54 protein-coding genes and 2 pseudogenes (1 of these 56 running past the window's edge) are annotated in these 57671 nt (G+C 40.7%); 23 read left to right on the top strand and 33 right to left on the bottom strand.

Features of this window, described 5'->3' with window-relative positions:
- The 3 genes from V7K73_RS09675 to V7K73_RS09665 all read left to right on the top strand — a co-directional run.
- Nucleotides 1-492: the 3' end of a Ppx/GppA phosphatase family protein gene (locus tag V7K73_RS09675; RefSeq protein ID WP_334879349.1), read on the top strand. It extends 1158 nt beyond the left edge of the window; 492 of the gene's 1650 nt are visible here — the last part of the coding sequence; its start codon lies off the left edge, out of view; its stop codon occupies nucleotides 490-492.
- A 769-nt stretch (nucleotides 493-1261) separates the two neighbouring features.
- Nucleotides 1262-2329, top strand: a complete 1068-nt coding sequence (locus V7K73_RS09670) for a DMT family transporter (RefSeq protein WP_334879347.1) — start codon at nucleotides 1262-1264, stop codon at nucleotides 2327-2329.
- An 802-nt stretch (nucleotides 2330-3131) separates the two neighbouring features.
- Nucleotides 3132-4271: a peptidoglycan-binding protein gene (locus V7K73_RS09665; RefSeq protein WP_334879345.1), complete on the top strand. Its 1140-nt coding sequence runs from the start codon at nucleotides 3132-3134 to the stop codon at nucleotides 4269-4271.
- A gap of 2 nt (nucleotides 4272-4273) precedes the next feature.
- Here the strand turns inward: V7K73_RS09665 and V7K73_RS09660 are convergent, their stop codons facing one another.
- Nucleotides 4274-4729, bottom strand: a complete 456-nt coding sequence (locus V7K73_RS09660) for a DUF2141 domain-containing protein (RefSeq protein ID WP_334879343.1) — start codon at nucleotides 4727-4729, stop codon at nucleotides 4274-4276.
- Nucleotides 4730-5350: 621 nt separating this feature from the next.
- Between V7K73_RS09660 and V7K73_RS09655 the strand changes: the two genes are divergently transcribed.
- From V7K73_RS09655 to V7K73_RS09640, 4 genes are all read left to right on the top strand, one after another.
- Complete coding sequence (locus V7K73_RS09655) at nucleotides 5351-5635, top strand: glutathione peroxidase (protein ID WP_334879341.1); 285 nt, start codon at nucleotides 5351-5353, stop codon at nucleotides 5633-5635.
- A 125-nt stretch (nucleotides 5636-5760) separates the two neighbouring features.
- Nucleotides 5761-6582 carry an SDR family oxidoreductase gene (locus tag V7K73_RS09650; RefSeq protein ID WP_334879339.1) on the top strand — a complete coding sequence of 274 codons (822 nt, stop codon included), beginning with the start codon at nucleotides 5761-5763 and terminating at the stop codon, nucleotides 6580-6582.
- A 185-nt stretch (nucleotides 6583-6767) separates the two neighbouring features.
- The gene (locus V7K73_RS09645; protein ID WP_334879337.1) at nucleotides 6768-7697 is read left to right on the top strand and encodes an alpha/beta fold hydrolase; all 930 of its coding nucleotides are present in this window, start codon (nucleotides 6768-6770) and stop codon (nucleotides 7695-7697) included.
- Nucleotides 7698-7774: 77 nt separating this feature from the next.
- Entirely contained in the window at nucleotides 7775-8509 is a 735-nt protein-coding gene (locus V7K73_RS09640; protein ID WP_334879335.1) for a glutathione peroxidase, read from the top strand.
- Between the two features lie 292 nt (nucleotides 8510-8801).
- On the opposite strand, the gene V7K73_RS09635 is transcribed toward V7K73_RS09640, so the two are convergent.
- A complete protein-coding gene (locus V7K73_RS09635; protein ID WP_334879333.1) occupies nucleotides 8802-9071 on the bottom strand; it encodes a hypothetical protein in 270 nt (89 codons plus the stop codon).
- A gap of 559 nt (nucleotides 9072-9630) precedes the next feature.
- Between V7K73_RS09635 and V7K73_RS09630 the strand changes: the two genes are divergently transcribed.
- Entirely contained in the window at nucleotides 9631-10872 is a 1242-nt protein-coding gene (locus tag V7K73_RS09630; protein ID WP_334879331.1) for a hypothetical protein, read from the top strand.
- 125 nt (nucleotides 10873-10997) lie between these two features.
- On the top strand, nucleotides 10998-11759 hold the full coding sequence (locus V7K73_RS09625) for a phosphatase PAP2 family protein (RefSeq protein ID WP_334879329.1): 762 nt from the start codon (nucleotides 10998-11000) through the stop codon (nucleotides 11757-11759).
- Nucleotides 11760-12078: 319 nt separating this feature from the next.
- Here the strand turns inward: V7K73_RS09625 and V7K73_RS09620 are convergent, their stop codons facing one another.
- Nucleotides 12079-12351 (bottom strand): hypothetical protein, encoded by a 273-nt coding sequence (locus tag V7K73_RS09620; RefSeq protein ID WP_334879326.1) that lies wholly within the window; start codon nucleotides 12349-12351, stop codon nucleotides 12079-12081.
- Between the two features lie 87 nt (nucleotides 12352-12438).
- Here V7K73_RS09620 and V7K73_RS09615 point away from each other — a divergent pair, with 87 nt between their 5' ends.
- Both V7K73_RS09615 and V7K73_RS09610 read left to right on the top strand, forming a co-directional pair.
- Nucleotides 12439-12612 (top strand): hypothetical protein, encoded by a 174-nt coding sequence (locus V7K73_RS09615; RefSeq protein ID WP_334879324.1) that lies wholly within the window; start codon nucleotides 12439-12441, stop codon nucleotides 12610-12612.
- A 370-nt stretch (nucleotides 12613-12982) separates the two neighbouring features.
- Nucleotides 12983-13444 (top strand): hypothetical protein, encoded by a 462-nt coding sequence (locus tag V7K73_RS09610; protein ID WP_334879322.1) that lies wholly within the window; start codon nucleotides 12983-12985, stop codon nucleotides 13442-13444.
- Between the two features lie 102 nt (nucleotides 13445-13546).
- On the opposite strand, the gene V7K73_RS09605 is transcribed toward V7K73_RS09610, so the two are convergent.
- From V7K73_RS09605 to folK, 4 genes are all read right to left on the bottom strand, one after another.
- Nucleotides 13547-14356: a prohibitin family protein gene (locus tag V7K73_RS09605; RefSeq protein WP_334879320.1), complete on the bottom strand. Its 810-nt coding sequence runs from the start codon at nucleotides 14354-14356 to the stop codon at nucleotides 13547-13549.
- 181 nt (nucleotides 14357-14537) lie between these two features.
- On the bottom strand, nucleotides 14538-14729 hold the full coding sequence (locus V7K73_RS09600) for an ADP-ribosylglycohydrolase family protein (protein WP_334879318.1): 192 nt from the start codon (nucleotides 14727-14729) through the stop codon (nucleotides 14538-14540).
- A gap of 36 nt (nucleotides 14730-14765) precedes the next feature.
- Nucleotides 14766-15314, bottom strand: coding sequence for an NUDIX hydrolase (locus tag V7K73_RS09595; RefSeq protein WP_334879316.1), 549 nt, complete (start codon nucleotides 15312-15314; stop codon nucleotides 14766-14768).
- 68 nt (nucleotides 15315-15382) lie between these two features.
- The gene (gene folK / locus V7K73_RS09590) at nucleotides 15383-15955 is read right to left on the bottom strand and encodes a 2-amino-4-hydroxy-6-hydroxymethyldihydropteridine diphosphokinase (protein WP_442936747.1); all 573 of its coding nucleotides are present in this window, start codon (nucleotides 15953-15955) and stop codon (nucleotides 15383-15385) included.
- Between the two features lie 323 nt (nucleotides 15956-16278).
- On the opposite strand from folK, the gene V7K73_RS09585 reads away from it, so the two are divergent.
- Nucleotides 16279-18546 carry a transglycosylase domain-containing protein gene (locus V7K73_RS09585; RefSeq protein WP_442936749.1) on the top strand — a complete coding sequence of 756 codons (2268 nt, stop codon included), beginning with the start codon at nucleotides 16279-16281 and terminating at the stop codon, nucleotides 18544-18546.
- A gap of 260 nt (nucleotides 18547-18806) precedes the next feature.
- Entirely contained in the window at nucleotides 18807-19034 is a 228-nt protein-coding gene (gene psb35, locus V7K73_RS09580; RefSeq protein ID WP_334879312.1) for a photosystem II assembly protein Psb35, read from the top strand.
- 54 nt (nucleotides 19035-19088) lie between these two features.
- Here psb35 and V7K73_RS09575 read toward each other — a convergent pair whose 3' ends face one another.
- The 4 genes from V7K73_RS09575 to V7K73_RS09560 all read right to left on the bottom strand — a co-directional run bounded on the left by V7K73_RS09575 (nucleotide 19089) and on the right by V7K73_RS09560 (nucleotide 23426).
- Nucleotides 19089-19511 (bottom strand): tellurite resistance TerB family protein, encoded by a 423-nt coding sequence (locus V7K73_RS09575; RefSeq protein WP_334879310.1) that lies wholly within the window; start codon nucleotides 19509-19511, stop codon nucleotides 19089-19091.
- A gap of 57 nt (nucleotides 19512-19568) precedes the next feature.
- Entirely contained in the window at nucleotides 19569-20987 is a 1419-nt protein-coding gene (locus tag V7K73_RS09570) for a 16S rRNA (cytosine(967)-C(5))-methyltransferase (protein ID WP_334879308.1), read from the bottom strand.
- A gap of 133 nt (nucleotides 20988-21120) precedes the next feature.
- Complete coding sequence (locus V7K73_RS09565; RefSeq protein WP_334879425.1) at nucleotides 21121-22572, bottom strand: glycoside hydrolase 100 family protein; 1452 nt, start codon at nucleotides 22570-22572, stop codon at nucleotides 21121-21123.
- Between the two features lie 581 nt (nucleotides 22573-23153).
- A complete protein-coding gene (locus V7K73_RS09560; protein WP_334879306.1) occupies nucleotides 23154-23426 on the bottom strand; it encodes a hypothetical protein in 273 nt (90 codons plus the stop codon).
- A 361-nt stretch (nucleotides 23427-23787) separates the two neighbouring features.
- Between V7K73_RS09560 and V7K73_RS09555 the strand changes: the two genes are divergently transcribed.
- Nucleotides 23788-24483 carry a hypothetical protein gene (locus tag V7K73_RS09555; RefSeq protein WP_334879304.1) on the top strand — a complete coding sequence of 232 codons (696 nt, stop codon included), beginning with the start codon at nucleotides 23788-23790 and terminating at the stop codon, nucleotides 24481-24483.
- A 29-nt stretch (nucleotides 24484-24512) separates the two neighbouring features.
- Here the strand turns inward: V7K73_RS09555 and V7K73_RS09550 are convergent, their stop codons facing one another.
- Nucleotides 24513-24695, bottom strand: a complete 183-nt coding sequence (locus V7K73_RS09550; protein WP_334879302.1) for a type II toxin-antitoxin system HicB family antitoxin — start codon at nucleotides 24693-24695, stop codon at nucleotides 24513-24515.
- A 54-nt stretch (nucleotides 24696-24749) separates the two neighbouring features.
- On the opposite strand from V7K73_RS09550, the pseudogene V7K73_RS09545 reads away from it, so the two are divergent.
- Nucleotides 24750-24932 (top strand): annotated as a pseudogene (locus V7K73_RS09545) (Coenzyme F420 hydrogenase/dehydrogenase, beta subunit C-terminal domain); the annotation flags it as partial.
- A gap of 43 nt (nucleotides 24933-24975) precedes the next feature.
- Here V7K73_RS09545 and V7K73_RS09540 read toward each other — a convergent pair.
- Nucleotides 24976-25314 (bottom strand): type II toxin-antitoxin system PemK/MazF family toxin, encoded by a 339-nt coding sequence (locus V7K73_RS09540; protein WP_334879300.1) that lies wholly within the window; start codon nucleotides 25312-25314, stop codon nucleotides 24976-24978.
- Nucleotides 25301-25525 carry a ribbon-helix-helix domain-containing protein gene (locus V7K73_RS09535; RefSeq protein ID WP_229461681.1) on the bottom strand — a complete coding sequence of 75 codons (225 nt, stop codon included), beginning with the start codon at nucleotides 25523-25525 and terminating at the stop codon, nucleotides 25301-25303. The genes V7K73_RS09540 and V7K73_RS09535 overlap by 14 nt, the downstream gene beginning before the upstream one ends.
- Before the next feature lie 198 nt (nucleotides 25526-25723).
- On the opposite strand from V7K73_RS09535, the gene V7K73_RS09530 reads away from it, so the two are divergent.
- Nucleotides 25724-26917, top strand: a complete 1194-nt coding sequence (locus V7K73_RS09530) for a Coenzyme F420 hydrogenase/dehydrogenase, beta subunit C-terminal domain (RefSeq protein ID WP_334879296.1) — start codon at nucleotides 25724-25726, stop codon at nucleotides 26915-26917.
- Nucleotides 26918-27351: 434 nt separating this feature from the next.
- On the opposite strand, the gene V7K73_RS09525 is transcribed toward V7K73_RS09530, so the two are convergent.
- The 5 genes from V7K73_RS09525 to ldpA all read right to left on the bottom strand — a co-directional run bounded on the left by V7K73_RS09525 (nucleotide 27352) and on the right by ldpA (nucleotide 31133).
- Nucleotides 27352-27498, bottom strand: a complete 147-nt coding sequence (locus V7K73_RS09525) for a DUF3368 domain-containing protein (RefSeq protein ID WP_334879423.1) — start codon at nucleotides 27496-27498, stop codon at nucleotides 27352-27354.
- A gap of 6 nt (nucleotides 27499-27504) precedes the next feature.
- On the bottom strand, nucleotides 27505-27636 hold the full coding sequence (locus V7K73_RS09520; protein WP_334879294.1) for a hypothetical protein: 132 nt from the start codon (nucleotides 27634-27636) through the stop codon (nucleotides 27505-27507).
- A gap of 168 nt (nucleotides 27637-27804) precedes the next feature.
- Complete coding sequence (locus V7K73_RS09515; RefSeq protein WP_334879292.1) at nucleotides 27805-28023, bottom strand: UPF0175 family protein; 219 nt, start codon at nucleotides 28021-28023, stop codon at nucleotides 27805-27807.
- Between the two features lie 126 nt (nucleotides 28024-28149).
- Nucleotides 28150-29883 carry a R3H domain-containing nucleic acid-binding protein gene (locus tag V7K73_RS09510; RefSeq protein WP_334879290.1) on the bottom strand — a complete coding sequence of 578 codons (1734 nt, stop codon included), beginning with the start codon at nucleotides 29881-29883 and terminating at the stop codon, nucleotides 28150-28152.
- Between the two features lie 101 nt (nucleotides 29884-29984).
- Nucleotides 29985-31133, bottom strand: a complete 1149-nt coding sequence (ldpA, locus tag V7K73_RS09505) for a circadian clock protein LdpA (RefSeq protein WP_334879288.1) — start codon at nucleotides 31131-31133, stop codon at nucleotides 29985-29987.
- A gap of 332 nt (nucleotides 31134-31465) precedes the next feature.
- On the opposite strand from ldpA, the gene V7K73_RS09500 reads away from it, so the two are divergent.
- Nucleotides 31466-35329 carry a PAS domain-containing protein gene (locus V7K73_RS09500; RefSeq protein WP_334879286.1) on the top strand — a complete coding sequence of 1288 codons (3864 nt, stop codon included), beginning with the start codon at nucleotides 31466-31468 and terminating at the stop codon, nucleotides 35327-35329.
- Nucleotides 35326-36957, top strand: a complete 1632-nt coding sequence (locus V7K73_RS09495) for a hybrid sensor histidine kinase/response regulator (protein ID WP_334879284.1) — start codon at nucleotides 35326-35328, stop codon at nucleotides 36955-36957. The genes V7K73_RS09500 and V7K73_RS09495 overlap by 4 nt, the downstream gene beginning before the upstream one ends.
- A 58-nt stretch (nucleotides 36958-37015) precedes the next feature.
- Here the strand turns inward: V7K73_RS09495 and V7K73_RS09490 are convergent, their stop codons facing one another.
- The 5 genes from V7K73_RS09490 to lepB all read right to left on the bottom strand — a co-directional run bounded on the left by V7K73_RS09490 (nucleotide 37016) and on the right by lepB (nucleotide 46213).
- Nucleotides 37016-38320, bottom strand: coding sequence for a hybrid sensor histidine kinase/response regulator (locus tag V7K73_RS09490; RefSeq protein WP_334879282.1), 1305 nt, complete (start codon nucleotides 38318-38320; stop codon nucleotides 37016-37018).
- A gap of 268 nt (nucleotides 38321-38588) precedes the next feature.
- Nucleotides 38589-40424 (bottom strand): two-component system response regulator, encoded by a 1836-nt coding sequence (locus V7K73_RS09485; RefSeq protein WP_334879280.1) that lies wholly within the window; start codon nucleotides 40422-40424, stop codon nucleotides 38589-38591.
- A complete protein-coding gene (locus V7K73_RS09480) occupies nucleotides 40421-44038 on the bottom strand; it encodes an ATP-binding protein (protein ID WP_334879278.1) in 3618 nt (1205 codons plus the stop codon). Before V7K73_RS09480 ends, V7K73_RS09485 begins: the two co-directional genes overlap by 4 nt.
- A gap of 599 nt (nucleotides 44039-44637) precedes the next feature.
- A complete protein-coding gene (locus V7K73_RS09475; protein WP_334879421.1) occupies nucleotides 44638-45423 on the bottom strand; it encodes an MOSC domain-containing protein in 786 nt (261 codons plus the stop codon).
- A gap of 148 nt (nucleotides 45424-45571) precedes the next feature.
- Nucleotides 45572-46213: a signal peptidase I gene (lepB, locus tag V7K73_RS09470; protein WP_334743297.1), complete on the bottom strand. Its 642-nt coding sequence runs from the start codon at nucleotides 46211-46213 to the stop codon at nucleotides 45572-45574.
- A 424-nt stretch (nucleotides 46214-46637) separates the two neighbouring features.
- On the opposite strand from lepB, the gene V7K73_RS09465 reads away from it, so the two are divergent.
- Both V7K73_RS09465 and V7K73_RS09460 read left to right on the top strand, forming a co-directional pair.
- Nucleotides 46638-47981 carry a dihydroorotase gene (locus V7K73_RS09465; protein WP_334879276.1) on the top strand — a complete coding sequence of 448 codons (1344 nt, stop codon included), beginning with the start codon at nucleotides 46638-46640 and terminating at the stop codon, nucleotides 47979-47981.
- 350 nt (nucleotides 47982-48331) lie between these two features.
- Nucleotides 48332-49507, top strand: coding sequence for a patatin-like phospholipase family protein (locus V7K73_RS09460; protein WP_334879274.1), 1176 nt, complete (start codon nucleotides 48332-48334; stop codon nucleotides 49505-49507).
- A gap of 731 nt (nucleotides 49508-50238) precedes the next feature.
- Here V7K73_RS09460 and tsaE read toward each other — a convergent pair.
- A complete protein-coding gene (tsaE, locus tag V7K73_RS09455) occupies nucleotides 50239-50712 on the bottom strand; it encodes a tRNA (adenosine(37)-N6)-threonylcarbamoyltransferase complex ATPase subunit type 1 TsaE (protein WP_334879272.1) in 474 nt (157 codons plus the stop codon).
- Nucleotides 50713-50760: 48 nt separating this feature from the next.
- Nucleotides 50761-52131, bottom strand: coding sequence for a gluconeogenesis factor YvcK family protein (locus V7K73_RS09450; protein ID WP_334879270.1), 1371 nt, complete (start codon nucleotides 52129-52131; stop codon nucleotides 50761-50763).
- A 289-nt stretch (nucleotides 52132-52420) separates the two neighbouring features.
- Here V7K73_RS09450 and ruvC point away from each other — a divergent pair, with 289 nt between their 5' ends.
- On the top strand, nucleotides 52421-52912 hold the full coding sequence (ruvC, locus tag V7K73_RS09445) for a crossover junction endodeoxyribonuclease RuvC (RefSeq protein WP_334879268.1): 492 nt from the start codon (nucleotides 52421-52423) through the stop codon (nucleotides 52910-52912).
- Between the two features lie 389 nt (nucleotides 52913-53301).
- Nucleotides 53302-53475, top strand: a complete 174-nt coding sequence (locus tag V7K73_RS09440) for a hypothetical protein (protein ID WP_334879266.1) — start codon at nucleotides 53302-53304, stop codon at nucleotides 53473-53475.
- A 108-nt stretch (nucleotides 53476-53583) separates the two neighbouring features.
- Here V7K73_RS09440 and V7K73_RS09435 read toward each other — a convergent pair whose 3' ends face one another.
- Nucleotides 53584-53724: a hypothetical protein gene (locus V7K73_RS09435; RefSeq protein WP_334879264.1), complete on the bottom strand. Its 141-nt coding sequence runs from the start codon at nucleotides 53722-53724 to the stop codon at nucleotides 53584-53586.
- 33 nt (nucleotides 53725-53757) lie between these two features.
- Between V7K73_RS09435 and V7K73_RS09430 the strand changes: the two genes are divergently transcribed.
- Nucleotides 53758-54162 carry a hypothetical protein gene (locus V7K73_RS09430; protein WP_334879262.1) on the top strand — a complete coding sequence of 135 codons (405 nt, stop codon included), beginning with the start codon at nucleotides 53758-53760 and terminating at the stop codon, nucleotides 54160-54162.
- Between the two features lie 118 nt (nucleotides 54163-54280).
- Here V7K73_RS09430 and V7K73_RS09425 read toward each other — a convergent pair whose 3' ends face one another.
- From V7K73_RS09425 to V7K73_RS09400, 6 genes and pseudogenes are all read right to left on the bottom strand, one after another.
- A complete protein-coding gene (locus V7K73_RS09425; protein WP_334879260.1) occupies nucleotides 54281-54649 on the bottom strand; it encodes a hypothetical protein in 369 nt (122 codons plus the stop codon).
- Nucleotides 54650-54719: 70 nt separating this feature from the next.
- Complete coding sequence (locus tag V7K73_RS09420) at nucleotides 54720-54878, bottom strand: hypothetical protein (RefSeq protein ID WP_334879258.1); 159 nt, start codon at nucleotides 54876-54878, stop codon at nucleotides 54720-54722.
- 96 nt (nucleotides 54879-54974) lie between these two features.
- Nucleotides 54975-55463 carry a hypothetical protein gene (locus V7K73_RS09415; RefSeq protein WP_334879256.1) on the bottom strand — a complete coding sequence of 163 codons (489 nt, stop codon included), beginning with the start codon at nucleotides 55461-55463 and terminating at the stop codon, nucleotides 54975-54977.
- An 8-nt stretch (nucleotides 55464-55471) separates the two neighbouring features.
- Nucleotides 55472-55723 (bottom strand): hypothetical protein, encoded by a 252-nt coding sequence (locus V7K73_RS09410; RefSeq protein WP_334879254.1) that lies wholly within the window; start codon nucleotides 55721-55723, stop codon nucleotides 55472-55474.
- Nucleotides 55724-55732: 9 nt separating this feature from the next.
- Nucleotides 55733-56428 carry a hypothetical protein gene (locus tag V7K73_RS09405; RefSeq protein WP_334879252.1) on the bottom strand — a complete coding sequence of 232 codons (696 nt, stop codon included), beginning with the start codon at nucleotides 56426-56428 and terminating at the stop codon, nucleotides 55733-55735.
- Nucleotides 56429-56630: 202 nt separating this feature from the next.
- Nucleotides 56631-57671, bottom strand: a pseudogene (locus V7K73_RS09400) (hypothetical protein); the annotation flags it as partial.

Raw genomic sequence — 57671 nt, 5'->3', positions numbered from 1 at the left:
TCTGATGAGCGACAATTGCTGTGGGCAGCTGCAATATTACACAATTGTGGGCATTATGTCAGCCATTCGTCTCACCACAAGCACTCTTACTATCTAATTCGCAATGGTGAATTACTTGGTTATACAGAAACCGAGATTGAAATCATTGCTAATTTAGCGCGTTATCATCGCAAATCGCCGCCCAAGAAAAAACATGAGAATTACCAGAGTTTGCTGACTAAACACCAGCGACAAATGATCGCTCAATTGAGTGCAATTTTGAGATTGGCAGTAGCATTCGATAGACGACAAATTGGTGCGATCGCTCAAGTCCAATGTGAATATTATCCCCAATTTCAGCAGGTAAATTTGCTGATTTTTCCATCTCAACCTGATGATGATTGTGCTTTAGAACTTTGGAGCTTAGATTATAAAAAAGGAGTAGTTGAGGAAGAATTTGGAGTGAAATTAGTAGCGACTTTAGAAAAGTCTAGTGTTGCTAAATTCTCTTAAAAACTAGGTGCGTTAACGCAGTTTAACGCACCTGCTAAATGTATAAACGCACATATATACGCCACTACAAATCATCTGTATTTAACGCATTTGCTTTCAAAATTTTAGTTAATTTATATAGATTTCATTACACTTAAGGATGAATTTAAAAACAACCTAAAGGAAGAGTTTAAAAACCAAGATTTAAATTAAAATTTACATATATAGTTAATAGTCTATTTACTCTAGGTTATGTTGCTATTGGATATCTAAGCTGGGAAAACTTAGATATCCTTATGTAAAATTTTAATTAAACAGTTTAAATTGCTTAGTTTTATCGAGTGATAATATTCAGACTTCAGGATAGAGCATACACATATTGATTGTGATAATTCATCAGGTTTGGGAGCTATGATAAAGAGCAAAGCTTGATATTAAAAAACTGATGAATTTATCTGTATAAACTTCCCCAACTAAAACTATACCTAATAGGACTTACGCTTTCAAGGCAGTGAAAGCCTTGATTTACCGTAGTAAGGGCAATTCATGAATTGCCCCTACATTTTGTACTTGATGCGTAAGTCCTACCTAAGTTAAATTACGATGTACTGATTGAAAATGAAGAAGATGGTATTAGTGCGACAGTGCTAGGCTTGCCAGATTTTAAAAGTTCTGGTACGAGTAAAGAGGCGATGTCTACGATGGGCTATGCCTACGCAAAACTACATAATTTCGGTAAAATTGGGTAAAGCAATTTTTGCGCTTGTTAAACAAAGGCATCAGCAAACCCATGCAACTGAAACTCAGTGCATCTAAACTTCCCTTCGCCCCTCTCCTCTTAATTGCCCCCTTTTTCCTATGGGGGACGGCAATGGTAGCCATGAAAGGAGTAATACCCCATACCACACCGCTATTTATGGCGGGAGTGCGTCTGATACCAGCAGGGATGTTAATTCTGATTGCAGCAGCATTCATGGGTAAACCCCAGCCGAAGGGTTGGGCTGCGTGGCTGTGGATTGCCTTATTTGCCCTAGTAGATGGAACGCTGTTTCAAAGTTTTTTGGCAGAGGGATTAGTTAAAACGAGTGCGGGGTTAGGGTCTGTGATGATTGACTCGCAACCCTTGGCTGTTGCCTTACTATCGTTGTGGCTATTTCAAGAACATATTGGTTTTTGGGGATGGCTGGGGCTAGGCTTGGGTGTCACAGGCATTAGTTTAATCGGCTTACCTGATGAGTTGATTTTACATTTTCTTGACTCAGGCGCAAATATTACAATTGGCAATTGGCAAGATTTGTTTGCTAGTGGCGAATGGTTGATGTTGTTAGCAGCGCTATCAATGGCAGTGGGAACAGTCTTGATTCGGTTTGTCTGCCGACATTCTGACCCAGTAACCGCTACAGGATGGCACATGATTTTGGGTGGATTGCCACTATGGGGAGTTTCATCAGTTGTCGAATCTCAGCAATGGCAGAATCTGGGAGCATCTGATTTAGTGGCTTTAGGTTATGCTACCGTATTTGGCAGTGCGATCGCCTACGGATTATTCTTCTACTTTGCCTCTAGTGGCAGTCTCACCAGTCTTAGTTCCCTCACCTTCCTCACACCCGTCTTTGCACTACTATTCGGCAATCTCTTTCTCTCAGAAGTCCTCAGTCCGTTGCAATGGGTAGGTGTTTTCCTAACTTTAATCAGCATCTATCTGATTAACCAACGTGATACTTTAGCAGCGCAAAACGACACAGTTACTGTCGGCGAAATAGCTAATATACAGCAACCTGTTTTAGAAGCATCTGCTAAAAAATTAAACCCCATAACTTTTGGAGTGAGAGAATCTGAACGAGAAATTTTACCCTAACTGGTAATTCGTAATTCCTAATACTTCAGCTTACCTGGCTAACCAGGGCTATTTGATTCTATTTTTACGGCATTTTTTAGGAATCTTTTTCAGAAAAATAAGAATTTAAACGCGATTTAAGTTGAGAACCGTAGTTTTTGCCCTCACCCTAAATCCCTCTCCCAAGTCTGAGAGAGGGGCTTTGAAAACGTCACATTTTAGAATGAAATAGCCCTGCCTGGCCAACGCTTGGCACAAGTCGCTCTGTACAAGTTCGTAATTCGTAATTCGTAATTCAGTAGGGAGATGAGGGGGATGAGGGGGATGAGGGGGATGAGGGAGATGAGGGAGATGAGGGAGATGAGGGAGATGAGGGAGATAGATAACTCTTAACTCCCAACTCCAAACTCCAAACTCCCAACTCCAAACTCCCAACTCCAAACTCCAAACTCCCAACTCCCAACTCCAAACTCCCAACTCCCAACTCCAAACTCCAAACTCCCAACTCCAAACTCCCAACTCCAAACTCCCAACTCCAAACTCCAAACTCCCAACTCCCAACTCCCAACTCCAAACTCCAAACTCCCAACTCCCAACTCCAAACTCCAAACTCCCAACTCCCAACTCCCAACTCCCAACTCCAAACTCCAAACTCCAAACTCCCAACTCCTAACTCCTCCCTCCTGCCTCCTCCCTCCTAACTCAGCACTGTTTTGCCCAATGCCCAATAAAAAAATGACAGTTAACATTTGGTAATTTGGTAATCTTGAAGGTATTGTGGTATCGAATACTTCAAAAGCACCTTCAGGCTGAAACTTGCAATATGAGGCTATGCCGTTCCTCAATTTTGATATTTACCTGTTTTTGTTGCGTGGGTTTTTACCCAAATCGTGCAACCACAGCAACACCTAACCTAGCACCTGAAATTTTAGAACTTGCACAAGCTAGTTCGCCAGTCGCTGCTAGTTCGGGTGTTTTGAGATATGGTAGTCCAAAATCAGATGTACAGACATTACAAACCCAATTAAAGCAGTTGGGATACTACAGTGGCGTGGTAGATGGAGAGTACAACACCAGTACGGAAATCGCTGTAACTAGATTCCAGAAAGCAAAGGGTTTAAAAGTAGATGGTCTTGCTGGGCTGGCGACTAGGGGGAGACTGCAAGCAGCAATGGTAGCCAAAAATCAGATTGTCACCTCTCCAATTATTGACTCTGCTGCTGCGACTTCTAAACCAACTACAACACCCGAACCAACCGAGAAAGGTTTTATCTGGTGGTTAATATTATCCATCGCAGTTATAGGAAGTATTGGCGCACTTGTTTACCTGCTGAAGTGGTTTAGTCAGTCCAAACAAGTGCAATCGGAAATATCAGAGACTAAAAGATTGAGTGAAGCTAACAAAAACCCCATGATATCACCCTCCCCAGAGACTGTAACTAATCCAGAAACAGCTACGCCACCATTCACTACACAATTACTGCTACCAGAAAAAACTTCCCGGCTTGCTAAACTCAATATTGTTGACGAATTAATTCAAGACTTACGCAGTTCTGACCCAACTAAGCGGCGCAAGGCCATTTGGGATTTGGGTCAAGAGGGAGATTCGCGGGCAATTCAGCCGATGGTTGACCTGATGATTGATGCCGATTCTCAAGAAAGCAGCTTAATTTTGGCAGCTTTGGCAGAAATTGGCATCCGCACACTTAAACCAATGAACCGTGGTCTAGCAATGTCACTGCAAGATGAAAGTCCACAAGTGCGGCAAAATGCGATCCGTGACCTGACGCGCGTTTATGACATGATGGGTCAAATGAGTCAGATGTTGCAGCACGCGTTAGATGACCCAGATGCCGAAGTGCAAGCAACAGCACGATATGCTTTAACTCAGATGAATCGAATGCGTGGTTTGCCGGAACAACAAAGTCTACCAGAAGATTCACATAACGATTCACAAGAATAAACCTAAAAATATTTCAATTGGATACGGATATCAGTGTCCGGGCCTACCACCAAAAATGCTGCTTCGCTAAATTTGGCCGCCCTTGTGCGAATTTCTGGATTGCTGGAAAATCCAAAGCCTTCGCTTGGTATACCAAAAACATTCCTATTGAGAATACCATCGTTATTTTGATCGTGGAAGACAGCAACGGCGTAACTACCTGCTTTCAAGTTCTCAAAGGTAATGATTAACGGAGTGCTAGTAATTTTGGTACACTGCTTTTGTAAGCTGCGATCGCTATCGCTAGGAAATCCTTTACTGTTAGCAAATATACTGGCACACACTTGTCCTTGTTTATTCTTCAAGCCATCAATTTCTACGGTGAGTTTGCCGTTAAAATTTGCCTTGGCACTAAATGGCCACGCCAGATTTGCTATAACTGCCAATAGCATCATACTAATTCTTAATCCTCTAACCATAAAAATTTCTCAAGTTAAAATAAGTTTTACTGAAATTAAGTTTTAACTTTGATTCCGATCGCGCAGATTCATGGTGGCATTATTCAGTCAATACTCGCAAGCATCCTCCTATATTTTGTCTAAATAAGTCGGATAGAAGTCAAGCGGGAGCAATGCTTGGATTAAATAACCAACCGCTCCAGGCACGGAGAACACAGAGAGAAAGATTCTAAAACTTACGCATCAACTACGAAATGTAGGGGCAATTCATGAATTGCCCCTACGATAAATCAAGGCTTTCAGTGCTTTGAAAGCGTAAGTCCTAATAGCCTTGCTCATTAAGCAGTAATCAATGACGGAAAAATCTATCGAAACTCCCATACAGCTTATAGCCTGAATTAAATAGAACACTAAGTAAGTGGGCGCAAATAATCATCACTGGTTCGTAGTTGCGCTTTAGCGCTAAAGCGCAACTAAGAGCCAAATACAGAGATTTTACTTTTCGTTACATAGTTTGGTTTTATCTTGTCTACCTACTTAAGAGGAAACAAGGCTAACAAATCTAATTTCCTGAAAAAAAGAGGCTTTACAGTACCTGTAATATGGGAAACTTGGCAATATTCCCTATAAATCAGATTCAAAATGAGTAACACAATTTCGGACATTGCAGTTAAGACGATCAATGGTGAGGATAAACAATTAAACGAGTATACCGGCAAGCTACTGTTAATTGTAAATGTGGCATCCTACTGCGGTTATACTTCTCAATATGAGGGGTTAGAAAAGTTGAACCAAAAGTATGGAGAAACAGGGTTACGTATTTTGGGGTTTCCCTGTAACGATTTTGGAGCGCAGGAACCAGGAAGCAATGAAGAGATTGTGAAATTCTGCACGAGTAAATATAGCAAAATAGTCATTAGTCATTAAGTAAAAATTTCTGTCCTATTGACTATTAACTGTTAGCTATAGAGTGTTAAATTTATTTACGTCCAGTCCCTTAATTGAGAATATTGTCTCAATAAGTAGTTTAATTTATTTGTGTTTAATTTGTCATGAAAGTTGCAATCATTGGTTGTGGTTATGTGGGTTATAAGGTTGCTAAATATTGGCAGGAAAAAAAGGATTTTGTTGTCAGTGCAACCACAACTTCCTCTGAGCGTGTCCCTGCACTAAAATCAGTATCCGAAAGAGTTGTAGTTAGCCGTGGTAATGACTTAGATAGTCTAAAATCAGTTTTACACGATCAAGATGTTGTACTTTTGAGCGTTGGCGCAAAAGGTGCAGAAGTTTATGAAGAAACTTATCTACAAACTGCCCAAACTTTAGTTTCATCCTTACAGCAGGTTCCGAGTGTAAAACAATTAATATACACAGGTAGCTATGCAGTGTATGGTGATAGAAATGGTGTATGGGTAGATGAAGAAACACCGCTTGCACCCGCTAATTTAAATGCACAAATTCTCCGAAAAACAGAGGATGTGCTGCTATCAGCATCTAGCGAAAATCTCCGCGTTTGTATTTTTCGCTTAGGAGGAATTTATGGCCCTGATAGAGAACTGGTGAAAATATTTAGCAGATATTCTGGTACAACCCGTCCCGGCGGCGACGATATCACAAATTGGATTCACCTAGATGATATTGTTGGTGCGATAGAATTTGCCCGTCACCGTCGTTTGCAAGGGATTTATAATCTGGTAGATGATGCACATCTCACCAGTCGAGACTTGCTAGATAGTTTATTTGAAAAACATAATTTACCCAAAGTTATCTGGGATACTTCTATTAAAAGTACCCGTCCATATAATGCTTGGGTATCGAATGAAAAGCTGAAAGAGGCTGGATACCAGTTAATTCATCCACAGATGATTTTTTAGGAAGTATTAAATAATTCGTAATTCGTAATAGAGCCTCCGGCACGCTGCGCGGTTTTCATGGCCCTTTGGGCTGTACGTAATTCGTAATTACGTTTTGTGACGGGGATTTAGCTGAGGCGTTCAATTCGCGCTGCCTGTAGAGACTCTTGACTTAAACCCCCAAAGTTCGTTAAAAACTAGGAATTATGCAACCATCTGCTGTAAGTAACACAATCAATTTGACAGCATCTCCTAGCCAGTTTTACACTTGGCATAATTATCGTTGCGCCTACGAAGTTCATCAACCAACTAACACAACACCTGAAGGCATTCCCTTACTGTTAATTCATCCGATTGGCGTTGGATTGTCGCGGCAATTTTGGCAGCGATTTTGCGGCGAATGGTATAATGCAGGTCAGCGTAATTTAATTTACAACCCTGATTTACTAGGATGTGGCGAAAGTGATATGCCTTATATGGCTTATACTCCTAGTGTTTGGGCAGAACAGTTGCAGCACTTTTTACAAACAGTAGTGCAAAAACCTGTGATTGTAGTAGTACAAGGTGCTTTATTACCAGTTGCGATCGCATTAGTCCAAAAGCAATCAAACTTAATTGCCAAACTTGTCCTCTCTGGGCCTCCAACCTGGGCTTTGATGACAAATAAATCACCAGAATGGCGGCAAAAATTTACTTGGAATCTCTTAGACTCGCCTTTTGGAAGTGCTTTTTATCGCTATGCACGCACCCGAAAGTTTTTACATTCTTTCTCGACTCGTCAACTTTTTGCTTCTGAGAATGCTGTGGATGCAGAGTGGTTGAACACATTGCTTGCAGGTGCAAAAAATCCTGCTAGTCGTTATGCAGTGTTTTCTTTTCTAGCAGGGTTCTGGCGACAGGATTATACTAATTCTATCGCCTCTATTGAGCAACCAACATTAGCGGTTATGGGGGAGACTGCATCGAGTATTAGTCAAAAAGGTAAAAAAGAAACGCCAGACGAACGCTTGACTCACTACCTCACCGGTTTGCCTCAAAGTCAAGGTATAAAAATCGATGGGCGCAATGTTTTACCCTATGAATCAACTGCTGAATTTGTTGCAGCGATCGCGCCATTTATTAATGAAATTTTTTAGCTGATTAATAGTTAGATCATACCAGACTTGCCATGATAGGTTATGACTGGAATTGATTACTAAAGGCAAGCAACATTATGTTCCCCAATCGCCGAGGAGAAAGAGTTCCCAATGTCACTTTTCATACACGCTTGGGCGACAAGTGGGTGGATGTGACAACGGATCAATTATTTGCTAATAAGACAGTGGTTGTCTTCTCCTTACCAGGTGCTTATACACCGACTTGTTCATCAACTCATCTCCCTGGTTATAACGAATTGGCCGGGGTTTTTAAAGAAAATGGGGTTGATGACATTATCTGTATTTCTGTCAATGATACCTTTGTAATGAACGAATGGGCAAAGGATCAAGAAGCAGAAAATGTTACATTAATTCCCGATGGTAATGGTGAATTTACTGAAGGCATGGGGATGCTGGTAGATAAATCAGACTTGGGATTTGGGAAGCGATCGTGGCGCTACTCGATGCTGGTAAAAGATGGTGTAATTAACCAAATGTTTATTGAGCCAGACGAGCCAGGAGATCCCTTTAAGGTATCCGATGCTGAAACAATGCTCAGATATATCAATCCCCAAGCAGTGAAGCCTGAACTCGTTTCTCTCTTTGCCAAAGTAGGTTGTCCCTTCTGTGCGCGTGCTAAGGCGATGCTCAAGGAACATGATATCAACTTCGAGGAAATTACCTTGGGTAAGGATATCACCACACGTTCTTTACGAGCAGTTACAGGTGCGACAACAGTTCCCCAAGTGTTTATCGATGGTAAATTAATTGGTGGTTCTGAGGCATTAGAAGCCTACTTCGCCGCTAAATAGTTTTCACTAGGGGCGCACAGATGTCATTGGTGTCAACTTAACTTAAAAGTCATGTCCTGCAAGGAACTTCAGTTCCTTCTCTTATAGCGGAAGTCTTCTGTTGATGACTAAATATAGCCAAAAATTTTTAGTCTACTTCAGTAGACTTTAGCTAAAAGCGAAAGAACTTTAGTTCCAGGCGGGTGAGGGTGAAGAAGCCAACATTTAAAATATTTCTAGGCTTTTGTTGACACAAATACACAGATGTGCATCCCTACAACGTATTCAAATATCGCCCTTGGATAATTGAGCTTTAGCAACGGCGATCGCGTTCCAAATCATAAATCACTTTCTCCAAATACCATTCATCCGATTCACCCGGACGCCTCTGGCGCTGCTGTTTGAGTAATCGTTCGGCTGTTGTCGCATCACCGTTAAGTAAAATCAGTAAACGTTTTTGCAGTTTTCTGTTTTTCGGGTCACTGAAGTATGGCTTAGAACCCTTGCCCCGTGGTTGAGATGACCACAGTTTGATTAAAGCAAGTGATAAGCTGATGATCAGAACCACCACAATCAATCCCATACTTCTTGAAATTAAGTAGATATCAGCTTATATTTTGTAAAAATTTTAGCCTTCTAGCCTCAGTGATTTTTTGGATGTTTTCGTGGTTCAACTGAAAACATCTAAATTGCATAAGTAAGTAGGCAAGATAAAACCAAACTATGTAACGAAAAGTAAAATCTCTGTATTTGGCTCGTAGTTGAGCTTTAGCGCTAAAGCGCAACTACGAGCCAGTGATAATTATTTGCGCCCACTTACTTAGTCGAATTCAATCAAATTCTTGTGGTCTGCATAACATAAGCGCCCTGATTATGCAAGGTTATTTAAGGAACTGAAGTTCCTTGCGGAATATAGCTTTTACGTTAAGTTGACACGTATGGGCAATGCGCCTGTCCCCAAAAGAGCGTATTTATATCATTAGTGAAATAGTATTACACTATCTTTTAATTATTTGCATTTATTTACTTATATCAAGTTTCAAGTCAGCAATTAACAAATCTTCAGATGGGTAAATGTATTTTTGTCCAGCTATTGACTATTTATCATCTAAAATTAAATTTAAATTTATTCAAAATATAATATGTTTGCTAGAATTCGCCGAATTTTGAACCAATTTTTTAGGAACTCAAGGACAATCAATAACGAACCACTGAATAAAGTAAGCTTGATTGTCATTATTTTAATTGATATTTTTATCTTGATTAATGTTTTTAGCGGACTCGATGATATTAGCAGATGGCATATCAGCGCGACCCAAGCTTATCCATGTTATTCAGAGTGGCAAAATTACCGGACAAAAACCACTCAAGATAAAGACTATGAAATTGTTAAACTTTCATTGCGAGATAAGCCGAATAATCAACTCAGTTTTCAGCGAAACTATCAACAAGCCGAAGCAGGACATCTGGGTAATGTTTCTAAAACGTGTTTGCAATATGCCGACTACAAGGATAAAATTAACAACCCTGACAAGCAGCAAATCATCAAAACTATTGATCAAAAACAAGCGAAAATCAGTACGCTTGAACAAGCCAATCGTAGTATTAAAGCCCAATATGACTCAACGCTATTAGAAAAAATTGCCGGCCAGGGTCGTGAACAATCAATTAATCAAGTCAGTGCTGAAAAAGCTAAACAGACATTAGAACAAAATAATCGCCAAATTTCTACCCTTAAACAAGAAAATTCTACTCTTACAAATGAACTGCTTACCAAACCGGAAAGCATTAATTTTATAGCCTTTCTTAAAGATAATAATCAATTCCAAGAAGTTGACAAAGGCTATCAGCAGGCATCATTTTGGTATCCAAGTATCCAGCTTGCTTTTGAGTTTTTCTTTCTTCTACCGTTGATTTTCATTGCTTTATTAGTTCACAAATTTGCTCAAAGAAGAGGATTTGGACTAATCTCGCTAATTAGCTGGCATTTGCTAGTCATCTTTTTTATTCCACTAATCGTTAAAATATTTGAATTTCTTCAAGTCGGGGCAATATTTAAATTTTTGTTTGATATTATTAGCGTCCTTTTTGGTGGTTTAGTTTTCCTAATAAATTATGTTTATATCTTGTTGATTCCAATTATCGGTTTTGGAATTATTCAGTTCTTTCAAAAAGTTGTCTTTAATGTGAAAGTCCAGACAGCTAGCCGAGTCCAAAAATCACAATGTGTAAATTGCTCCAAGAAAATTCGACAACTTGATACTTACTGTCCACACTGTGGTTATTCTCAAGACATTGAATGTCAAAACTGTCATAATTTTACATATAAATATTTGCCATATTGTAAACATTGTGGAGCTTCTCAAAATACTAGTGTTTTGTAATCATGTTTGGCTCCAAATAACATTATTAAATTTATTTTTTGTTCCTGATTAAAAATAACTAAAACTGTCTACTGATAGATGAAATTAATAAACAACTTCTAGTTAATTTATTACAAGAACTTAATATGGACAAAGTGGAAAACGCCAATAAAGAGATTCAGTCGCCTCTTTCTTTTCTGAAAAACCTGTTGATTGCCCGTTGGCGATCGCTCTTACTCTTGTTGATAGGAGTATACTTACCTTTGCAGGTTTTTGAAATTCTGACAGTGAAGATATGGGAAAATCAAGCTGGCTTTCCGTGGGATGTGCCTATTCTGTTAGCAGTTCATTCTACAGCAAACCCAGAGCTTGATGTTTTAGCAGTGACGCTAGCTATAATTGGGTTGCCTTGGACGGCGATACCGATTTTAGGCGCGATCGCACTAATATTATTACTTCAAAAACGCTGGCGATCGCTAGCTTATTTACTCACCACCTCAGTGGGAAGTGTGATCATCAACCGCACAGCAAAGCAATTAATGCATCGAGTGCGTCCACAATTGTGGCAGTCTATTGCGCCTGAGTCTAGTTTTGCATTTCCCAGTGGTCATGCTATGACAAGTATAACTGTAGTAGCAGTTTTGCTATTCTTAACTTGGGATAGCTCCCGGCGCTGGTTGCTTCTCATCTTCGGCAGTTTATACATAATAGCTATTGCGTGGTGTCGTCTCTATCTGGGGGTACATTTTCCCAGTGACATTCTCGCGGGTTGGATGGTTGCATTAGGTTGGACAATTGGCGTTAGTCTAATTATCAAACCCGCGAGAACTATAGCCACCGTAGATGGCGAACGCCCTGAGGATGAAACTACTTTACTCCCTGAAGAAAGATTGATAACTAAGGAGTAATATTATGTCTGCTTAAAAGATTATTTTTTGGACACAAAGAAAGAAAGAAAGACGTTAAAAGGGTTTGGCGCAGCGTCACAAAAAAATGGTATCAGTCGTCTTTAGACTATCGCTATTAGACTATTAAGTTTTGAATAATACAAAAAATATTCTGTCATTTTGATATACATGTAAAAAAAAGAGGTATTAAATTTGACTATTTTAGAATTTTCATTACTAATTTGGATTGGTTCATTCTTGTAAGAGCGGATTATTAGGAATATAAAAAAAGGCTAAAATCAACCTTTTACCCTTACCAAAAATTCATTTTTTAGACCTCTTACGAGCCTTGCAAAAGGTCATTTATTGAACTTATACTCTGTTTAATTTGTTCTAGAAGAGAAGTTTTTAAGAAGTCAAAGTTGACCGTTGAAATATTGAATAATCCCAAAGCATATAATAGACTCGAAATTCCAATAAATAGAGCCAAAAATCTGCCAAAACAGCCGGGATTAATTTCAATAAAACCTAATTTAGATTGCCCGATGATAGCAATCGTTATAAAAACAATTCCTGCTATTAAAAATGTGCTATTTGGAGTTAAATCTGTCATTTTCCTATTAAGATGCCTCAGTAATTTTATTCTAGCTATTATTAATTCAAATTTCTGCCCCGGCTATATATATGCAAAATAAAAATTTTGCTACTCAACATCGACTTACCCCAGCCTAAAAAGGCTTTGGCTATTGCAGTATCGGTGTTGGCTCTCATCGTATGCTATGATTTAGAAAGGTATATTTTGATTTTGAAAGCTATTGAGCGACAACTAGCAGTAATTGTCTCAATTGGGTTTAAGTCGTTCTATTTAGCTTAGATCACCTGTTTTGTATTTAATTTGTATAATTAGGGCGGGCAAATCGCCCCACCCCACAAGAGTTTTATTTAATTTGATTATTCAATTTAGATGTTTTCCAGCTTATCAAAGAACAAAGTCAGATTTTGCAAGGTGCGATGTCTACGATGCTCACTAAGCTTGTCGTTGGCGCAGCGTCTCCAAAAGTTGTGCGGGCTATTCGGCTTCGCACTCACGCATCTCTGATATAAATCAAAACCTCTATTTTGCTGAAACTATGCAGTGGTAAAATTTTCAGCATCAAAAAGCCAAAATATAATCCCTCCTGTACTAGACGTTGGTTTAGTTTATATATTAAAGTACACTAAGTCGATAGAAATAATGGGTTTTTATGGAAAGCGTCCAAAACGCCAGTAAAGAGTTGAATGTAGCAGGAGACACAACTCTCGAGGACTTACAACAATTCACTCCAAAAGAGTTCAAAAAAGACATTTTCAAAAAACTCAGATGTGGATTTTTTTTAGTACTAGGATATTTATTGTCACCACTATGTTGGTGGAATGACCTACTATTTAATTTGCCAATAGCTTATGGTTTTGGGTATGCATGTAGTTTACTTTCCCCAAAATTACTTCTACCTTGTTCAATTATCGGATATTGGCTCTCTAATATTGTGGGAATTCTCTTGATGCAATTCGGTTCTAAAGACATTTTTCAAAAAGAACCTCAAGAACATAACCTCAAAAAAGAATTAATCAGTGGTCTAATTTCTTCAACAGCTTATACCCTCTTGATTATACTATTGATCCAGTTGAAGATTCTCGATTCTCCTATTTTATTTGCCAACGGTTAATTTAGTTGATTACGTTTCTACAGAACAAAAAGATCCCCGGCTTCTTCAAGAAATCGGGGATCTGAATTCTCTCAGTATAAAGCAAATCATTTAAAAATAATCTCAATTTTCATCAAATTTTAAAAACTCACTTAAATTCAACAATTTTGGAGCCTCCTTACTAACAATTAATGGTAACTTACCATTCCATTTTTCTATTGCTTGCCTTTGCAGAATTTCGGGAGTTAAACCATCACGTAATAATCTGTGCGCTTCAGCCTCTCCTTTGGCTAAATTAACTTTTGCTTCAGCCTCCTTTGTTGCTTTCAAGGCGATAAACTCTGCTTGTTTTGCTTCCTGTTCAGCAATCTGCTTCGCCTCCACCGCTTCACCAAATCTTTCTGAAAAATGGACATGAACTAAAGAAATATCATCAACTGCAACGTGATAGCTACCCAATCGTGTGGATAATGCATCATCTACTCCACCTTTGACTTCTCCTCGTTTAGTAATAATTTCTTCAGCAGTATACTTTGCCATTACTGCTTTTAGCACTTCTTCAACTGCTGGGTTAATAATCCGAATAACTACATTTTGTTCATCTCCAATTTCTTGAAAAATAGCATTTGCTTGCTGGGGAATAATATGCCAATTGAGAGCAACATAAGTGAAAACATTTTGTAAATCTTTAGAAGAAGCCTCAGCCGAAATTTCCTGCTTTTGGACTCGAATACTCAACTTTTTTACAGTATTAACTACAGGAATAATTAAGTGAAGCCCTTCTCCTAATATCTGGTTTTGTACTTCGCCAAATTTCATCAATACACCACGTTCCCCTGCATTTACAATCACACAAGGCGTGAGAAGCAGAGTTATTAGGAACAAAAGAGCAGTTAGTTTACCAGCACTGTTAAAAGTTGTATTTTTTTTCATCTGTGTGATATGTGTCTTGCATAATGTAAGTAGTCAAATTAAATGATAAAACCTCACCCTACCTCCGGCTTCCCTCTCCGATACTTTGGAGAGGGATTGAGGGTGAGGTTTTATCTTATGTTTAATTACGCCTACCTACTTAGAGACACATATTTAGGAGTTCTATCAGGGTTAATTTTCGTTAAAAACTCTTCCCCATTTTGAATTTCTCTGAGAAAAAATGGTAAAATATTCGCGCATAGCCTTCTCTCTCATCGCGTTTGAAAGCTGTAACAAAAACAATTACTTCAGTAATGGCAATGCTCATCTGGGTATCGTCGGTGTAGCTGCCAGGATTGAGTCGAAAACGTGGATGTTCGACGGATCGACTCAAATCATTGTTAACGATTATCTCGTCAGCATATTCGGATTAAACTAAAAACGGACGCGCCAGAAAAAAGCTAGAAACTGATTTAGCATCTACCGGCTCTCCCTCCAGAATCGCTTTCTCTAATTCTTCGGGAGTCAAAAACACAGTTTCGATATCCTCGTCTCCATCTTGTGGTGGTGGTGTTTCCAGCTTTTCTAAATCTCGCGCCAGAAAAGCATAGATAATTTCATCAGAATAGCCGGGAGCTAAGAAAAACTCGCCTAGTTTATCCCATTTTTTGGCACTATAGCCAGTTTCTTCTTGAATCTCACGCTGTATCGTCTCTAAAGGTTCTTCAGTTGGTTCTACAGTTCCCGCCGGAAATTCTAATATCCGTCCCTGAATTGCAAAACGATACTGGCGCACGAGAACAAGTTTACCCTCTGGCGTTATCGGCACAGCTAGAGCGCCACCAGGGTGACGAATACATTCCCATTCTCCTTCTGATTTATTAGGCAAACGCAAGCGATTAACTTCAAAATCAAATTTGCGTCCTTTATAAAACAGGCGTTGTCTTAGTAGTTGTGGTAATTCTCTACCTAATGGCATAATAAAATCTGATTATCTGTGAATACAGAGGTGAAATCAGCCTTCTTCTGCGTTTAATGATGGTATTTTTAATTTCTCATCAATAAATGTACATCAGAACAGTCTACATCTTTCAGCAGTTCTTTAATAACATACCCGGATACTGGTTCTATCCAATCTGGGGCAATTTCTGCCAGTGGAACTAACACAAAAGCCCGATCCCGCATTCGGGGATGCGGAATTTGGAGATTTGGTGTATCAAGAATAATGTCATCAAATAATAACAAATCTAAATCCAGGATTCGTGGACCCCAGCGTTCCTGACGCACCCGCCCAAATTGTTGTTCAATTCCTAACAAAGTTTCTAATAACTGCTGGGCTGTGATTTCTACCTGCAATGTGACGCAGCCATTTAGGTAATCGGGCTGTGGGGGACCAACAGCTTTGGTTTGATACCAATTCGATCTAGCTTCTAAGACAATACCTGGGGTTTGGGCTAAAGTTTCTATAGCTGTTTCTAAAATTGTCTGTGAATCGCCAAGATTACTACCAAGGGCAACGGCGCTTCTTCTTAGCTCTGCTTCGGCGTAGCTCGCCTTAAGTAAGCTAGACTTAGACTGTACGTGCGGATACTTCGGTATACCAGTTCCAGAAAATGCCAATAAGTTTTATATTCCGAATAGTTATTAAAGTTGCAATTTATTTTACAAAACTCAATTAATCAAATCTAAAAGACATTATTTTTTTTATAGTGAATTTAGTTAATTATTTATAGGATATTATACTAACACAGAGGTAGTGCTATAACCCCAAAGCTGATTAATGGTGGTTATACATTTGCTACTTTGAGCGAGGAACTGACGTGGGGAAGCTTACCTCCTGGTTCAAGCGAAGACCAACTAATTTGAGTGACTCTGGACAAGGAGGAACAAATGAGAAGCTTACCACTAGCACATCTGGCGCAGGCGAGGCAGTTACTGAGCAAATGAAAATTTTCCCATCTAGGATGAAGGCTAATCAGGCAACTCGCGGTAAACCACTCTATCGTCGCATCTGGTTTTGGGCAGGTTTGGGTGTAGGTGGTGGGATAGCTGCCTTCATCTACGGCATCAATTTAATAGATCGGACTTTGCCAGATCAGGCACAGTTGAATGCCGTGGTTAGAGAGCAAACACTGACGATCAAAGCTGCTGATGGAAGCATATTACAACAACAAGGTGAAACGGCCAGAGAACAGCTAAAGCTGGAACAAATACCAGATAATTTAAAAAAAGCTTTCATCGCCTCAGAAGATAGAAGATTTAAGCAACACAACGGATTCGATCCACAAGGGATTGCTAGAGCCGGTTTGAATAATTTGCGATCGCAAGGTGTGGTAGAAGGTGCTAGCACCATCACCCAACAGCTAGCACGGATTCTGTTTTTGAAACAAGAACAGACAATCTGGCGCAAACTCAAAGAAATCCGTTTAGCACAAAAAATGGAGAATGAATTAACCAAAGATCAGATTTTAGAGCGTTACCTAAATCTGGTTTATTTGGGAGGTGGAGCTTATGGTGTGGCAGATGCATCCTGGGTATACTTTAGTAAAACGCCAGACCAGCTTTCTTTAGCCGAAATGGCAACGATCGCTGGATTAGCCCCCGCTCCTAGCTTATACGCTCCCGACAAGAATCCAGAAGCGGCAAAACGGCGGCGGGACTTGGTATTGCAACGGATGCAAGAAGATAAAATAATTACACCAGAACAAAGGCAGGCAGCAGTCCAAGAACCACTCACTCTCAAAACGAGTTTACCCAAGCGAGTGCAAGTAGAATCACCCTACTTTACCAGCTACATCCAAAAAGAATTGCCGAAGTATGTTTCTGCTAACGTGCTAAAAAGTGAGGGATTAGTAGTAGAAACTACGCTGAACCCGACTTGGCAGAAAGTCGCAGAAGAGGCAGTTGCAAAAACCCTGCGAAATCAAGGACGGTGGGAGAGCTTTAAGCAAGGAGCAATGGTAGCCATTGACCCCCGCAACGGTGAAATTAAGGCAATGGTTGGCGGAAAAGACTTTGGTAAAAACCAGTTTAATCGGGTTACTCAGGCACAACGGCAGCCAGGATCGACATTTAAAGGGTTTGTATATGCGACTGCGATCGCTAGCGGTAAAAGCCCTTACGATAGCTATGAAGATGCGCCCTTTGTCGTAGATGGTTATGAACCGAAAAACTATAGTGAAAAGTTCCACGGTTCCATGAACATGCGAGATGCCCTCACCCGCTCTGTTAATATTATTGCGGTCAAGGTGTTGATTGATGTAGGGTTTACCCCAACAATTAAACTTGCCCATGATATGGGGATAAAATCTGAGCTAAAGCCCACCTATTCCTTAGCTCTCGGCTCAAATGAAGTGAATTTGCTAGAGTTGACCAGCGCTTATGGCAGTTTTGCTACTCAGGGATTGCACACAGAGCCTCATGGTATTACTCGCATCCTCAACCGCCAAGGCAAGGTGATCTGGTCAGCTAATTTCAAGCCACAACGGGCCCTTGACCCTGACAGTGCCGCCATCATGACTTGGATGTTACGCAACGTCGTAGAAGAGGGAACTGGTGCTGCTGCTCAATTAGGTAATAGACAAGTTGCAGGCAAAACCGGCACCTCCGATGAAGCCCGGGATTTATGGTTTATTGGTTACATTCCCCAAATGGTGACAGGCGTTTGGCTCGGTAACGATGATAACCACCCCACAGACGGCAGTAGTGGTAGTGCGGCTTACACCTGGCACGAATTTATGGAAAAAGCCGCAGAAGGGATGCCGGTAGAAAAGTTTCCCAAACGTCCCAATTTAGAAGGTCGTAAAGGCACCATCAAAGCCCAGACCATCAAGCCCAAACAAGTGCTGAATCGTTCTATCTCTTCTGATGATAATGACTCAGAAGGGGAAAAAGAAACTGCTAGAAATTCTAATTCTGAAGATAGTGGTTCATCTAGGAGACGTAAGAGGAGGAGCTATTCTCAAGAAGAACAGCAATCCAGCGATTATACCCCAAGACGCAGAAGGCGCGATCGCACCGAAGAATCAAGTTCCAATAACTCTTCCTCAGAATCATCAAGTCCACAGAGGCGATCTAGAAGAGTAGAATCTGATTCTTCTCCCACGCCTCAAAGAAGTCGGCGCTCGTCTTCTCCGGCAAATAGTTCCGGTTCTTCAGATTCTTCATCATCACAGCCATCCTGGCGGGATAAACTTAGACCTTCTAACTAATTAGGGGTAGGCATAGGGCATTGGGCATCCCTTCGGCTTACCCCGGCTCCGGTTCCATGTCCGCTTTTTCGAGATGCTCGGCACGACTCGCTCAGGGCAAGCGGGCATTGGTTATTCTCCTCATCCCCCCCTGCCCCCTGCCTTCATCCTCTTTTCTATGCAATATGAAGTTACTCAAACTAAACTCCAGAGGGATGTTAAATGATAGGCTCATTCTATAGTGTGTCAAGTAGTGTTACTTAACATTGGAGAATATACTCATGCATATATTGATGCAGGCAGCAGATTCAGTTGCAACAGGTGGTGGTCAGTTTCCTTTTGCTTTCACCTTGGTGTATGTTGTTGGTTTTATTGCTGCTGTAACCATTGGTTCAATAGCTTGGTACAACTCGAAACGCCCCGCAGGTTGGGAAAGCAAAGAACGTCCTGATTTTGTGCCTAAGGTTGAAAAAGAAGAAACTCCGGGTCTGGGCGATCCGAAGCCATAATTTAGTCATTAGTCATTAGTTATTAGTTATTAGACTATGGGCTTTTGACTATGATTAGTTTTGCACTTCAACCCAACGACGGTAAAGCTTTTGAATTTGTTTAAGAAGTGCAGTGTGAGCCGGTTGAGTTGAATCATTCGGCTTCGCTATATCTTGTAATTGGGTCAAGAGTCTGGCTTCTTCGACGGCAACTTCGCCATCGCTATAAATTAAGCCACTGATTGCTTCAATTAGATTTTCACAATCTTCAAGACTGGGGCGATCGCCTAAATACTCCCGCACCCATTCATAGCATTCTTTTGGCTGTACAGGAACGAATTCATACAGCCAAGGCTTAATTTCTGGATCGTTAGCCAAACCTTTTGCTTGAGCTATTTCGCGGAGATATTGCCGTTCTTCTGGTTGGATTCTGCCATCAATCCAGGCGGCTCCAATCAGGATTTTAACTAAGTTTTTGACATTGTAAGGGGTAACCATTGCTGCCTCCTCTGGTAGATTCAAGCCTCCACCAAATAGTACAATCCCAAACAGTATTCATTCGTAATTATTGGTTTTTCTTAAGCGCACCATAAAAAAGCCATCCATGTCCTGTCTATGAGGCCAGACTTTAAACCAACCTTGAGGCGTGCTATATGCAGAAACAGGCAACTCAACGCCGCTTGGAGACTCAATTTGCCAATCAGGAAACTCAGCTAAAAATGCCGAAATTACTTCTTCGTTTTCTGCGGGATGCAATGTACAGGTGGCATAAACTAGTACACCACCAGGTTTGACAAAAGTTGATGTATGTGTTAATAATTCTTTTTGCAGCACCGAAAGTTCCCGGACAGATTCTGGTGTCTGTCGCCAACGAGCATCAGCATGACGGTGCATAGTTCCTAGTCCAGAACATGGAGCATCAAGCAATAGGCGGTCTGCGGTGTTTTTAAATTGGTTGAAGTGGCGACTGTCACCAGTGTAAATTTGAATAGATTGTAAATTTAGCCGTTGAGAATTTTCTTGGAGTTTGCGAAGACGAGAGGGAGTGCGATCGCAAGCCCAAATTTTACCCTTATCTGCCATTAACTCAGCAATGTGGGTTGTTTTACCCCCTGGTGCAGCACAGACATCAATTACCACCTCACCGGGTTGGGGGTCGAGCAAATGACTTACCAATTGGGCGCTACTATCTTGGACAGTCCACCAACCTTCTTTGAAACCAGGTAGTTTTTGAATTGACCCACTATTACCAAGCAATCGTAAAGCTTGGGGTAAATGAGGAATCCGTCTTACCAAAATACCAACAGATTGCAAAGCCGCCTCAACTTCTTCGATGGAAGTCCGAAGTGGGTTGATACGCAAGTCAATTGTTGGTGATTGGTTCATCCATTTACACAGTTGTTCTGTCTCAGCCAAACCCAGTTGTTCTAACCAGACTTGAATAATCCAGTCAGGAAAGCTGTGTAAAAGGCCCAAGCGTTCCACTGGGTTTTCTGGAAGTTGTAGCGGATCGATGTGGGGGGATGAGGGAGTATTTTCTTCCCTGGCTCCCCCTGCTCCCCCTGCTCCCCCTGCTCCCTCATCTCTCACTGCTTTTCTAAGATACTGGCGTAATAGACCGTTAACAAAACCTGTGAGTCCAGAAAAACCGTTTTCTTTAGCGAGTTGGACAGTGGTATTAACAGCAGCTGAGGCGGGAATACGCTGTTGATAACGCAGTTGATAGAAGCCTAGATGTAAGATGGTACGGAGGTCTTGTGGCTGTTGATGAGATTTCTTTTTAGCGAGTTGATCGATGAGACTATCAAGAGTGCGCTGCCTTCTGACACTCCCATAAACCAATTCTGTCAGGAAGCGGCGATCGCTATCAAGCAAACTAACTTTTTGCAGCACTCTATCAAGGGCAACATCAGCATAAGCCCCCTTATGAACATCTCGCAGGGCGATAAAAGCTAGTTGACGGGGGTTTGTCATGGAAACTTAAATTCAGGAGTCAGGAGGCTTCTGTATTTTAACTCCCAACTCCCAACTCCTAACTCCTAACTCCTAACTCCCAACTCCCAACTCCCAACTCCTAACTCCTAACTCCTAACTCCTAACTTCCCTATCAAGTCATATACGGGTCTACACTGGCGATTTCAAACTCACATGCTCTAGAAACCTGTTCTGCTGGTAATTTCTCAAAGCTGATTAATGGTAAATAACTGGGGTTTGCCATCAATTCTTTTGCTAATAAGAACCCAGTAATTGTCCAAGTTTGATATTTCCGAGCTTGTTTGCCAATCAGTCGCCCTTTCTTACCGTCGTAATATTCTGGCCATTCATCTGTACTGAGGCGTCCTTGGGCAGTTTCAATAGCCTTTTGTGCAAGACTTGTTTTATTAGTTTTCACCGCCGCCGCCGCTAACATCCACATTAAAACTGGCCAACTACCAGCATTATGATACGACCAGGGGATATTTTTGGGGTCACATCCGGTTACAATTCTATATTCTTCATGTTCCAAAGCTGGGAAACAAATTTTCATTGGCATATCTCCCACCAAATCATCCCATCGTTCCTCAATGAGAGTCATAATCGCTTGTGACTGTTCTTCGGTGGCTAAGTCTGAAATGATTGCCATTAAGTTTCCGAGTGAAAAGAAGCGAGTATCTAGCTGCGACGGACCGACATTACCCGCTAGATAACCACCTTTTCTTGGCAGCCACTTATCTAATTCATAATAAGGAACAGAATCTACATATATGTTGAACAGATTAATAGCACCCTTGCCATATTCTTCACTTTTGAAACGATAAATTGCATTCAGGCGATTAATATCTATCCAATAATGCTGGCGAATATGAGCGCATAAAAGAGGCAATCGGTTATCAATGGCTGCAACAATATCGGAATTTCCTTGACAAATTAGCAGTTCACGAGATGCACGCAATGCCGTGTAAAAGAGGACTTGTAGTTCTATAGGATGTCCATAAATGCCCATACGACGGTCAATCATACAAGCACCATCTGGAACCAACAGCGTTGGGTACATATCAAAACGATTCGCCAAGCAGATTTCCATGATTAACCTGATACCATTTTGGAATTCAGGTTGATAGGCTAGAGAAAAATCTTCTGTGGCGACTACATAAGCCCGCAATAAAATAATCCACCATAAGCAAGAATCTACAGGTGTAACTCTAGCGATCGCATGTTCACCAAAATCAGCTTCTAAATATTCTTGCCCATTTTCTGATACAACTTTAAAGCTAGCTGGAATTAATCCTCGTCCAGGTTTATAGGCATCTAATGCCCTTTCTTTAGGTTGCAACTTTAAGGTTTCTTCTAAGAAATTGCGAACAATATCTGTTCTACCTTTGATCAGAAAAATTAGACCTGAAGAGACAAAATCCCGAACAAAGCACTGGTCATAATTGAGCGCTTCTACAGATGCATCATAAGCGGCTACCGTCCCAACAGGCCGTCCCTGATAATAGAGAATTGATTTTTCTAGTGTTCGCCAAGCTTCTTCGACTTCTTTTAAATTTTCAGTAGTTTCCAATTCGTTTACGTGCATCGCCAGAATAGCTCCATTTGGATTGTGAATTTGTGGTAGATGCGTCTTCATTTATTATTTTTGCCATTCTCAGCATAACAAAAACGATTCTTTGAATAGCAAATATAATTTGGAGAAAAATTAATCAACTAAAAATGAATAAATCGGCTGACAGATGCAGCTTTATTATTAGTTAATTTGCTTATAATGGATTACTCTTTTGGTGAATTTTAGTTATTGTTCCTCACCGCAAGTAGTAACATGATTTTAAAACAGTCACACAAGATATATTTTTAGATTATTTATTCTTCCGTTTCATGTACAGAATCTTTGCTTTACCAAATAAAAACATATCTTCAGTGCTGTTTAGGATTTGCATCAAGTTAAAATTAGTTACAGTATATTTACTTGAGCCGGATTACTTTTTGACACTAATAAGTCAGATTATTCCCCTATGATCTAATAATTTATAACGTTTTTTCAAAATATGCAAGATGAATTATTGAAAAAGTCAAGATGTCAATACTTCTGAAGAGTTATATATTTTATTCTAGTGCCATTTGTAAGCGTTTAACTGCTCCTGGAATTCTTTATAAGCTTGATTAATTGCTTGTATTGAGGCTTTTGCGATGTCTACGACAAGCTATTCGGCGTCGCATAACTGTAGTACCATCAGGAGTGATAGCGATCGCATTAATTGCACCATAAGCAGCTGCACCAGCTACAGCGCCAGCAGCCACTACAGGAGTTGCACCAATGCCAACAGCGCCAAATCCGCCTGCTAGTCCCATCCCGCCTACTGTTGCGGAAACACCAGCACCTGCTATGGTTCCGCCTACAATAAATGCTGCACCTGTTTTAGAGTTTTGTGTCACTGGTTTTTGTTTTTGAAGAGGAACCAACAACGAAAAACACGAAGGAAAAAGCCAAAGAGACCAGCGATTGTGCTTTAGCTAAAACTAGACATACAGATACAGAGGCTTGGAAAAGCAACTTTTTAAGTAATTTTATTGAATAAGGCTAAATATTTACGTATACTAATTTACAACTAATAACTAAACATTAATAATTTTTCATATAACAAAACCCCCTAGACATATAAAGTTTAGGGGGTTTCTTTAAAAAACGCAATTAAGATTAGATTTCTTTACGCCAGGGTCATAACTCGGTTTTACGAGACATAGGACGTTCTGGTGTCTACAGAATATAATATAGCGAATATTATAAGAGTTGTCAATGCCTCAGCCTAAACTAACAGATGATGAGCTAATAAATATTGTGATGAATTTTTCAGTTGCACGTATGAAACCATATCTTAGCGCTGCGAATAGTAATCACGGCAACGCCATCAGAATATGTCAGATCAATACTCAACTTTGCGAGGCACTCTATCCAAGTCTACATACTTTAGAGATTGTCCTACGTAATACAATCAACAATGTATTATTAGTTGAGCATGGTAATGATTGGTTATGTAACGAAAAAATTAAATTAGACAGTTACGAACATGAGAATGTTAACGCTGCTCTTAAAAAATGCAAGCATAACTTAAATAGCTTAATTCCAGAACTGAGTTTTGGATTTTGGAAAAGCTTAATAGAGAAAAAACATTATGAAATTACGATATGGCGTCCTTTTTGTAAACAAATATTCAAATATGCTAAACCTTCTGAGCTAAATATTAAACAAATACGACTAAAAATAAGAAGTATACATTGGTTACGTAACCGCAATTTTCACCATGAACCAATTTGGAATTACCTGCAACTTGACAACATACATAGTGATATTTATTGTTTTCTCAATTGGATTAATCCAAAAGTTAGTGCTTGGCTCAGAGAATATGATCGATTTCCACAAGTATATCTAAGTACATCAACGCTACTTCAACAAATGAAGATTGCTCGAAATAAAAGATGCCCATTCGCTTAAAAACATCAAATTTTTGGATTGCACTGGCGCTAGCTTCTGTGCTTTGCTTCCCCATGTTCCAGCTTATCTGCCAAAACACGCAGTGCTAATGCTTGAACTCTAGCAACTGCTTCTTCTCGTGTCTGCCCATAAGCCAGTACACCAGGAAAACCAATCACCTCAGCCAAAAAGCGTCCATCGTTTTCTTGTTCAATCTCTATCGTCAAGTTCATAGCCAGTGAAGGTATTGTAATAAAAGCGATTCCTTGATATAACAAAAAGTTTATATGACCTCAGTTTCTCCTCACAAAAAAGCCAGAGCCTTAAAACCTACCACCCGCCGCCCTGCGAAAGAACTCTGTAGCGAGTGCGGACTATGCGATACATACTATATTCACTATGTCAAGGAAGCTTGTGCTTTTATTAATCAGCAAATAGGCGAACTTGAAGAAGAAACACACACGCGATCGCATTGCCAACTTTCATTGTGAGGGGATTTGCCCTAAAAGGTACTCACTCCAAACTTAAATGTAGTTTGAGAGCAGCATCTACTAATTGCATCAACTCTTCAGTTAAACTATTTACCACCTCTGACACAATTCTTTGCTTAGAAATTGTTCGCACCTGCTGCGCCTGTACTTTGGAAGCTTTAGGTAAACCACTATCCTCTAGATTAAGTAAAACCTCGAACGGATAAACACGGCTGACATTGGATGTGAGTGGTAATATTGTTACCGTGCTAGCAGCACGATTATTTGCATCATTGCTGACTATCAGCACTGGCCGGCGTTTATCCATTTCTGAACCTACAGTCGGACTGAGATTGGCGTAATAAATATCACCACGTTTCATCTGTTAATCCATCTGTAATCGTTACATCCCAATCATTGTCAACTTCGGCAGATGCTTCTCTGTAAGCTGATTCTAATTCCTGTTTTCGCAACAATTGCAATGCCATTTCAATGACTTGGGAGCGAGATTTACAGTCATGGGCTACTTTGTAACCTTCAACAAATTGCACCAGGGACGCTGGTAAAGAAATTGATAGTTTTTCAACTTGCATAGTCTTACCAAGTAGTAGCAAGAATCTTCTTACTTAATGGTAGTCCTTCTTGTGTCTGCCTGTAAGCCAGTACACCAGGAAAAGCAATCACTTCTGGTTATTGCGTCTATCCTCTTGTTGTTCAATCTCTATCGTCAAGTTCATAGCGAGTGAAGGTATTGTAATAAAAGCGATTCCTGGATAAAACAAAAAATTTATATGACCTCAGTTTCTCCTCACAAAAAAGCCAGAGCCTTAAAACCTACCAGCCGCCGCCCTGCAAAAGAACTCTGTAGCGAGTGCGGACTATGCGATACATACTATATTCACTATGTCAAGGAAGCCTGCGCTTTTATTAATCAGCAAATAGGCGAACTTGAAGAAGAAACCCACACGCGATCGCGCCATCTCGATAACCCTGATGAACTCTACTTTGGTGTTCATCAAGACATGATAGCGGCACGGAAACAACAGCCCATCGAAGGCGCACAATGGACAGGTATTGTTAGCAGTATCGCTATTGAAATGCTCAATCGCGGCATAGTTGAAGGTGTCGTCTGTGTGCAAAATACCAAAGAAGACCGTTTTCAACCCATGCCCGTCATTGCCCGTACCCCAGAAGAAATACTAGCAGCGCGGGTAAATAAACCAACACTTTCTCCCAACCTTTCGGTGTTGGAACAGATAGAAAAATCGGGGATGAAGCGGCTGTTGGTAATTGGTGTTGGTTGTCAAATCCAGGCATTACGAGCCGTAGAAAAACAACTGGGTTTAGAAAAGCTGTATGTTTTGGGTACGCCCTGCGTAGATAATGTGAACCGCGCCGGACTGCAAAAATTCTTAGAAACCACCAGCCGATCGCCTGATACAGTTGTGCATTACGAATTCATGCAAGACTTCCGGGTTCACTTCAAACATGAGGATGGCTCATCTGAAACAGTACCTTTCTTTGGCTTGAAGACTAACCAACTTAAAGATGTCTTTGCCCCATCTTGTATGAGTTGCTTTGATTACGTCAACTCCCTAGCCGATTTAGTTGTTGGCTACATGGGCGCACCCTTCGGCTGGCAATGGATTGTAGTCAGAAATGACACAGGTAAGGAAATGCTGGATTTGGTGAAAGACCAGTTAGATACTCAACCAGTAACGTCTAAAGGCAACCGGAAGGAAGCTGTACAGCAAAGTATTCCCGCTTACGATAAAGGCGTTACCCTGCCGATGTGGGCGGCAAAACTGATGGGTGTGGTGATCGAAAAAATCGGCCCAAAGGGTTTAGAATATGCGCGGTTTTCCATTGATTCTCACTTTACTCGGAATTATTTGTATGTGAAGCGGAATCATCCAGAGAAATTAGAAGCGCATGTTCCAGAGTTTGCCAAGCGTATTGTTGGGCAATATAAATTACCGGAGTAGTGTTTCGGGTTTTTGTGAAATATATCTGAGCCTGCAAAAGCAGGCTTTTTTGTCTAGTGGCAAACTTATATACTCAATAGTAAAAGCTTGTTTATAATTCAATACGGTTCACTTAAGGCTGAAACTCTTTTTTTACGAACCACAGAGGCGCAGAGAACACAGAGAGAAGGCAGAAAGAGAAGGAGGAAATGCTTAAATGAACTGTATTTGTTTATAATTTTTTACTCAGGGATAGTACTTTAGGCGATCGCTGAGTACAAAGGTTAAACTAGATAAATTAGCCCGTGTACGCACTATAATTTAACTGCAAGGCAGCTGCACGCAGAGAAACATGGAAAAACTTGATCGCATCACCCTTAATCCTAATATTTGCTTGGGGCAACCGACTATAATAAGCACGAGCCAATCACAGATGAGTTTGAGATTGGTATAGATTATAGTTCTCCAGCAAGCAGTAAAGCATTTTGAACTAGAGACTCTGAGATGCGAAAATCCGCTTGTTCTAATGCAGTCAGTAACGGCTTAATCTCAACAATCACACCTTTTTGTTTGGCCCGTAGCAGCATTCCTACTGTACCAATTACTTTTCAATTAAGTTGTTGAGCAATCCGCCGAGCATTTCTATCATCAAGGATGATGAATACATCTCCTAATTCCATTGCTAGTGCTATTGCCTCAGCTTCTCCATCATCTACTTGAGTTTTTAATGTAGCTAACAACTGCTATATTTTGAACTGCTGTTACTGTCAGCCAATCTAAGGATAAGCCGACTTCCGCCTTTACACCTAACGGTATAGTTATAGAGGAGAATACTTGAGGTAGTATATCTAATCGTCCTATACGCTCTAACCCAATCAGGCAGGTACTGTTAGTAACTGTCTGTTCACTCAAAGGCTGATCTCCAATTCTAATTCCTCAGCCGGATAGTCTACTACTGGAATCCCCATTTTACCAAGTAACTCTATAAATGTTCGTTTAGAATAACCTGCTAATTTCGCAGCTTGTCCTAGTGATAGCTTTCCAGTTTCAAATAGCTTGATAGTCAGCAGCAATCGAGCTTCTTCTATCGAAATATTTGGGGGTAATTCTACCGTTAGTTGATTCATATTTGGTTTAACCAATAACAAAATGCATACTTAGCATAAGTAACTTTTTTTACTATCCCTTACCCCCCCGTGAGAAACGGGGGGAATATTAGGAAACGTTTTTTCCTAAAAAGAGTAAGGGGTAAGTTAAGCGGGATAAATCCGTAAGCGGCGATTTGGTTCTTCCCCAAAACTATGCGACTTGAGGCGATAATGTTCTACCAACTCATGTTGCATTTTGCGGACTTGGGGAGAACGCGGCAATAACTCCACTGGCTGTCCTTTCGGAATCACAATTTGCTCAACAGCAAGTCTAGCTTCTTCTAAGGCATCCATCTCATCATCGCTACCATTGTGCAAAAACAGTTGCAATTCTAAGTCATCGGCCATGTCTGGGTCGTCCATGTTCAGCAACCGCCGCAAACCACGGGTAATTTGAGGAATGGTGCTGGACTTAATCATGTGGATGGGTACATGACGGGCTTTGGCCATTTGGCGTAATTTGGCGTGGTTTTTGACGTGCGATCGCAGTGCTAAAATTGCATCAGCACTATCTATGTCTTTTGTCAAGACCACGGGCAAAGTTAACACGCTAATTACTTGTTCGAGTTGATGGCGGCTAACCCCATAAGGGTAAACGTGCAATGGCAAATCTTCACCATTTGGCCCAGGCTGTCTGGTAGCAGCATCAAAATCAATACTTTCAGAATAGTTGAAGGATTCATCCAGCAAACGGTCAAACTCACTCCGCCCAGTTACCCGCTCTACAGGCAATTGCGGCAGTGCTACCATTTGTCCAGATGAACGCCAGCCATTAGACGGCCGCGCCGGTGGGAAAGATTCTTCCACTGTCGCTAGCTGTCCACCGCGACCGTTGACAACAGCTAACTGCCTTGAAACAGCAATTTTACCTTGGTCATCAACAGTTCTCGTTTGTGGGGTAGCCTGACGCCCCCGCAGCAGATTATCTACTGTGTCAGCAACGCTTTCGTGTACTGTCCAGCGTTGGCGCTCCAACATTTCCACAGCAATCTCGAAGGTAGGAGGGGCTTTCCGCTCCAAAACAGTCTTTTGAGAACCTCGCCGTCTAGCTTCATCGTCTCCCAGCGTCACAGCTTGGATACCCCCAACTAAATCAGCCAAGGTGGGGTTTTTAATCAGATTTTCGATCTGATTTCCGTGGGCAGTACCTACCAACTGTACACCCCGTTCGGCAATAGTACGAGCCGCTAAAGCTTCCAGTTCTGTGCCAATTTCATCAATGACAATGACTTCTGGCATGTGGTTTTCCACTGCCTCAATCATCACCTGATGCTGTTGATCTGGATGAGCCACTTGCATCCGCCGAGCGCGACCAATGGCGGGGTGAGCAATATCACCATCCCCAGCTATTTCGTTGGAGGTGTCAATAATCACTACCCGTTTATGCAGATCGTCCGCCAAAACACGGGCAATTTCCCGTAAGGCAGTAGTTTTGCCCACGCCTGGACGCCCCAGCATGAGAATCGATTTACCAGTTTCTACCAAATCGCGGATCATGCCAATGGTTCCGAATACCGCTCGACCAACACGACAGGTCAAGCCAATAATCTTACCCGTGCGGTTGCGGATGGCGCTGATCCGATGCAAAGTTTGCTCAATTCCTGCTCGATTATCTCCGCCAAAAATTCCAACTCGTTGAATACAATCATCTATCTGTTCTTGAGTAACAGGTACTTCGCTCAGATACTCAGCTTGATTAGGAAACCGAGCCTCTGGGCGACGACCCAAATCCAAGACCACTTCTACTAAACTATCTCGTTTGGGATGACTCTCTAGTACTTGTTGCAGGTCTTGGGGCAAAATGTCTAATAACTTTTGGAGATCGTCTGTAATCGTCATGCTTTCTATTGGTGACGGAAACAACGTAAATCAATACTTTCGGTCTTCGCTCTTTCTTAGATGCTCATCCTAATGCTCAAAACATATAGCGATTAGCGCTCTTACTGTGACTTTATCTGGGAAACGAGAGAATGGGCAAGTTTTACAGCTTGCCAAAGTAATACATCATTTTCTTCGAGGCGAAGATTCGTTTGCACATTGGTGTTATTTACCTCCTTATTCTCTAACTGTTCAAGAATTGGTGACAGCAATACACGGGCGTAGCTACCGTAGGCCACCCCAGAAATTTTGGATTTTGGATTTTGGATTTTAGATTGTGGATTGGCATCTTCTAATCCAAAATCTAAAATCGGCAATCTAAAATCGGTGAGTAGTCCCATTGCCTTTAACTTAGCAACGGTATAGCTATTTGTGCCGCCTGCTAACTGCACATATCCCGGTAACTCAGCTGCCAAAACTTTTTGCCCTAATTTCACCGCGGCTATTGTGGTGCCATCGCCAATATCACCACTCATGGGACGACCGTCGGTTTGCCAAATTAAGGCACTCTTGAGTGGGGCAATCAGGTCATATACTGCTCTTAGGTAGTCAATCATCCCCTCGCCATCAGGACAACTGATAGCTAATAGCTTTAATTGATCAGCCCACGGTGAAATTGCCTGCCATAATTGCTTAAATTCTGTCAACCGCCCGACTTTTGTATGGATTTCTACGGCATCTACTCCCGTTGAGATTACCAATGGCGCGATCGCTCCCGGCGTTGACATATATGAATTTGTATCAATTATACCATAAGGGCAAACTGGTATACAACGACCGCAGCCATAGCACTTTTGTGATATTACTCCCGAAAAGTTTTCTTTATTATTAAACACGATCGCTTGTGCCGGACAAATCCGTTCACAGGGTCTAGGGCAGTCTCTAGGACACTCAGTAGGATTAAATTCTGCTTTCCGAAAATGGGGGTCTTCTCCATCGTTCAGGCTAACCATCAAAAAGGGTAAGTTGCCTTTGTAGCCAAAGCCTCGCTTTTGAGCATCCGTAGCCAGAGATTTGGCTACAAGTAGCCCTGCTTGCGCTGCTGCAATTACTGCTGGATCAGCTGCAACATCTATGCAGTCAGCGCCCGCCAAAGTATAGGCTAACGTTAAACTTCTGACTGCCGGTAAATGCTGGAAGCTGGCTCCGCAGATCAGCTTGAACCAGTCACCTTGTTTGAGAGATTGTAAAGGGGCGAACAGATCAGTCACTATTCTATTATGCGTTTATGCGACTAAAAATAGTAGCCTGTGATCAAGAAAAAGTCTCGATTTCTTGATTCAGGGGTTGGGGCAAAATAGTTAGGAGTTAGGAGTTAGGAGTTAGGAGTTAGGAGTTTGGAGTTTGGAGTTTGGAGTTTGGAGTTTGGAGTTAGGAGTTTGGAGTTTGGAGTTATTCCAATATTGTGTAGGTTTTGCCTAAAAAATAATTCCAATCTAGGTTGGGGAGCCACTCATCTGCCGGGGTTCCATGAGTGAAGTTGCGTTTTATGAACAAATAATTAAGTACTTATACGTAGGTTAAAAGCTAATAATTACAATTAATGCAGCAGTTAAAACAGCTACAGGAACAACAAAAGTTAATTGGAACGATCGCTCTTGATATTCTCAAGTCCAAAAAGTTTCAAGATATCCTCGCTACGAGTGTCCGAGAAGTCCGCCAGTTACTCAATGCCGATCGCGTGTTGGTGTATCAATTTACCAATCAGATGCGGGGTAAGGTCATAGCTGAGTCGGTATTACCCCAATGGACACCAAGCTTTGGACTGGAGATTGAAGATACCAGTTTTCAGCAAAGCCAAGGGAAAATCTCGGGAGTGACGAACATCTACGAAGCGGATTTAAGCGATCGCCATATTCAATTAAAATTTCAAGTCAAGGCGAATTTAGTTGTGCCTATTTTATTAGAAAACCAAGGGATAACAGCTAAATGGGGGCTATTCATCGTGCATCAATGTTCTGCCCCCCGCCAATGGCAAACATTTGAGGTAGAATTCCTTAACCAACTAACGGTGCAACTAGCGATCGCTATCCAACAAGCCCAACTTCACGACAACCTACAAACTCTCAAGACTGAGTTAGAAGAATCCCAGCGAGTTGCTGTCCTTGGTAATTGGGAGTTTGAACTTGCTAGTGGCAAAATTACCTGGTCGAAGGGGCTTTTTGACCTCTTCAATCGAGAACCCCCACTACTTGAGCCAGATTATCAGGAAAATCTGCAATTGTATCACCCTGAAGATGGGGAGAAATTGCACCAAGTTGTTGAGCAAGCGATCGCCACTGGTGAATCCTACAAAGAAGTTCTCCGTGTACCCCAGCCAGATGGTTCTCATCGCTACTTTGAGGGCATTGGACATGCAGAATTGAACGCCGATGGACAGGTAATTCGCCTTTATGGTACTGCCCAAGATGTCACCGGACGCGAAGTTGCATTGCGCGATCGCCAACAAGTTGAAGAAACATTACGCCAAAGTCAAGAACGTTGGCAATTAGCGATCGCAGGTACTAATGAAGCAATTTGGGATTGGGATTTATCTACTAATCAAACCTTCCGGTCTGAGCGTTGGTTCACAATCTTGGGATATGAACCCAACGAAATCAGCGATTGCGATGATGAGTGGAGTACTCTCATTCATCCTGATGATTATACCAGAGTAATGGCTGCACAAAAAGCTTATTTGCTTCGGCAAGTTGCCGATTATAATGTTGAGTATCGTCTGCGGTGCAAAGATGGCAGTTATCGCTGGTTGCGATCGCGGGCTAAAGGTATCTGGAATCAGCAAGGAAATCCAGTGCGATTGGTCGGTTCACTTGGGGACATTAGCGAACGCAAACAAGCTGAGGAAAAACTCCGAGAAAATGAAGAAAGATTACAATTAGCACTAGAAGCTTCTGGGGATGCTTTATGGGACTGGAATATTCTCACTCAAGAGGTCTATTACAGCCCCCGGTATTTAGAAATGCTTGGATACAGTTTCGATGAACTTCCACAGGATCTTAGTACCTGGAAGCGATTAATTCATCCAGACGATCTGCCTTGGGTTGAGAAAATATTGGCAGATCACTTAAAGGATAATTCAGTCCTTTACAAATTTAACTATCGACTCCGAACTAAATCGGGCGAATGCAAATGGATTGCCAACTACGGCAAAGTTGTAATGCGAGATGGACAGGGTAACCCTTTGCGAATGACTGGTACTCATCGGGATATCAGCGATGTCTACGATGAGCTTCGCTTACGCAAACAAACCGAAGCAGCCTTAGCCAGAAGTGAAGAACAACTCAGACTAACGTTAGAATTTAACCACATCGGTATCTGGGATTGGAATGTTAAAACAAATGAAGTTATCTGGAACGACAACCATTTTCGTTTGTTAGGTTTAGAGCCAGAAACATTAACAGCCAGCTATCAGCGATGGCGCGATCGTGTTCATCCAGAGGATGTTGAGCGAATTGAACAAACTTTATTAGATGCCTTAGCACAACATGCTAATTTTGAAGGTGAATATCGAGCGATTTATCCCAATGGCAAAGTTCACTGGCTGATGGGAAAAGGACGGGGCATTTACAACGAAGCAGGTGAGCCTGTTCGGATGTTAGGGGTAATTATTGATATCAGCGAGCGCAAGCAAGCAGAAGCAGCCCTGCAAGAAAGTGAAGCCCGGTTCCAGGCATTTATGAACAATAGCCCCGTGCTAGCTTGGATCACCGATCCGACCGGGCGTGTACTTTACTTAAACCAAACATACCTGGATACATTCAAATTACTACCCGAACAGGTGATTGGACAATCCATTTTTGACCTCTACCCAGATGAAATTGCTCGCCAGCATTTTGATCGTATTCAGACCGTTATACAGACAAATCAGGTAATTGAGGCGATGGAAGTTGCTTCCCGATCAGACGGCACCCTTGGAGAGTTCTTGGTATATAAGTTCCCGATTGTGGGATTGTCTGCACAAAAGCTAGTGGGTAGGGTAGCGATCGACATCACAGAACGCAAGATTTTGGAGCGAGAACTGGCTCACAAGCAAAAGTTATTGGATACTTTTATGATTAACGCACCTGTTGGTATAACCATTCTTGATGGGGAACTGCGTTTTTCATTCATTAATGAAGCATTAGCAAAAATTAATGGCATTCCCGCAGCCGCCCATATTGGCAAGACACCGTGGGATATTGTCCCTGATTTGGCACCAAAACAGGAGCAGGTGTTTCAACATGTTTTGAGAACGCGTGAACCGATTTTGGATTTAGAAATCAGTGGAGAAACCCCAAAATTCCCAGGTGTAATCAGGACTTGGTTAGTTTCCTACTTTCCGATTCAGTCTGAAGCCGATCAACCCATTAGCATCGGCATTGTTGTAGTTGAAATCAGCGATCGCAAACGCGCTGAACAGATGTTAGAACTGCAAGCAATAATCGCTCGCAATATGGCAGAGGGAATTTGTCTAGTTCGTGCCACAGATGGCGTGTTTGTTTACGCTAATCCTAAATTTGAGCAGATGTTTGGCTACGAATCTGGTGAATTAATCGGTCAGCATGTGTCGATTGTCAACTACGGTGATGAACATAATACACCTGAAGAAATTAACCAGGCAATTAAGACTGCTGTCTTGCAACACAAAGAGGCAACCTATGAAGTTTATAATGTTAAAAAAGATGGCACTCCGTTCTGGTGTAGGGCGAAAGCTTGCATTTTTGAGCATCCTGAGTATGGAAGCGTCCTTGTCGCTGTCCAACAAGATATAACTGAGAATAAACAAGCAGAGGAAAAAATCAAAGCCTCTTTGAAAGAAAAGGAGGTATTACTCAAAGAAATTCACCATCGGGTTAAAAACAATTTAGGAATTGTCAGCAGTTTGCTGCAAATGCAGTGCAGACGGACACAAGATCCTTTAGTAACTGCAATTTTGTGCGATAGCCAAAACCGCATTGCCTCCATTGCCTTGGTTCATGAAAAGTTATACCGCTCTGAAGACCTCGCTGATATTGATTTCGCTCAATACATCCCAGATTTAACAACTCATTTATTTGATTCCTATAATGTCAGTTCTAGCCAAATTCAACTGAAGATTCAAGTTGATAATGTTAACCTCGACATCGAAACCGCTATTCCCTGTGGCTTGATTATCAACGAACTGGTTTCCAATGCTTTGAAATACGCCTTTGTTGGTAATCGTAGAGGAGAAATTGAGGTTAAATTTTATCAAGAATCCGAGTCTACTTTGACACTGCTTATCCGAGATAATGGTATTGGGTTACCTGAAAATTTTGATAGCAATAAAACTAAAACACTCGGTATAACTCTTATCCAGGGTTTAGTCAAGCAACTAAGGGCAAAGGTCGAAATTAACTCTCACCACGGAACACAGTTCAAAATTACTTTTACAAACAGCCGGGCATGAACACGAATTGCATCCCATCAAATCTAGATAAAAAAGAGACAGTTAGAATCCTTGTTGTTGAAGATGAATATATTCTTGCAATTAATTTACAAGAATGTTTAGAGTCTATGGGATACACTGTTTTAGATATAGCCGATTCCGCAGAAGGGGCAGTTGTAAAAGCAACCGAATTATGCCCAAATCTGATTTTAATGGATATCAGGTTAAGCGGTGAAATGGACGGCATCCAGGCAGCAGAACAAATTTGGCATAATTTGCAAATTCCTGCTATCTACGTCACGGGACATTCTGATAAAAGTACTGTAGATCGGGCAACGCTAACATCCCCCTTTGGATATATTCTCAAACCAATCAAGGAGCAAGAACTCTACGTTGCCATTCAAACAGCACTCAATTGTTACGATCGCGAGCAATTTTTGAGTTCTGTGCTTCGAGGAATGGGGGACGGGGTGATTGTAGTCGATCTTCAGTTAACCATCAAGTACCTAAATCAGGTCGCTGAAGCATTGACAGGGTGGCGATGCGATGAAGCCAAGGGACAGATGTTAACCGAGGTGTTCAAGCTTGTTGATGAACAAACTCAGATCCCCACCCAAAATCCAATTATCACAGCCCTGCAACAAGAAACTACTATCTATTTAGGCAATCGGATCTTATTAGTTGCTAGAGACGGAACAACTATACCAGTAGCTGATAGCGCTACTCCCCTGAGAAATAATAATGGTGTAATTACAGGAGCCGTACTAGTTTTTCGGGATGACACACAACGACGACTAACTGAAGAACGCAATCTTGCAGCTGAACGTGCCAAACAACTAGAAATTCAAGTAGCAGAACTGCAACGGCTAAACCAGTTGAAAGAAGATTTTCTCGCAACCACTTCTCATGAAATGCGAACGCCTTTGTCAAACATCAAAATGACCATTTCCGTGCTAGAAAATCTTCTTGAGCGGCAGGGTATCTTAAATTCAAACAAACTTTCCTTATCTGAATCTATAAACCGCTACTTAACTATCCTGCGGGAACAGTGCGAACAAGAGCTAGATTTAGTAGACAATTTACTATATATGCGAATGATTGATGCAGATGTCTATTCGTTGGAATTAACTTCAATTCAACTCCAAACTTGGCTGCCTCACGTTGCCGAGTATTTTGAGCAACAGGCTCGAGTTAGACAACAGACTTTCCAAGTTAGTGTTCCTCCAAATTTACCACCTTTAGTAACAGACTTGGCTAGCTTGACCGAAATTATCTCAGAGTTACTCAAAAATGCTTGTAAATTTACTCCTCCTGATGAACAGATTACGGTGAATGTTCGGGTAATCGATACCACAAAAAGTCTTATAAATGAGAATGCTGAATCTGGTATATTAAATAATCTTCAAGTTTCATACTTTCAAATCATAATTAGCAATTCTGGGGTACTAATTCCTAAAAAAGAACAATCTCGGATCTTTGAGCCGTTTTACCGAATTCCTCAAAGCGATCGCTGGCAATATGGCGGTACAGGATTAGGTTTAGCATTAGTGAAGAAGTTAGTAGAATATCTCCAAGGCACAATTGAAGTTACCAGTTCTCAGGGCTGGACAACGTTCATAGTTCAACTGCCGTTAACCCTGTCAGAGTGATTAGTGACACAATAGGTTAATCAACAGTTAAACTCAAGGCTTACCGAGTTCGCTGTTGCTAAGGCTCTTGTTGCTCAATGGGAATTTCGATCGCAAACTCTGCTCCTTGCCCAACAGAAGAAGTGCAGGTAATATTTCCTCGGTGTTTTTGGACAATAATCTGATAGCTAATCGATAATCCTAGCCCACTACCTTTGCCCACAGGTTTTGTGGTAAAAAATGGATCAAATAAACGCGATCGCAACGACTCTTCAATACCACAACCATTATCTGCGATCGCAATTTTGATCGTATTCAATGTCACCTCTGTATGAATCCGAATTTGGGGAGTAGTTAGTAGGGTGTAGGGAGTAGAAGATTGTTTCCCCACTCTCTCTTCTATTGCATCAATAGCATTATTCAACAGATGCATAAATACTTGGTTTAATTCACTCGCATAACAAGTAATTAAGGGCAATTTACCATAATCTTTCACTACAATAATTGCGGGACGGTCTGCTGTTTCCCTAAGTCTATGTTGTAACATCACCAAAGTGTTTTCGATGTCTTCATGGATATTTACCTGCTTCATCTCTGCTTCATCATGGCGAGAAAATTGTTGTAGCGCTAGTACAATTTCCCGAATCCGATCAGATCCTCTATACATTGCACCTATCAGGTTTTGCAGATCCGGAATCAGAAAATTCAGGTCTATATCTTTGGCTATTTGCTGAATTTTTAGTGTAGCTTTGGGATATTCCTGTTGATAGGCTTCAATCAGATTAATTAGGTCTTGCACATATTCACCAGCATATTGGAGATTACCATAAATAAAACTGATGGGGTTATTAATCTCATGAGCAAGCCCAGCCACTAACTGTCCCAGCGCCACCATCTTTTCGTTCTGAATCTGTTGAACTTGAGAGGCTTTCAAGTCATCAAGAGCCTGTTGGAGTAATAAGTTTTTTTCTTGCAGTTTAACTTGAAGCATACGTAAATTAATCTGATTTTGAATTCGCAATACAACCTCTGCCCCATGAAAAGGTTTTGCAATATAATCTACACCACCAACATCAAAGGCTTTTACCTTATCTACAACATCATCCAGGGCGCTAATAAAAATTACTGGGACTTCGCAAGTTTTCTCGTTAGCTTTCAACTGTTGACAAACTTGATAGCCATCCATATCTGGCATATTGATGTCCAGCAAAATCACATCTGGCAAAACCATTTGGCAAGCAGTTAGTGCCATTTTACCGTTTAAAGCTTTGCGAACTTCAAAACCTTGTGCAGTCAACATCGCCGATAAAAGTCGCAAATTATCTGGGGTATCATCGACCACTAAAATATTTCTTTTATGATGGTTAGTTTGATTTAAATCCATTATGTATCAAAAGCTATATTTCTAAAAATTAAGAATAGTAAATGCTTATTTTAAATAATCCTAAATTTTTTTTATCAATTTCACCGAAATACTTGTTTTTATAATCTAACTCCCACAGTGCTTAAAGAGTTCTACAGACTACCACAGCCATTAGTCAATTAGGAACTTTGCGAACTTGATAGCCCGCTTATAGCAGTATAGTAGATAATAGAGCCAGATTATCTAGCCGACCCTCAACACTAAACTTTTTCCAGGTATTATTTGATAACTACCATTGAGGTGATGCGGCAATAAACTTAGTAACCAATTGTTGTTCTATAGGTTTAGAAAACAGATATCCTTGAGCAAAATTACAGTTTAAACTTCTCAATAGGGCTAGCTGTTCTTGGGTTTCGACACCTTCAGCGATCGCACTTATCCCCATTGAGTTGGCAATGCCAATCATTGCTGGTACTAGTCCCATATTCTCTTTGTTTTCTTGCATCCGTTTAACGAAAGATTTATCAATTTTGAGTGCATCCAAAGGAAAGCTGTGAAGGTAACTCAAAGAGGAATATCCTGTACCAAAGTCATCCATAATCAACTTTATTTTTCGCTGCTTTAGTTGTTCAAGAATTATTTCAATCGCATTAGTATTTTCCATAATTACACTTTCTGTAATTTCTAATTCTAAGTATGCAGGATTTATGTTATTTTCATAAATTATTCGGTCAATTTGCTCTAACAAATTAGGCTGTAAAAATAAACGTGCGCTCAAATTGACACTCATAGTTAGAGGTTCTGGTCTCACTGGATAATGTTGCCAGATGCTCAGTTGATGACAAGCTGACTGTAATACCCAAGTATTGATAATATTAATCAAACCTGTTTCTTCTGCCACAGGAATAAATTCTATGGGAGAAACCAGACCGCGAATCGGATGTTGCCAGCGTACCAAGGCTTCAAATCCAGAAATTCTGCCTGTAGCCAAAGAAACAATTGGCTGATAGTAAACCAGGAATTCTTGTCTTTCAACAGCCCTTCGCAGATCATTTTCTAATTCTAAAAGCTGAATAGCTTCCTGATGCATGGCTGGATTGAAAACGTGATATTTGCCTCTTCCTTGAGCCTTAGCCCGATACATTGCCGTATCAGCATCCCGCAGCAAATATTCAGGGCGATCGTAATCTTTATTACCCAAACTAATCCCAATACTGGCATTCATAAATACTTCATATCTGGACAGCTTAAAACCGAGTGATAGCTGTTGCAGAATCTGTTCGGCAACTTGAATTGCCATATTGATATCTGTGATATTTTCTAGGATAATTCCAAATTCGTCACCGCCCAATCGTGCTAGAGTATGAATAGGTATCAGACATGCTTGCAAGCGGTGAGCGATCGCTATCAATAATTCATCTCCCACCAGATGTCCAAGGGAATCATTGATAACTTTGAAGCGATCGCAGTCCAAAAAAAGGAGAGCAAACTGATAACTAGATTCTTTCTTAGCTCGATTTAGAGCATTTTTTAGTCGCCTAATAAACAAAACTCGGTTTGGTAATCCAGTCAGGGAATCACGCAGCACTATGTCTAGCAGTTGACTTTGCAATTTCTGACGGGAATTTATTTCTTCTTGGAGTTTTTGGAGAGTTTTTTCTAGCTCCCCAGTTCGCTGTTTTACCCGATCTTCCAATTCGACATTTAGCTTCAATATTTCTAATCGCGCTGACCTTAATGCCAGTTGATTTTGCACGCGCACTAAAACTTCTTGAAACTCAAAAGGTTTGGTGATATAGTCTACACCACCTACCCTAAAGGCTTTAACTTTGTCAAAAACATCATCTAAAGCGCTTATAAAAATCACCGGAATATCAGATGTTAGCTCCCAAGCTTTAAAGGTCTGACAAATTTCATAGCCATCTACTTCTGGCATCATAATATCAAGTAGAATCAAATCCGGTAATACTGTCTGAGTTGCGGTCAGTGCCATTTGCCAGTTCAAGGCTTTACGAACGTTATACCCTTCCCTTGTCAATATGGAGGATAAAACCCGGACGTTATCAGCCATATCGTCAACGATCAAAATATCTTTTTTCTTAGGGTCTAAATGCTCGTAATTCATTCTACGTATGTTTTAGTCAATTCCATGATTTTCTCAAACTGGTAGTTATTCGCTAAATCCCTGAGAACTTTGAAAACTTGACTATTTTCTGATGGAATTTGCTTGAGTAACTCTAAAATCAGTTCATCACTACAGCTAGCTGCGGCATAGTAAATCTGTCGGAGCCACTCAGGTGACATTTGGGATAAATGGCTCAGGAGTTCAGTAACACTGATAAATATCTGTGTAGGTTGATCGACAACTGTTGTGTTTGTGGTTTCTATTTGGTTGGTATATTTTACACCCAGATGTTGGCTCAGTTTTTCCAATAATACTTCTTGTTTGAATGGCTTGCGAATAAAATCATCGCAGCCAATAGATAAAATTTTCTGGCGTTCTTCTTCAAAGGCGCTAGCAGTTAGGGCAATAATGATCGTGTGTGTATTGGAGCAATTTTGCTCTGTCCCAGATAAGTCACAAGGGGAAGCCAGGGCTGTTGGCGATCGCTTTGTGGACGCATTGGCATCATTTCCCATGACACCAGTTGCTTCTGGTGTGGGAGACGCTACGCCTAGCTGGCTTTTGAATAGGGGTAAAACTTTGAGAACTTCCGACTCGCCAGAATTGGGTAACCCAGATGCAAGGTACTGGCTCCCCGACGACAGCAGCTGTTCCGAGTTTGGGAACCTCCGCAACGCATTGGCTACCCTATACCCTATTTGTTTAGCTTTAATTATTCTTGTCGCTTCGTAACCGTCCATGACCGGCATTCGCATATCCATAAAAATTAAGTGTGGTTGCCAAGATTCCCAATTAGCAACTGCTTCACTACCATCTGTAGCTTCCCTGACTTCAAAGCCAACAGATGTGAGAATTTTAACTAGCAACATCCGGCTTTCTTTAGAATCGTCAACTACTAAGATGCGGTATGCTTTCTCAGTAGGCGCTAAAGCTAGAATTTGGTATCTAATTTGGTTTGTCGGAATTTCTCTGGGACAAGCTAAAGCAATCTGAATATTAAACGCAAATCTACTACCGACACCAGGGATACTGTTGACAGTAATATCTCCTCCCATCAATTGCACATATTTCCGGCTAATCGCCAAACCCAGTCCCGTCCCTTGTTGGGATTTTCTGCCGATTTCGGTTTGCTCAAAAGGTTCAAACAACAAGTCAATTTCTTGTGGGAAAATACCGCAGCCAGTGTCTTGTACCTCGAAAAAGAGATGAGGGGGATGAAGAAGATTTTGCTCCCTCATCTCCCCCTGCTCCCCAGTTTCCCAGCCCCCAGCCCCCAGTCTCACCCTTAGTGTCACCCTCCCAGTATTAGTAAATTTAATGGCATTTCCCAAGAGGTTGAGCAAGACTTGACACAGTTTATTTTCGTCCGTTTCTATGTATTTAGGAATGTTTTGGGCATATTCAAACACTAGTTCTAAATTTTTAGATGCAGCACTTGCGTGTTGCATCTCTTCTAACTTCTTCAATACATTAATTAAGTTAAAGCTGCTCTTATTTAATGTAATTCTCCCAGCTTCGATTTTGGACATTTCTAGAATGTCGTTAATTAAGTTGAGTAGATGTTCGCCAGCACGATTAATAATTGCTAAGTTTTCTTGATGTTCGCCAGATAGCGAATAATCTCGGCTCATTACTTGGCTAAAACCGAGAATGGCATTGAGGGGGGTACGCAGTTCGTGGCTCATGTTAGCAAGAAATTCGCTTTTGGCGAGGTTAGCGGCGGTGCTTCGCGCTGCTTCACGAACGGCTGCTTGTTGTTCTTGTGCGGCAATTTTTTGCGATTGAATTAGTTCTTGTTGGGTGGTTTGCAGTTGCTCGATAGCTTGCTGGAACTCTTCAGTACGTTTTTTTACTTGAGCCTCTAAGGTGCGATTGTATCGGCTCAATAAGTTTTCTGCTTGTTTGCGTTGGGTGATATCAAAAAATGTAGCGATCGCAAAAGTAAGATTTCCTGATTGATCATAAATTGGCTTTCCTAAAACTTCAATGGGAATACTTTTATCAAAATGACGAATTTCCATATCATCAATCCTGGTATTTTCCCCAAGTAATGCTCTCAAAATCGGCAAGCGATCGCTCGGGTAAAGTTGATCTGTCCCCGCAAGGTAAGCTTGATACTCCTCTGACAATTCGCCACTCACTTTTGCCATCGCTCCTTTACCTAGAATTTGCTGCCCAATTTTATTTGTGTAATAAGGTTCACCTTCAGCATCTACAATAAATACACCTATCGGCATAGCTTCTAAAAATTGAGTTAGCCGACTCTGACTGTGAGATAGCGCCTCATTTAACACTTGCATCTGAGCATTCTTTGCTTCTAAAGTATTGAACGATACTTGGAGTTGCTTTGCCATAGTTTCAAATGACTTGGCTAGTTCCCCCAGTTCATCGGAACGCTGAATTTCTGGTATTTGCTCCCATTCCCCTTTAGCAATTTTCTTCGCTGATGTGTTTAATTGTAAAATCGGCTTAATTACCCAGCGACTAGTCAGAATCCCAATTCTTGTAGCGACTAAAAAAGCAACTAGGCACAGCAAAATAGTGATGCGGGTGTTAGCGTTAATTTCCTCCATAAATTCGCCTTCGGGAATCACCGCCACAATTAGCCAATCTAAACCCAGTTCATCCCTCCAGTTTTTTACCTGCACAAAATAACGCATTCCATCGGCGGTAAAACTTAGCTGTTGCTTCTCTCCAACAAACTTAAGGCTGCCAAAGCGTTTGATCAAAGACTCTGTTGTGAGTCTAATTAAAGAATTTGGGCTATCTAATGCTGATAGACGTTTTCCCTTACCATTCATAATGATATATGGTGGCTCACTAGTAGAAGAAGCCACTATTAACCCAGAACGCTCTAAAATAAAAGTTTTACCCGAATCATTAATTTTTAAATTGGCTAAAAATTTGCCGATTTGTGATAAAAGCAAATCAACACTAATCACCCCAACAAATTTGCGATTTTTATCATAAACAGGATAACTGGAAGATATGGATAAGACTTCTGGTTTATCTTCCCATTGATAAATTTGACTCCAAACTCGTTTACCTGACTTGACTGGATCTGTATACCAAGCTTCTAGGCGAGGATCGTAATTTTTAACTTCCTGTAAATCGCGGCGATTCCCTTGGTTGTCTGTAGGGTAAACATAAAGTTTGCCGAGGCCATGCTTTTCGCTAACTTCATTAATTAAAAGCTTGCCATTATCTAGACGTTCAACACCGATAAATTCACCTTTGGGATTGGCAAAGCTATTGTAGCCAACATTGAAAACTTGCATTTGTTTCCAAAAGTAATTGCCGGTGGTTTTAAAATCCGAAAGGTTGAGCAAACCTAGCTCAATCGCATCTAAGTTGATTTGATTGATTTGCTTCGGGTTTGTTAAATAGTCATCAAGATGCTGCTCAATGCGATCGCAGATTTCATTTTCTAATTGATTAGCAAGTTCCGTTACCGCTTTTTGGCTGTTTTGATACGAAAGATAGCCCACAAGTCCAACCGCGCCACAAATTTGCAATATAAACGGCACAATCAGAACATACCTCAGGGGCATATTGGCATAAACTTTGCCAACTAAGCGATTAATAGATTTGATGGGCTGAAGTTTGGATAACATTGTTGTTTAATTCTTCCCCAGCATATATTAGGGGTATTCTTGCCATATCAGCTACACTTAATATCAGGATAATTACGACATATTATGCGTTTGCGATCATATATCTTTCAGATTCTAAGTATAAAAAACTACAAAAATTTTATTTTCTCCTTTTTTGACTGGCTAAATTCCTCCAACGTTTAATTTTCAGATTTAGCGACGCCGATAGCGTACCTCTACGGGGATCTTGCTACCCATAACGTCTCCAATAGTTGCTTTAGCGGGTCAGACCGCTCGATGATTCGCTACGGTGCTAACACTGCGCTATCAAGCGTCATAGCGCGTCGTAGACATTCCCCCTGAATTTACTCAGTTTTATTAAATTTTCTCGGATGAACTGAAATTTAACCGATAAGCTACAGTATGCCATTCTAAAATTCAGGTCGTCATTAGCATCCAATCCTAAATTTAATTTTCAATCGCTGATGTCTTGATTTTCCCGTCTCAAAAACTTTGAACTTGTACAAAAATAAGTAAAATAATTTTCAAATTTTTATACAAATACAGAGTCAATATAAAAAAATTTACTTTATATTTTTTATTTTAAATAAATATTAATTTTATTGTACAAATATGTCAAGCTCATCGCCGATTTGTAAAATTTTTCCGGCTGATGATTGGGGTAATTGGGTATTGACACTTAATCTGTAAAAGTGATTAAAACGCGATGAAGCAACCCAATTTGGCAGAGTTGCTTGTCGCTGGGTTGCAAAGATTTTTTGAAAGTTTGGGTAAGCTTTCCCTAAATAAGAATCGCGTGTTGGGACTATACAACGCTGACATGGATTAACTCCAAAAAAATCCACATCTCCCACTCGAAAGGAGACTAAATCACCTTGTTTACTAAATAGCCGATCTTCCCAAAATGCTGGTACACCATCAATTTCGATATTGGCACGCATCCGACGGCGCATTTCATCTACAGTTAAACCGGGAAACCAAGAAGCTACTTCTGCCAATGTTGCTGTACTAATTACCGTTGGGCCAGGTGAGTCTGTATCGTCAGGAAAACCCATCAGAGAATTTTGCCTTAATCTGACAGCAAACTCAAAAAAATCACTCATAGTTGTATCTAATGCTTGCCGTTCCTTATCCAGATGAAAAATTTGTTGTGAGTCACCGCCTGGGATATGCAACGAGATAGTTCTATTTAAGAGTGCAAATTGCGCCCTTAATAAGCTGATTTTAGCATGACGTTTGCTATTAACAAATCTATTTTCTTCGTCAAAAATGGCAAACTCGCGGTCATTCTGTAGTGCGCCGCTGGCAAGAACTCTAGCCTTATCAACTTCAACACCATCAAGTGACTTAACTGGATACAGTAAAATCTTGGCTAGGTAAGGCATCATGGCATTGAGAGGCAGGGGGCAGAGGAAGAATTTCTAACTCTTGACTAATGACCAATGACCAATGACCAATGACTCCCCTAGTTTTCCGAACAAGTAGGCACTCGCGTTACTTGTTCAACCAGAGGAGCGTCAATAATATTGTTAATTATGGATATATTGGCGATTTATCTATTCCTCCAATATGATTTAGAGGCCAGAAGCGAACTACAGCCCGTCCAATAATATTCTCGCGGGGTACAACACCCCAGCAACGACCATCGTAACTATTATTACGATTATCACCTAGTACTAAATATGAACCGATTGGTATAGTCTGGGGTTTTGCCAAAAAAGGTGGCTGTGGTCCTGATTGGCAAACATCAATGACTGTAGTCTGACCAGAACTGAGGTAATTGCCTTCTGGTAGAGGTTTGTTGTTGATATAAACTTTGCCATCCTTAAGTTGTACTTTTTCTCCAGGTAAGCCAATTACACGTTTAATAAAAGCATCTTGGTATTGTTCTTTTTGTAGCTCTTTCGTAGGTGAAAAGACTACAATATCTCCCCGTTGCGGGTCAGCAAATTTATACTTCAACTTATCGACAATGATTTTATCTGCCTCCCACTGGTTTGGCGTACCATGTAGAGTTGGTTCCATCGATCCAGAAGGAATCCAGCGTGCTTCAGCAACAAAGGTACGAATTCCCAGAGCTAAAACAATGCTCAATACAATTGTTCTACCTAGCTCTGCGATCCAAGAATTATCGGGTTGTTGACTAGAGTTGTTATCAGACACTTTATTTTGCATGAAATTACTTAACTGAAGGAAAGATGTAGGTAATTAATTCGCCTAGCGAGACTTTTTTTGTTAATCTTAAGGGGAAAATTTTAATTTCCTAGTCATGCTCCCATCTTGACTAGCAATTTTAGATTGGGGATTTTAGATTTTGGATTGGGGTGTTTGTTGTGGTTTATAACTCGCCTCTGGTGGGCGAAACCAATATAAAATACCCAATTTGCATCCCTTCTAGGCTACGGTCAATCCAAAATCCAAAATCCAAAATCCAAGTTGCGACCTAAAATCCAAAATTGATTGATGGGGTTGTTCATAAATTAAAAATAAACTTTTTTTTAAGGGGCGGCAAAAATTGGTTACTCCGATCGCGAATAAGTTTAACCTAAAAGCATAGTTCTCTGTAATACATAGCTCCTGTCTCAACAAAATTAACCCTATGCCATCTCCACAAAATTTACTGATTCGCCGCGCTCGCATAATTCTACCCAATGGTGAACTGATGATTGGGGATGTGTTGACCCGCGATCGCCAAATAGTCGAAGTTGCCCCAGAAATCTCCCAAACGGCACTAGCCACAGAAATTGACGCAGAAGGGTTAACTTTGTTGCCAGGAGTCATTGATCCGCAGGTACATTTCCGAGAACCTGGACTAGAACACAAGGAAGATTTATTCACCGCCAGCTGTGCCTGTGCTAAAGGGGGGGTCACTTCTTTTTTAGAAATGCCCAATACACGCCCCCTGACAACGACACAGCAGGCTTTAGACGACAAGCTAAAACGTGCCTCACAAAAGTCCTTGGTTAATTATGGCTTTTTTATTGGGGCAACAGCAGAGAATCTTCCAGATTTGGTTTTAGCAAACCCAACACCAGGAATTAAGATTTTCATGGGGTCGATGCATGGTCAGTTGCTAGTTGATGGCGAAACAGCACTGTCTGCGATATTTGCTAAAGGCGTTAGCGAAGCTCCTGCCTCGCAGGGTCGCTTGATTGCCGTTCATGCCGAAGATCAAGCTAGAATCAACCAACGCCGCCAAGAATTTGCCAACATCCACGATCCAGCCGTTCACTCGCAAATTCAAGATAATCAAGCGGCAGTGCTTGCAACCCAACTGGCATTAAAACTTTCTCAAAAATATCAACGTCGTTTGCATATTTTGCACATGTCAACTGCCGAAGAAGCAGATTTGCTGCGTCAGGAGAAACCTAGTTGGGTAACAGCAGAGGTGACACCACAGCATTTGTTGTTGAATACTAGTGCTTATGAAAAGATTGGCACTTTAGCACAGATGAATCCACCTTTGCGATCGCCCCACGATAACGAAGTTCTTTGGCAAGCTTTGCGCGATGGCGTGATTGATTTCATCGCTACAGATCACGCGCCGCACACCTTAGAAGAAAAAGCTCAAGAATACCCCAATAGCCCTTCGGGAATGCCTGGGGTGGAAACTTCTTTAGCTTTGATGTTAACTGCGGCGATGGACGGAAAGTGTACTATTGCTCAAGTTGTTAACTGGATGTCAAAAAATGTAGCTGTGGCCTATGGTATTCCCAATAAAGGAGCGATCGCGCCTGGTTATGATGCCGATTTAGTGCTTGTAGATTTAAACACATACCGTCGGGTCCGGCGCGAAGAACTCTTAACCAAATGCCGTTGGAGTCCCTTTGAAGGTTGGAACCTCACCGGCTGGGCTATAACCACCATTGTCGGCGGTGAGGTAGTTTATGACAAAGGTCAGGTAAATACACAAGTGCGGGGTCAAGCTTTAACTTTCTTATAGGAAATATTTATTTAAGCTTATGTAGTAGACAAATAATTAGACATCAAAGCCATACTTGAACTGGCAAGATTTTCATCTATCCCAAATCAAGACTAAGTAGGTAGGCAAGATAAAACCAAACTATGTAACGAAAGGTAAAATCTCTGTATTTGGCTCATAGTTGCGCTTTAGCGCTAAAGCGCAACTACGAGCCAGTGATGATTATTTGCGCCCACTTACTTAGACCAATGCGGTTTGGTTAAACCTAAAAGACGACAATCCTTATTTTTTCCCTTTACCCTCAACGGAATTCTGACTGCTGACTCCTGAATTCTGTTAGATAACGATAGAAATAATCAAAGAGAATTGCTATGTCCTTCAAAATTTTAGCTTTAGACGGTGGCGGTATTCGCGGAGTCATTGCAGCCCGAATACTTCAAGAAGTAGAACAAGAAATTAGAAACCAGGGGAAAGGAAACTTTTTACACGAATACTTTGATCTGATTTCTGGCACTTCTACCGGTTCAATATTAGCAGGAGGAATTGCTCTAGGAAAGGAGAGTCATGAACTAATTCAACTGTATAAAGATAGAGGTAAAGATATATTCCCGTTGGATAGAAAAGAGCGCTATAAAAACTTGCCGTCCATCATCCAACCAATTATTGATGTATTTTCAGCACCTAAATATTCTCATGATGGAATTATTAGCGTTCTCAAAGATACATATAAATCGACAATAATAAAAGATATTGAAAAACCGATTATTTTGATTCTTGCTTACGATACGTTATATCGTAATACAACCTTTTTTACAAATTGTCATCCCGATTTAGGAGACAGATGGTACGATGACTGTTATTTATGGGAGATATGTACTGCTTCTGCCTCAGCTCCTACTTTTTTTCCACCATATAAATTAGAACCTGTAGATAAAGAAAAATTTGGTGATTGGGAATTCCCACACATTGATGGAGGAGTTTCTGCTAACAACCCCTGTCTCGCAGCTTTGAGTCTAGTTATGAGGATCAGTCAGTCTTCAGTCTCTCCAACAATCAAACAAAAATATAAACTTGATAATCTGCGATTAGAAGATATTTCTATTCTTTCTATTGGTACAGGTCAAACTGGGGAACCATATCAATATAAGCAAATAAGCAAATGGAGAGGCTTAGACTGGGTACAAAATCTTACTAATATCTTTATGGAACCTACATCTGAGATTGATAGTACTATTTGCCGACAAATCATGGGTGGATACAATTCTAAACGTTACTTACGGCTTCAGTTTGACTTAAATGAGACATTTAAAGCCAAGCCAGAAGAAACTTATAAAGATCCTCGCATTGTATTACCTCCAGAAGATCGAAAAAACCGATTTACAGGGCAAAAAGTCAGTAAAGAAATAGATAACGCTAGTTCGGAGATTATTCAGCAGTTAATAGATACTACTTCTGCATTCATTGATAAAGGTCTTACGTACTATACCAGAGATGAATCCGGTTATCCGATAAAAGAGGCGATCGCCTCTTTTATTAAAGATAACTAGTACATCTACGTAGGTAGATTAATATAAACTAATTTAAGATACATCTGTTTCCATTCAGATGCGGTACAACATTATATCGCCAAGTGTAGGGGCTAGGCAGTGCCTGGCCCCTACCGATGTACCTCACATAAACGAGAACCGCTATAAAACATCTCGTATTTCTACATAATTATTGTCGAAATACGAGATTTTTTATTTAAAGCTTTATTAATCTCGGTGTTAACTACATAGGTGAAGAGAAGAACTTATTGCTATTTAAAATTATTTAAATAATTTTAAAAGTTCAGTATTTATGTGTATATATTGTGACTTTAGTTTGGGTATATTGAGTATAAGGAAAAGTTAAACAACTTTTAGATAACTTGATGTTGTTTAACTTTCCTCTACTAGCTTTGGCTGCTAAGTAATCCAGATTTGTTCTTTTAATGACAGTAGAGAACCAATCGGGTAAAACCAAGCTGACTAAGTTTTGTAAAAACTCTCATATAACCCAACAAGAGTTTAGATTTTCTTCATTCATACTCTATCTAAATCAGTTTTTTAACTGATTATTGCAGCAAGAAAGCTGCTGTTACAAAAATTTTTCATTTATTTTAGGTTGAGATAACAATGTTAGTGATTTACAGTGGTGAGCGTGGTAGTGGCAGATAGAACGAGTGTGGAGTTCTCCCTCGACTGTTTGCAAAAATTTTATCGTATTGCATGTTCTCAAGAAAGTGACATTTCTCGTACTAAGTCGGGAGATAATCTGAAATCGTGGCAATGACTTCGCTAATGTCACAATTGAATGGGATGAGTTCGACTTGACGAGTGCCTTCATTTCCATAAATCAAGCTCACACTTAGATAGCTATCTGGCTTGTAAGGCAATCGTTCTGCCCATTCAACTGCCACAATTCCTGGTATGACTTCAATACCTTCCCAGTAACTTTCTAAATTCAGGGCTGCAACTTCTTGTGGTTCTAGGCGATATAAATCTAGGTGGTAAAGGGGGAGGCGTCCTTCCGTGTACTCATTAATCAGGGTGAAAGTGGGACTGACAATAGGTTCAGCGATTCCTAAACCCTTGCCAATACCTTGAACTAGGGTAGTTTTACCAGCACCTAAATCACCCTCTAGTAAAATTACACTCTCAGCAGTCAGGGATTCACCCAAACTAATACCTAAGCGTAGCGTCGCCTCTGTATCTGCAAGAAAAATTTTCATAATTAGTCATAGGGCATTAGATATGGGGCATTGGTTATTCACAAATGACTATTTACCGTGATGACCTCTACCGTACCACCGCAACAACACTTGTGCTAGTTTCTGCGGATTGTGACGGATAACACCCGTTTCATCTTCATACAGAACATTAGCTGGAACAATCCTTCGCCCTAGCTGAGTTACGGCTTCTCTATCCAAGAAAACGGGATGGGAGTTTTGTTCGGCATAGCGCATGAGTGATTGCTCTGAGGGGGATTTTTTGTGTATCAGTACAGCATCGAATAGCCGTCTTTCCCCACAAGCAGCATCAATTGCTCTGATATGATCTGCAACAGTATAGCCTTCAGTTTCTCCTGGTTGAGTCATTATATTGCAGATATAAATACGGGGGGCATCTGTTTGAGCGATCGCATCGGCAATTTCTGGTACTAATAAATTAGGAATCAGGCTTGTATAAAGGCTACCTGGCCCAATAATAATGTAATCAGCTTCTTTAAGTGCCTTAATAGCTGCTGGTACTGCTGGAGGATTAGCTGGAATGCAGCCAATTTTGACGATTTTACCGCCAGCTTTGGGAATGCTAGACTCCCCATCAATGCGCCGACCATCGGCTAATTCTGCCCATAGGCGAACATCACTAAGAGTTGCTGGTAGTACTTGTCCCCGTACCGCTAGCACTTTAGAACTGGCTGCAACTGCTTGTTCTAAATCTCCAGTAATATCACTCATTGCCGTTAAAAACAAATTACCAAAACTGTGACCAGTTAAGCCATCTCCAGCTCGAAAACGGTATTGGAACAATTCTGTTAATAACTTTTCTTCATCTGCTAGTGCAGCCAAACAATTGCGAATATCACCTGGTGGTAACACTCCAAATTCTTGACGCAACCGGCCAGAAGATCCACCATCATCGGCGACAGTGACAATAGCAGTAATATTAGCGCTGTAGGTTTTTAGTCCCCTCAATAACGTAGAAAGTCCCGTACCACCACCAATTACCACTATTTTTGGGCCTCGGTACAATCGATGATGTGCCAGTAAAACATCAATCAGTTCCTCTCCGCCTTCTGCTCTTAGTACCTTAGTAATTGAGCCTACAGTGCGAGTTTGCCCCCAAAGCACTAACAGCAAGCCGCCAAGCAGCACCAAAGGCCCACTAACATAGTTGGGTAAAAGGTTGGTGATTACTCCCAGAAAACTCCTAAACAACTCGATAGTCCAAAAAATTGGGGTCAGCTTAATCCAGATAGCTAACCCCAAACTTGCCAGCAGTACACCCCCAACACTGATTAACAACCAACGTTTTACTGATAATCCAGGGGATAACCATTTGAACCACTGGTTAACCCGATAAGAAGTACGAGAACGCGACTGCTTTTGCAGGGCGTTGAGGGCTTGTCTGAGAAAACCAATTGACATACCTGATTTGGAGCCGTGCTACAAACAATAATTAACAGAAAATGTACACCAGTTGGTTTAAAACACTAGGCGTGAAACTATTATATTTGTCAATCCTATTAGACTAAGAGCAAGTGGTCAAAATTGCCAGTAAGTGAGATCAAATTAAATATAAAACCTCACCCTGCCTCCGGCTTCCCTCTTTGATGCTTTGGAGAGGGATTGAGGGTGAGGTTTGATCTTATGTTTAATTACGCCTACCTACTTCTTCTTAGTTAAACAATACCCTGGCTTGCTAAAAGTGAATTTAATGGAAAAACGAATTTTAGGATTAGATCCAGGACTGGCAACTTTAGGATTTGGGGTAATTACCTGCACGCAAATTCCTAACAAGGTACAAGAGACTAGAGTAAATATGCTGGATTTTGGGGTAATAAAAACGTTGGCAGGTGTAGAAATGGGACAACGGCTGTGTACCTTGTTTGATGATTTACACACCGTGATGGAAGAATTTAAACCAGATTTGGTTGCGATCGAGAAACTATTTTTCTATCGAATGTCAAATACAATTCTAGTTGCACAGGCGCGGGGTGTACTTATTTTGGTGTTGGGCCAGCGCCGTCTTCCCTACGTAGAGTTTACTCCTGCTCAAATTAAGCAAGCTTTAACGGGGTATGGCAATGCTGATAAGTCGGAAGTGCAAGAGGCGGTAGCGCGGGAGTTGGATTTAGATGATATTCCTAAGCCTGATGATGCTGCGGATGCTTTGGCGGTAGCTTTGACGGCTTCTTATCAGCTGTAGATATAAAAAGAAAGTCTCTATATAAAGCGATCGCTGTAACAAAATACTGTTGTTCTTTTCTATCAGTAAGCCATTAACTTTAGCGATCGCTCTAAGAGTCCTGACTTCTGACTCCATTTCAATAACTTAACTTTTCTTAAGTAAAATATGATTAAACAGTCAATGATTATTATCCTAATGGGTGTCTCCGGTTCTGGCAAAACCAAAGCAAATCCCTGAATAACAAGGCTTCTGTTCGACCTCTTCTAATTTGCTACTCATTTGCTACTTAAAAGCTCCATTTTTACTTTGATTTTTAGCGATCACAAGCCGCGATCGCGCTACTCAAATGCTACTCATTGGGAACGATATCATAGGCGTTACAGCCTACAAGAGACAAAAAGGGAATTATGCCACGATATGAAATTACTTATCATCATCCAGACGATGATGAACCAGACACTACTATCATTTATGCCAAAAATATAGAATCAAGTTTTAGGGAGCTTCAGCAAAATAACCCTAAAGTTGAGTTTATTTCCTATGAAGAAATTGAGGACGAGGATGAAGAATCAGAGAATTGAGCCAATCCGAGTTTCACAAGGACAATGTATGCCTAATTGTCTTAATTGAATCCCCACGCACAGTGCGATTCGCCAGACAGTGACTGTCAAATCCAAGCGTCAACCCAGTTATCTACCTGAAAATCTTCTGACTCTTTCCCATGTTTCGCGGAACTTTCGCCGTCGCCTTTCGAGTTCAATCTTTCTCAATGCTCTAGCTGAAATTCTTTTCACCCAAGGTAGAGTTTGCTGTGCTTCTAAAATCTTCATAGCATCTGCCTCAGAGGGTTAGGAAGTGCGATTATGGGTACTTTAACTTTGTACCTATTTTCGCACAATGAAATGAAAAAATTAATCAGCCTAGCAATTGTAAGCGGGCTATTACTGGGATGTAATCAATCAAGCAGTTTAAATTCAATTGGTTCAGATAACTATGAAGTTAGCTGGGATGGCACAAGTGGAGCTAAATTATGGGGTAGCTATGTTATAAGCTCTAAATCTGTCGGGCAAGTTCCCAGAGTAGAGAAAATTACGGAGAAACTTCCTTATAAAGTTAATTTCTCTGCTTCAAAAAATGCCTTGATTTCAGCCGCAGGAGCAACTTTAAATCAAGGCACGGTAGAAATAAAGATTTTTAGAAATGGGGTTGAATGCGGAAAGGTTGCTGTTACTGGTAGTGGGTCAATGTCCAGTAAAATCTGTCAATAAATTTTATTACCCTCTACAAATTAAAATTGTAGAGGATTTATTCAAAGCTTTTTAAAAGGGTCTTCCTCTTCCATTTTTAGTAAGTTTTTAAATTCCCTTATTTTGAACTCCCAGTAAGCTAAAATTTGTCGTCCCGGATCTGGAATCCAGTTTTTCTATGTAAAAACCCAGCTATTTGGGTTATCCAGTTAGCAAGCCGATTAAATTTATGCTCAAGAGCTTTTTCGTTAGCATGTAATCGATAAATATAAATGTATTCTTTATCTCCCTTGTATTCGGTTATATGAATTTCAAGTTTGCTGTTAATTGTGTTTAATTTATCAATCAGGTTATCTTTAAGATTATCAGTCACAATCAACAAATTTGTTTCAACGGTCGAAATTCTGCTATTAATATTAGCCTCAATTTGGGCTAATCTGTAAATCGATCCAATTAAAGTAAATAATCCAAGTGCAATAGTCAGGACATTATTGATATCAATCTTCATTGATTTATTCCTTCATAAAATAATTGTAGAAGCATAAATATTGCCTCTACAATTAACTCAATTGCAAAACTTAAGGTAAGAGCTTATTAGCTTCAGGTGTCACTTCCGATGATGGCACAGGCTCCTTGTTAGATTTAGCTTGTTCCGCCATTTCAAAAGCAAGTACTTCTTGAAATATCGTAGAAATAGTTTGAAAAATTTGATTGAGAGTAGAAAGTGATATCCGCATAATTTATCCTGGTATGAAACAGACGTTTTGTAGCAACATTGCAGTGCTTTTAGCTGGAATGTTACTGTAAAACTTCAGCTAATTTTCAGTTTTACTTTAATGAAGCAAAGCCTCAATCTTATTCTCAATTCGCGGCAAGTCTACATTAATGATTTGATTAATCAAATCATCAGTAGAATTGCTTTCAACTCCGGTATATTCAAACAAAGTAAACGTTACATTTTGAAACCATCTAGGCACATCAAAAGTAACAGCATAACTATCAACCAATTTGGGAAAAATAATTAAAGTTAGGCGATTTAAGTAGAGCCGCCGCTTTTGTACTGCGTCCGAATCTGGAAGTCCACCAACAGTTAAGCCAAGATTAATTCGCTGATTTAAGAATCCACCAAAATACCAGGTCGGCTTGCTATTCGAGCAATGAACAGAACTTGCAACAATATGACTTTCTAAAAGAGTAGGAACAGTAATAGTAGGTATTGGAGTGTAAGATTCTCCATTGTTACTAGTTACTGCCTCAACGCTAGTGCTATAGAATAAATCCCAGTTGGCAGAATTGCCCAACTGCAAAACCGGATTGCCCATAGCAACTCCTAAGCTAGATAAATTTCTATCAAGTTTTCTTCAACTTCTTGGATATAATCGTCCATGTCTTCAATCGCCGGTTCAATCATCTCCAGTAAGTCTTCTGGAGAAATTGCACCAGAAAACATCAGCTTGACAGCCGATTCAACCAACATGGAATTTTTAATTGCTTGCTGCATTTCCAATAAAGGATCGTTGGGGATAAACAGATGAAAACATTCCCCAACTGATCGTTGAAATTGTCCGATCTCTTGTAACATTTATTTCTACTATGCTGGTATATCTGCTGGAACATTCGAGCCTGTTGGTTTTGTAACACCAAAAAAGCCTGCTTCTGGATGCAACTCCGGCGTAAAGCTAACACCAATGCACTTAAAAGAATCTGCAGTTATACCTTTAAGGGCAGTCATTATGTAACCTCGTGAATCTTCCTCAGTTTCCTTCGAGATATCAGTAATTGCAGCGCCATTAGGGTCTTTTACTGTAGTTGTAGTGCGGCCATAAGGAACACCACCTGTACGCGTGGGATAAGCTTTGTAAGTTCTTTTTGTGATGCCAGAAGTTTTTGCAGCTTTATCAGTAGTAGCTGATGGCACAACCGTAATGTGAACCAAAGCAGGATAAAACCCTGGCATTTCCTTGGTTTTGGTTAAATCTCTTTCAATTCCTAGCAATCCATCACTTGCTGAACCATTAAACTTTGACAAAATATTATTTGCGACAACTGTCATGGTTCCTTGATAAGCATTAATAGCTCCGCTAGCAGTGCTTGGCTCAATATCAAAAGGAATGACACCCACGTTAAAACGAACAAGATATTTAGAATCAAGCTTACGAGCAACAACTAATTTGTTTGTTCCTTTCAAGTAATTTAAATACTCACCTGCTGCTCCGCTAGTCGCTGAGTAATTTGTAGCCTTGAGGGTAGCGTGCAACGCCCCAAAGCGTTTATGTTTTTTCGCCATAAAAGAATAACTCTGATTAAAAAGATATTGCTAATTTAATCTAACTTTGAACTAAAAAACGTTGATACACAAGCTTTCAAGAGCTTACTTAATTTATGCTGCTCTATGCGACCCCTTAAGCCTCGCCACAGCCTATAAAGCTCTATACCACTCTAAAAAAATCCGTATAAATCAATTTAGAGTCTTCGTTGCTTTAGTAAATTTACTTAAAAATATCTATCCAGTCCGGTTTAGTTTTTTTCAAGCCTGTAGAAAAATACTCTACACGTTTAGCATGTACTGTGATAGTAAGAAGTTTTACACCTCTTCTTTGTGCAATTTTTTGTATTGCTCCTTCTAAGAATTCAGGTATTATTATTTCTTTGATAGCACTCAAAACTTTTTCTGCTTCTTCGGTAGAGATAGCATTAATTATAATTTTGGAATTATCTTTTAGAATAAGGATGCCTTCATACTGCCCTTTCTGATATGGAGGCAATGGCGAAGTTTCATAATGCTTAATAATAGGATGGGGAACTGTTATCGGATATTTGGCTGAATCAAAATTACCTTCACTTAATTGTTCCGCAAACATAAATACCATTTGTGGTCTATTGCTTTCTATGCGAACCTGCCACCATTCAGGCACTGCCGCATAACATTCAACTTTAGAGTTATTTTGCTGTTTAACTTGACATTCTAAACTTTCAATCTGACTAAGATGCGTAAATTTTAATACTTCTTGGGCTTCAGTTCCTTTAATTACTGATATATTTAGCCCTGTAAAAGTAGCAGAGTTAGTGTCTGGATCACATCCTGTAAAAACTGGAACTGTAATAGTAGAAAATTCCATAATTTCATTTTCTCCTTTTTCTCCTGGTTGTCCTGGTGCGCCAGGTTCTCCTTGTGGTCCGGGTTCCCCTGGAATTCCTTGTAGTGGTGGTAGAGGTATTCCAGGTTCTCCTTGTGGTCCGGGTTCCCCTGGAATTCCTTGCAGTGGTGGTAGAGGTATCCCAGGTTCACCTTGTGGTCCAGGCTCTCCGGGTAAACCTTGTGGTCCGGGTTCCCCTGGAATTCCTTGTAGTGGTGGTAGAGGTATCCCAGGTTCACCTTGTGATCCAGGCTCTCCGGGTAAACCTTGTGGTCCGGGTTCCCCTGGAATTCCTTGTAGTGGTGGTAGAGGTATCCCAGGTTCACCTTGTGGTCCAGGCTCTCCGGGTAAACCTTGTGGTCCGGGTTCCCCTGGAATTCCTTGTAGTGGTGG

This window comes from Nostoc sp., from assembly GCF_036916975.1.
Classification (GTDB): domain Bacteria; phylum Cyanobacteriota; class Cyanobacteriia; order Cyanobacteriales; family Nostocaceae; genus Nostoc.
This window is presented reverse-complemented; position numbering and strand designations above follow the sequence as displayed.

Bases quoted from the DNA above. Each gene is read 5' to 3' on its own strand.
- V7K73_RS09670 (WP_334879347.1), top strand. From the start codon at position 1,262: ATGCAACTGAAACTCAGTGCATCTAAACTTCCCTTCGCCCCTCTCCTC.
- V7K73_RS09665 (WP_334879345.1), top strand. From the start codon at position 3,132: ATGAGGCTATGCCGTTCCTCAATTTTGATATTTACCTGTTTTTGTTGC.
- V7K73_RS09660 (WP_334879343.1), bottom strand. From the start codon at position 4,729: ATGGTTAGAGGATTAAGAATTAGTATGATGCTATTGGCAGTTATAGCA.
- V7K73_RS09655 (WP_334879341.1), top strand. From the start codon at position 5,351: ATGAGTAACACAATTTCGGACATTGCAGTTAAGACGATCAATGGTGAG.
- V7K73_RS09650 (WP_334879339.1), top strand. From the start codon at position 5,761: ATGAAAGTTGCAATCATTGGTTGTGGTTATGTGGGTTATAAGGTTGCT.
- V7K73_RS09645 (WP_334879337.1), top strand. From the start codon at position 6,768: ATGCAACCATCTGCTGTAAGTAACACAATCAATTTGACAGCATCTCCT.
- V7K73_RS09640 (WP_334879335.1), top strand. From the start codon at position 7,775: ATGTTCCCCAATCGCCGAGGAGAAAGAGTTCCCAATGTCACTTTTCAT.
- V7K73_RS09635 (WP_334879333.1), bottom strand. From the start codon at position 9,071: ATGGGATTGATTGTGGTGGTTCTGATCATCAGCTTATCACTTGCTTTA.
- V7K73_RS09630 (WP_334879331.1), top strand. From the start codon at position 9,631: ATGTTTGCTAGAATTCGCCGAATTTTGAACCAATTTTTTAGGAACTCA.
- V7K73_RS09625 (WP_334879329.1), top strand. From the start codon at position 10,998: ATGGACAAAGTGGAAAACGCCAATAAAGAGATTCAGTCGCCTCTTTCT.
- V7K73_RS09620 (WP_334879326.1), bottom strand. From the start codon at position 12,351: ATGACAGATTTAACTCCAAATAGCACATTTTTAATAGCAGGAATTGTT.
- V7K73_RS09610 (WP_334879322.1), top strand. From the start codon at position 12,983: ATGGAAAGCGTCCAAAACGCCAGTAAAGAGTTGAATGTAGCAGGAGAC.
- V7K73_RS09605 (WP_334879320.1), bottom strand. From the start codon at position 14,356: ATGAAAAAAAATACAACTTTTAACAGTGCTGGTAAACTAACTGCTCTT.
- V7K73_RS09595 (WP_334879316.1), bottom strand. From the start codon at position 15,314: ATGCCATTAGGTAGAGAATTACCACAACTACTAAGACAACGCCTGTTT.
- V7K73_RS09585 (WP_442936749.1), top strand. From the start codon at position 16,279: ATGAAAATTTTCCCATCTAGGATGAAGGCTAATCAGGCAACTCGCGGT.
- psb35 (WP_334879312.1), top strand. From the start codon at position 18,807: ATGCATATATTGATGCAGGCAGCAGATTCAGTTGCAACAGGTGGTGGT.
- V7K73_RS09575 (WP_334879310.1), bottom strand. From the start codon at position 19,511: ATGGTTACCCCTTACAATGTCAAAAACTTAGTTAAAATCCTGATTGGA.
- V7K73_RS09570 (WP_334879308.1), bottom strand. From the start codon at position 20,987: ATGACAAACCCCCGTCAACTAGCTTTTATCGCCCTGCGAGATGTTCAT.
- V7K73_RS09565 (WP_334879425.1), bottom strand. From the start codon at position 22,572: ATGCACGTAAACGAATTGGAAACTACTGAAAATTTAAAAGAAGTCGAA.
- V7K73_RS09555 (WP_334879304.1), top strand. From the start codon at position 23,788: ATGCCTCAGCCTAAACTAACAGATGATGAGCTAATAAATATTGTGATG.
- V7K73_RS09550 (WP_334879302.1), bottom strand. From the start codon at position 24,695: ATGAACTTGACGATAGAGATTGAACAAGAAAACGATGGACGCTTTTTG.
- V7K73_RS09540 (WP_334879300.1), bottom strand. From the start codon at position 25,314: ATGAAACGTGGTGATATTTATTACGCCAATCTCAGTCCGACTGTAGGT.
- V7K73_RS09535 (WP_229461681.1), bottom strand. From the start codon at position 25,525: ATGCAAGTTGAAAAACTATCAATTTCTTTACCAGCGTCCCTGGTGCAA.
- V7K73_RS09530 (WP_334879296.1), top strand. From the start codon at position 25,724: ATGACCTCAGTTTCTCCTCACAAAAAAGCCAGAGCCTTAAAACCTACC.
- V7K73_RS09515 (WP_334879292.1), bottom strand. From the start codon at position 28,023: ATGAATCAACTAACGGTAGAATTACCCCCAAATATTTCGATAGAAGAA.
- V7K73_RS09510 (WP_334879290.1), bottom strand. From the start codon at position 29,883: ATGACGATTACAGACGATCTCCAAAAGTTATTAGACATTTTGCCCCAA.
- V7K73_RS09500 (WP_334879286.1), top strand. From the start codon at position 31,466: ATGCAGCAGTTAAAACAGCTACAGGAACAACAAAAGTTAATTGGAACG.
- V7K73_RS09495 (WP_334879284.1), top strand. From the start codon at position 35,326: ATGAACACGAATTGCATCCCATCAAATCTAGATAAAAAAGAGACAGTT.
- V7K73_RS09490 (WP_334879282.1), bottom strand. From the start codon at position 38,320: ATGGATTTAAATCAAACTAACCATCATAAAAGAAATATTTTAGTGGTC.
- V7K73_RS09485 (WP_334879280.1), bottom strand. From the start codon at position 40,424: ATGAATTACGAGCATTTAGACCCTAAGAAAAAAGATATTTTGATCGTT.
- V7K73_RS09480 (WP_334879278.1), bottom strand. From the start codon at position 44,038: ATGTTATCCAAACTTCAGCCCATCAAATCTATTAATCGCTTAGTTGGC.
- V7K73_RS09475 (WP_334879421.1), bottom strand. From the start codon at position 45,423: ATGCCTTACCTAGCCAAGATTTTACTGTATCCAGTTAAGTCACTTGAT.
- lepB (WP_334743297.1), bottom strand. From the start codon at position 46,213: ATGCAAAATAAAGTGTCTGATAACAACTCTAGTCAACAACCCGATAAT.
- V7K73_RS09465 (WP_334879276.1), top strand. From the start codon at position 46,638: ATGCCATCTCCACAAAATTTACTGATTCGCCGCGCTCGCATAATTCTA.
- V7K73_RS09460 (WP_334879274.1), top strand. From the start codon at position 48,332: ATGTCCTTCAAAATTTTAGCTTTAGACGGTGGCGGTATTCGCGGAGTC.
- tsaE (WP_334879272.1), bottom strand. From the start codon at position 50,712: ATGAAAATTTTTCTTGCAGATACAGAGGCGACGCTACGCTTAGGTATT.
- V7K73_RS09450 (WP_334879270.1), bottom strand. From the start codon at position 52,131: ATGTCAATTGGTTTTCTCAGACAAGCCCTCAACGCCCTGCAAAAGCAG.
- ruvC (WP_334879268.1), top strand. From the start codon at position 52,421: ATGGAAAAACGAATTTTAGGATTAGATCCAGGACTGGCAACTTTAGGA.
- V7K73_RS09440 (WP_334879266.1), top strand. From the start codon at position 53,302: ATGCCACGATATGAAATTACTTATCATCATCCAGACGATGATGAACCA.
- V7K73_RS09435 (WP_334879264.1), bottom strand. From the start codon at position 53,724: ATGAAGATTTTAGAAGCACAGCAAACTCTACCTTGGGTGAAAAGAATT.
- V7K73_RS09430 (WP_334879262.1), top strand. From the start codon at position 53,758: ATGGGTACTTTAACTTTGTACCTATTTTCGCACAATGAAATGAAAAAA.
- V7K73_RS09425 (WP_334879260.1), bottom strand. From the start codon at position 54,649: ATGAAGATTGATATCAATAATGTCCTGACTATTGCACTTGGATTATTT.
- V7K73_RS09420 (WP_334879258.1), bottom strand. From the start codon at position 54,878: ATGCGGATATCACTTTCTACTCTCAATCAAATTTTTCAAACTATTTCT.
- V7K73_RS09415 (WP_334879256.1), bottom strand. From the start codon at position 55,463: ATGGGCAATCCGGTTTTGCAGTTGGGCAATTCTGCCAACTGGGATTTA.
- V7K73_RS09410 (WP_334879254.1), bottom strand. From the start codon at position 55,723: ATGTTACAAGAGATCGGACAATTTCAACGATCAGTTGGGGAATGTTTT.
- V7K73_RS09405 (WP_334879252.1), bottom strand. From the start codon at position 56,428: ATGGCGAAAAAACATAAACGCTTTGGGGCGTTGCACGCTACCCTCAAG.